Source organism: Myxococcus sp. AM010 (genome assembly GCF_013372585.1).
In the GTDB taxonomy this organism is placed as follows: domain Bacteria; phylum Myxococcota; class Myxococcia; order Myxococcales; family Myxococcaceae; genus Myxococcus; species Myxococcus vastator.
Genome location: NZ_JABXEO010000073.1, coordinates 1 through 46323, shown reverse-complemented (window position 1 = coordinate 46323; position 46323 = coordinate 1). Strand labels below are relative to the sequence as shown.

The following is a 46323-nucleotide window of genomic DNA, read 5'->3' as shown; positions in this document are numbered from 1 at the left end:
CCTCTTCCCCCACGCGCACCCTCACCCCCGCGCCCCGCGGAGAGAACTTCACCGCGTTGGACACCAGGTTGGTGAGCACCTGCACCAGCCGGTCCCGGTCCACCTTCACCCGCGGCGCGCCCGTCACCTCGGCGTGGAGCGAGACACCCGCGCCGTCCGCCATGCCCCGGACGCTCGCGAAGGTGGACTCCACCAGGTCCGCGCATTCCGGCGTGGAGCGCTTCAGCTCCAGCTTGCCCGCCTCCATCTTCTCCAGGTCGAGGATGTCGTTGATGAGGCGGATGAGGCGCTCGGTGTTGGTGCGGGCGATGCGCACCATGTCCAGCGCCTGGGGCGGAATATCACCCACGATGCCGCCCTCCAGCAGGCCCAGGGAGCCACGGATGGAGGTGAGCGGCGTGCGCAGCTCATGGCTCACGGTGGAGATGAACTCGTTCTTCATCCGCTCCACCGCCTTGCGCTCGGCGATGTCGCGCACGAAGACGGTGTAGCGGGGCGGGCCTTCTCCGGGCACGCGGACGATGGTCAGCTCCGCGGGGAAGGTGCTGCCATCCCCTCTCAGACACGGAGACTCCAGCCGCGTGGCCTGCCCCGACGCGGTGCTCCGCCCCGCGGCCAGCACCTTCTGGCGGGCACCGTCCGGCAGCTCCGCCGGGAGCGCCACGGAGAGGAAGTCGCGGCCCACCACGTCCGCGGCGGCCACCTGGAAGGTCTTCTGTGCCGCGGGGTTCAGCTCCAGCAAGGCCCCGCCGCCGTCCAGCAGGAGGATGCCGTCCGGAGAGGCCTCCAGGATCGCCGCCTTGCGCGCCTCGCTGGCGCGCAGCCCGTCGTTCGCCTCGGACAGGGCCTTGGTGCGCTCCTCCACCCGCCGCTCCAAGTCCGTGTTGAGCGCGGCCAGGTCGGCGGAGGCGCGCGACAGCCGCACCATCACCACCAGCACGTAGGCCACCAGCGCCAACGAGACGAGGAAGAAGATGATGCGCGAGCGCTCGTTGCGCTCCTGCGTGCGCTCGTAGAGCTCCAGGTAGGTGTTGATGAGGCGGTCCGCCCGCGCGCTGACAGTGCCCTCCAGCAGGGCCTGGACGGCCGCGTCCGCCTCCTCCTTCGCGCCCCGCGCGTCCGCGGCGCGGGTCCGCTCCAGCAGCGCGGCGCTCTCCTCCAGCGCGCCGACGAACAGGTCCAGCGCCGCGTTCATCGTGCGCTGGTCCATGGCGGACAGGAAGGAGGGGAACCGCCGCAGCGCGTCCGCGCGGGCTCGCAGCGCGGCGAAGTCCTCCGGGCCCGCGCCGTGAAGCGTGCGCAGGCCCATGCGTTCGCGCAGCACGTCCATCTCCAGATCGCCGCTGGCCACGCGCAGGTGCCGCAGCGCGCCGCGGTAGCGGTCATTGTCGGAGGTGGCCCAGGGGCGCCCCATGGCGAACAGGCCACACAGGAGCAGCAGCGCGCCCGCCGCCAACACGCCCGAGCGACGCGGCAGGCGAAGCCCCTGCCTCATCCTGGCACCAGCTTGCGAATCTCCTGAGGCAGCGTCATCGGGTCGAAGGGCTTCCCGATGACGCCCAGCGCGCCCAGCTCCAGGTAGCGGGCGACCTCCTGCTTCTGGATTTTCGCCGTCATGAAGATGATGGGCGTGTGCGCCGTGGCCTCCTCGGCGCGCAGCCGGCCGAAGGTGGTGGGCCCGTCCATGCCCGGCATCATCACGTCCAGCAGGATGAGGTCTGGCTGCTCCGCGCGGGCCTTCTCCAGGGCCTCCGCGCCCGACGCGGCGAGCACCGTCGTCCATCCCCCCACGCGGCCGAGGCTGAGATTGCCGATGGTGCGGATGTCCTCTTCATCGTCAACGAGCATCACCTTGCGAAGGGTCGTCATGGATGAGGCGGGACTCTACCAGGGCGGCCGTGCCCTGAAGCGGCCGAGGCAACGCCAGGGGTTGGACCGATGTGGAGTGGGAGCCGAGCGTCGGCAGCGCTGACGGCGGGCCGAGGGGACGGGTGCTCGCCCGTCGGCGGAGTGGGACGCGTGTTGGACGTTTGAGCCCTGGGAGGCTCAAAGTCGACGGACGCCCCTTTGCCCATGCCGGACGCTCTCCTGCGAGGCAGCGGACACAAGCGGGGCCGGTCGAAGCAGCGCGCAGCGGAACCTGTCAGTCACCTCGCGTGAGACATGCCGCGAACGACAGGCGGCGCCCAGTCCACCTCAGCCGCGGTCACCGGCCCAGAAGTCGAACGCTTCGCGGGCGACATCCGCGATGACCCGTTCGCGGGTGGCGTCGTCGGCCGGCGACTCGGAGACGAACACCGCGACCACCAGCCGTCGCCCGTCCGGCAGCGTCACCAGCCCGATGTCGTTCGTGGCCGCGGTGATGCCGTCAACGGTCCTCGATGTCCCCGTCTTGTGCGCGACCGGTGTCCCCGCGGGCAGACGTCCGCGGATCCGGTTCGGGCCCGTGGGTGTTTCGGTGAGGAGGCGCAGCAGGTGCCGCCGCCCGTCCGCCGACATGCCCCGTCCCGCCTCCACCGCGAGCAACAGGGCCGCCGCGCCTTCAGGCGTCGCCCAGTTGCGGTACTGGGCCTTGGGGTCGCGCCCCATCTCCTTTTCGGTGACCGCGACCTCGACGCCGTCGACCTTCACGCTGCGCAGGTATCGCGTCACCGCGGCCGGGCCACCGACCAGGCCGAGGAGGACATCCGCGGCCGTGCCGTCGCTGCCCGACGCGGCACCGCGCAGCAGCTCGCCCAGCGTCAGCTCGACGCCGTCGGGGTGAGCATCGCGGATCGGGCTGTGCTGCCGGTCGGACACGAAGTCCGCGGGCTCGACGCGCACGCGCTGGTCCAGTCGCAGTTCGCCCCGGTCGACGGCGTCCAGGACCGCCATCGCGAGCGGCAGCTTGAACACGCTCTGCATCGGGAAGCGGCGTCCGCCGCCGAGCACGACCGCATCACCGTCCGCGTCATCGTTGGCCAGGACCACCGCGACGCCGACCGGGCCCTCGGCCGGCGCGACCGCACGCTCCAATCGTTCACCGAGCTCGTCGTGCGCCGCCATTGATGCTGCGCGCGCGTCCACCGGGGCTGGGCCCGCGGCGCACCCCCACGTGCCGAGCACCGCCAGCAGGACGAGGGCGGCGACGAACAGGCTCGAACGATGATGCGCGCGAGTCTTTGATGACATCTCGCCATCATTCTTCGCGGCGCGATGCGTGGCAAGGCGCCGACGCCCCCGCGCGACGGCGAATGACGGCCCTGATTCCAACTGCGTCGCCGGCCTCGCCCGCGCGGTCCGAGGCCCGCGCCACCCGTGCCCAGGACGGAGGCGAACACGAACATCATGCGCATCGGGAGGGTCCTCGTCGCCGTCACCCGGCGCGAAGCCGCCGGTCGATGAGGGCGCCGACGACCGCGCCGACCAGAATCGGCACCAGCGCGTAGAGCGGAATGAACACGAGCGCGATGGCGGACTGCGCGTCCCCCGCCAGGTTCAGCGACCCGTGCGCCCAGGCGAGGAAGCCGAAGCCCGCCAGCGCGGGCGCCAGCAGCGACACCGGCCGTCGGTAGAAGAAGCTGACGGCGAGGAGCGCGCCCCACGCGAGCGCGTTGAACACGCCGAGCAACAGCGTCGCGCCGAGGCCGTCGCCCGCGTACTGCTGCGCCCAGTCGAGGCCATGCGGCAGGCGTGCTGCGTACGGGAGCAACAGCCCGATGACGACGATGAGGATACGGGCGGTGCGCATGGTCATGCCGGACTCCATCGCTTTGCAGGCCGCTCAACCCGACGAACGGCGGCGCTGAAGAATATCCCGTCTGGCTCCAGTCCCGGCTCCGCGGGTCTCCCTCCAACCCCAGCGTGGCACCGCGCAGTGAGGGCGCTACGGCTCGCCCGTGAGCACGCGCCCGTCGTACACCCGGATGTAGCCCTCGCCCTGGTCCGTGACGGCGCCGAAGCCGCCGGTCACCACGACGTGGCCCGCCGGGGTGAGCGAGAGGTCGCTGATACGGACCGGACCTCCCGTCCCCGTGCTCCCCTCGACGTAGGTCACCGGGCCGAGCGCACGGGTCGTGAGGTTCATTGCCGCGAACCAGCCCCGGCCAAACTCCGTTCCAACCGCGAGGGGTTCGTGCCCGCCGACGAGCAGCGTCCCGGAGGACGCGAAGGTCTGCAGGGTGACCACGCCCGGCCCGTTCGGGATGGTCGCGGTCCACTGCGTCACCCCATTCGCTCCAATCCACCGCTGGGTGAAGCCCCCGGCAGACTGGGAGGTGTTGGGCAAGAGGGTGCTCGTCGCGCCCTCGGCGTTGACGGCGAAGAGGTCCCAGCCGTCCTGCGTCTCCCACAGGGTGGCACCCTCCGCGCTGTACTTCCGGAGGTAGGACTTCACGAACACCGACTCCCCGGACGTCTCGTTCCGGTTGAACACGCTGCCGGACAGATAGACCTCCCCCTGGTCATTCACCGCCAGGCCAGAGGCGTAGTTGAACTGGCCCTCATTGAAGCGCAGGCTCCAACGCTTGGCAGCCTGCGGCGAGATGGCGATGAGTTCGAGCTGACGCGCGAGCTCATGATTGCCCAGGCTCAACAGCACGTAGACGTTCCCGCTTGCGCTCACCGCGAGCTCGGGCCAGTTGGGATTCTCGACGGATTCTGAAGAGGTCCACAGCACCTGCCCGTGCGTGTCGTACCGGGTCACCCGTCCGAAGTAGTCCACCACGTAGGCATTGCTCGCGCCATCCAGGGCCATCTCCACCCCGCCGCTCAGGGGGACCGACCAGCGCAGCTGCCCGGTGCTGCTGAGCCGCTGCAGCTGCCCGACCTCCAGGACGACGATGTCACCACCGGCCGAAACCGCCACGCTCCGCGGATGAGAGCCCCGCCGCGCCTCCCACCGCAGGAGGGACTCGAGCGCCTCCAGGGAGACAACCTTCGTCCCGTCCATGACGAGCGAGCAGCCGCCACCCGCCACCACGGCGCAGGCCCCGCCCCAGGTCGGAATCCCCGCTGGCGCGGCCCGGAGCGTCACCTGCGCCTTGCGGACCGGCATCCTGCACGGCTCGTCGCAGGACCAGCCTTCCCCGTCGGCCCCCACGCGCGCTCCGCCACCCGGCAGGCTCCTCACCTCCACATAGCCGACCCCCATGCCCTTGAGGACCGCGCTGTCCACGTCGGGCGCGCCCTCCACCTCGAGGCGGGCCTCGCTCGGCCCCGCAAGCCGGGGCGAGAACCGCACCCGCACCTCGCACTCCCTGCCCGCGTCGAGGAAGCGCTCGCAGGTGTTGGCGGTGATGGTGAACCCGCTGCCCTCCACCTTGACGGACACGGACTCCACCGCCGACGGAGACGCGTTGCGCACGGTGAAGAGCTGCTCAGGGGAGGACCGGCCCACCTCCAGCTCACCGAAGTCGGCCTCCTCCCGGTCGATGATGAGCACGGCCGGCTTCTGTTCTTCGCGAGAGCACGCGGCGGAAAGGACAGACGCGCTGAGCAGCAGGGAGAGCAATGGCTTGCGAAGCATGCGCGGCCTTGTATGCGAGCCCATGTCCGCGTGACAAGCTGGCACAGGCATCATCAAGCCGAGGACAAGCGCCTCGGGCTCGTCACGGCGGTAGATGACTGAGGGCTGAGCCGCCGATGCGCATCCGAATTCGTGGCCCCCACGGCGAGGGGCGGCACGTCATCAGCGGCATCCTGCCGTGCGGCAGTAGCTCGCGAACATCCAAGGCGACTGGCAAGGGCGCTTCCAGCGGCGGCAGGTGGGCGGGTGGGTCGTGCAGCTCACGGACGCGCCGCTCGACCTGGACAACCCCACCCACCTGGACGCGCTCAAGCGGGCCTATGAGCGCTTCCCGGAGATTGGCGGTCGCTCGGCGCCTTGCCCCCCTCAGCTCGGGGGCCCCAAGTGAGAGCGGCCTGGCGCTGTTCGGTGGACGCCTCACAGTCACCCACTGCTGCTGCGACTCCCCCCAAGGTATCGGACCTCAAGCATCGTGGCGAAACATGGGGTCTGACCGGCCTCACTTGAACTGAGGTACGGCCATGCCCATCGACGCCCTGCTCGCAGCGCTCTCGCAGCACCACTTTCCCAATCCTCCAGCGACGCCTGCCCAAATCGCGGCCTTCGAGTCTCGCGTGGGATGGAAGCTCGATGCTGACCTACGAGCCTTCTACCTCCACTGTGACGGAGCGGCGTTGTTCGAGTCCCCTCCTGACGCGAACTATCGGATTCTCCCGCTGGCGGAGATTCGACGTGCGCGCCTCGCGGTCTTCGGCCGTGACGACGACGCCTACGGCTCACCGTCGTTGTATGCCCTGGTCGACATGCAGGACACCAACTACGTCGTCGTAGACGTGGAGCCGAAGTTCACCAGGTACCCGCTGTTCGATGCCTTCCATGAGACGTTCCCGGCGGTGGAGCAGATTGCACCGTCCTTCGGGGACTTTCTCATGCGGGCGCTGGACAGCGGCGGGCGCTCATTCTGGCTGGAGGAGTAGCCGCGCGACGGTGCTCGCCGCTGCCTGCGCCGCTCACCCTGGCGCCCCGCGACACCTCAGGGGAACGTCACGTTGCCAATCGTCACCGTGCGAGGACCCTCTGCCTCCCACAGCTTGAGCGAGAAGGAGCCGCGTGCGGATTCAGCGGACGCTTCTGCCTCAATCACCACGCGCCCAGGACCACCTGATGCAATGGGTGACGCTTGCCACACGCGGAGCACCTTCAATTCAGTTCCAGGGGGACCGCGGAGTGCGGCGCCACTCGCAGTCCACGGCAGTCCTCCCCGCAGGCCACTCAGGAAGACTTCCAGGGCGACACGCGTCTTCGAGCGGAAGCTTTGAACCATGAAGGGCTGGAGGGCGCTCCTCCGGTCCGAGGAAACCGTCTCAGTCACGACCCGGCCGGCCACACCGTTCGCATCGATGCCGCCGGTCGCGAGCAATCCCGCGAGCCCCACCGGAGCGCCATGCTCCGACACCAGATGCGCGCGCTCTTCCTGACACCGTAGCATCTCGGCTCGCGCCTCCCTCGCTTCCTGCTGGTACGACTCAACGGTCCTCGCGCTCCGATACACTTCGACAAGCCTGTCCGAACGCGCGGGATGAATCGTCAACAGGAACGAAGCACCAGGAGGCGCTGCGCCGTCGCGGAAGCGCACAGACAGCCGGAACTTCTCCCCAGGAGTTCCCCGCTCCGAAGGAACCAGCCGCATCGTCGTGCGGCCCACGTCGACATTCGAGAAGACGTGCCTCCCCTCCAGGGCGATGCCCTCTTGAACCAACTCCGAGTCAAAGAGAATCACGGTGGACAAACCGGGGCTGACTGCAATCTCGGTCAGCGCGCCTGAGTCATCCGGCCCCAACTCGATTCGCCGAGCGCCGTTTCCCGGCACCATGTTCCCTTGAGCCGCCGCGCTCCCCGCCAGGAGCGCGAGCCAGAGGAGAACGACCAATGATGTTGCATGCATCCGTCCGCGACTCCCTCACGCGGCGCCCCGCGCCGCATCACTCAAACTCGCGCACCGCCCTCACATCGCCGGTCGTGAAGACACGGGCCGAGGTGGGACTGTCGTCCCCCGGCTTTCGCTCCAAGCCCTTCACCAAGGACTCGGACTGCAACTCCAGGCACACGGGAAAGCTCTTTCCATCGCGCGTACGCGCATGGGTGAACCGACCATAGACGCGGTCACTCACGATGAGGCGCCCAGAGAAGATGGTGGCAGTCGGCACGCGATTCCACCTGCCGAGCAGCAGCACTTCAGCCGGCCCATCCTTCACCGTCATGACTTGCGGCTCGTCGACCAGAAAAGTCACGCCATAGTGGTCTTCTACTTTGACGCCCCACCGCGCCATCTCCTCAACGGCCCCGTCTGGACACGGCTCATAGGGAGGAGGCGGGCGCACCTGCGCTCCAGGACACGCCAACCCCGTGCAGGCCGCCACCGCGACAAGCGCCTTGCTCATGATACCCGCGCCCTTCCTTCCAGGCTTTGGTGGCGGCGGGGTCTGGGTCTTCTCCATCTTCACGGTTGTGGCCTCGGGGAGCATCGCAGGGGCAGCGAAGGCCGCAGGGGTGGACTCCTTGCCGGAGAGGGGCGCTGCGGCGTGGACAGCTTGGGATGAACTCTCCGGGCGCGCTACTTCCTGACGGAGCGGCACGGCCCCCGCATCGCGCAACGTCCGCGAGCTCCACGCCCACCCCACCGCGACCAGCACCGCGACCAGCGCCAGGGCCGCCGTGCCCCAACGCAGCGAGGTCAGCACGGGCCGCGAAGCTTGTTCCGACGCGGCGCTCCGCTCCTCCAACGATGGCGCCTGCGCCTCCAATGGAGGAGGCCTCGCCTGCTCTCGCCGCTTGCCGCGCCGGGGGCGGCGCAGCGGTTCGTTCAGCCACTTGTCGAAGGTGTCCCTGTCCCCCTCCGTCGTCGCGGTGTCCTCGCCGTGGGCGTCACACAGCGGCACATCCCATGTCGCGTCCGCGCCTCGCAGCACCTCCTCCAGCGTCGCACACAGCGCCCCCGCGCTCGGCACCCGCGCGACCGGCGCCTTCTCCAATAGCCGCAGGCACACGTCACTGAGCGCCGCGGGCACACGCGCGTTCACCAGACATGGCGCAAGCGCTTCATTCGTGATGACGACATCCGCCAGCGTGAAGTGGTCCCCCACGAAGGGAGGCCGCGCGGTGAGGAACTGGTAGAGGACCACGCCCAGCGCCCACAAGTCGTCCAAGGGGCCCGGCGTGTAGAAGGCCCCAGGCACCCGGGCATGCTGCCGGAAGAAGCTCCACGCCTCCGGAGCGCGGTACTCGGGCGTCCCAGGCGGGAGGATGTCCACCGTGATTCCTGGCGCCCCCGCGTAGTCCCCCACGCCGAAGTCCACCAGCTTCGCCGCGCCATCCACGGTGCGCACCATGACGTTGGCCTCCTTCACGTCACGGTGAAGCACACCTGCCTCGTGGACGGCCTCCAGCGCCCGCGCCACGTCCAGCACGACGCGCGCCACCTGCCGCGCGGAGGGGTTCTCCTCGGACGCCCACACGTCCAACTGCCGCCCTTCCACGTACTCCATGACGATGACGCCAAACTCCGGAGACGCCACCGGCCACTTCCCGAAGCCATGAAGGCCCACCACGTTGGGGTGACGCAGCTTCAGCAGAATGGAGACCTCACGCTCCAGCCGCGCGCCCACGCGCGCCAGCTCCAACAGCTTCAGCGCGTAGGCCTGCCCCTCACACCGTGCGAGGTACACGGCCCCGAAGCCGCCGCTGCCCAGCCGGCGCTCCACCGTGTAGCCCACCACCTGGACGCCGGGCGCGAGCACCGCGAGGGCAGGCTCCTTGTGCCTCATGGCGTCCGCCTCCCAGCCTTCCGGACCTCGCCCATGCGCGCACCCTCCCAACGGGCCGCGGACCCTACCAAAGGGACTGCTCCGGATGGAGTCCGTCCTCGCGACCGGCTTGAGCCGCTTGACGTCTGACATCCAGCATCAACATCTAGACGTCTGGCATCCCATTCCACTACGAAGGAGGGATGGAAGAAGTCACCTTCGGGAAGTTCCATGAATGAAGAGCTGGCAATCACCATCGGCACGGTCGCGCGGGAGGCGCGGGAGAAGCTGGGGATGACGCGCGCCGAGGTGGCCGAGCGCGTGGGCCTCGTGGAGCCCGCCTACGGGCGCCTGGAGCGAGGGAAGGTGTTGCCCAGCGTCCCCGTCTTCCACCGCCTCAGCCTGACGCTGGGCCTCTCGCCCGAGGTCCTGCTGGGCACGACGCCGCGCGGGACAGGGAAGAAGAAGCCTCCACGCGCTCCGTCCCTTGAAGCGGAGACGCCCGAGCTGCGCCGCCTGCTGGCGCTCGCGCGGAAGCTGGACGAGGAGAAGCTGGACGCGCTCCTCCACGTCGCCACCGCCCTGACTCGCTAGTCTTTCTTCGCGAGCGCCTCGAGTTCGTGCGCGTCCAGCCCCTCCGGGTAGAGGCCACCCTCACCGAACTCCACCACGTCACGCAGGCAGCCTCCCTCCGCGATGACGCGGGCGACCTCCGCCTGGGCATCCTGGCGCCCAAAGGTCGGATGCCGCTTTGTCAGCGCCGCGCGCAGCACGGCGCCCAGGTCCGCCGCCGTGGCGAAGCGCTCTCCCGGGACAACGCGCAAGGCCGTGTGGAGGAGGGCCTTCACGTCCGCGGACAGCCCCGCCACGGCCACCTCGACATCCGCCGGACTGAAGCTGGCGAGCAGCACGCGCATCTGCGTCAGCGGCACGGAAGGGAGCTGCTCGGCCTGGAGAGGACTGAGCCCCCTGGGAGGTGAAGGCACGTCCTCCACGTCGAAGAGGTGCGTGCCCGTCAGCAGCTCCACGAGCACCACGCCCAGACTGAAGACGTCCGAGGCCGGAGACAGCGGCAGGCGCTCCAGATACTCAGGAGAGGCATAGGCCACGTCACCTCGGACGAGGTTGGCGGGAGACTCAAGCCGCCCCACCATGAGCGAGTAGGCGGCGCCGAAGTTGGCGAGCTTCACCCCGCCATGCGCCCCCAGGTAGATGTGCCGAGGGTTGACGTCCCGGTGGATGATGCCCAGCGGCTTGCCGGTCTCGCCTCGCGACGTGTGGGCGTGGTGGAGGGCGTCCGCGACCTCGGCGCCGATGTAGAGCGCCAGCGCCTCTGACACGGGCTTGCCCCGCGCGATGCCCGCGCTCACCAACGTGTCCAGCGAAGGCCCGTCCACGTACTCCATGACGACGTGAGGCGTGTTCCGGTGAATCTTCAGGTGGAAGACCTGGGCGATGCTGGGGTGATTGAGCCCGAAGGCCAGTTGAATCTCATCGGAGAGCCGCTTGCGCTCCTCGTAGCTGGAGGGGCTGGGCAGACGACGCACGAGGCACCGGCCCGGCACCTCCTCCTCCAATGCATAGCGGTGAGCCAGGAGCAGCGCCTCGCCCGTGGGCATCCGCATCAACTCACGGACGGCCTCGTACCGGACGCCGCCCACCGTGAAGAGCGGCTGGGGTGTATTCGGAGCCGCGGGTGGAGGGGGGACGTGGGACCGCGCGGGGCGTCTGTCACTGTCGGTCGTGGAGGGCATGCGGTCCTCGGGAGGCAATGCTTGGGTTTCCGAGGATTCTCGACGATATGAACCCTTCAAGTCCATAGAACATGGACTTTATAGATTCACAGCATCAGGATATGCGCTGGCGAGTCCTGGGAGGGAAGCTCTACGCGATGGACACGGGGGCACGCTAATCTTTCCCAAGGCGGAAGGGGGCGGCAATGCGCGCTGACGTACTGCTGTTGGTGGTGGCTGTGCTTGCCACGGGGTGCGCCTCGGCGCCGAATGCTCTCGAACGTGACGGACCGCTGCGCTACACGCCGCGCGTGGCCGCGTCCCCCGCCTGGGTAGAACCGCCAAGCGATTCAGGACCCGAGGTGCGCCCACGGCGATTGCGCCGCAAGGGGCTACGTCACGACGTCACGGAAGCCGGGCCTGGCACCATGTCTGGAGCTGCCGGAGGTAGGGAGCGGAGTGCCGCAGCGACGCGCCAGGCCGTCCTCGACGCCATTGACGAGGTGAAGCGCTCCATGGAGGGCAGCGAAGCCGCGCGCTCCCGACTTGCGTCGCGTCCGCCCTCCCTCGGTGGCCGTGGGCTCGCCGGGGTGTTCACGCGCTATCTCAACCACGGCTCCGAGCAACGGGCGTGGCTCCGACGAACGCTTGGGAGCGCCACCGCGCTGGTGAGCGTGGCGTCGCAGGTGGGGGACTCCGACATGGAGTTGGGCGTCCTCCGCATGTCGGGACCTCGCCTCCAGGCCGCGATGTTCGGAGCCCTGCTGCTGGCCACGTGGGTGGACTTCCTCCAACTCGCTGACGCCGTGGTACGCGACTGTCCCATGTGCGGTTACGAGAAGCTGTTCGTGGACCTGCATCGAGTTCAAAGCATGATGACTCCGACGCTGGCAGACCTCGCCTCGGGGGACTCGGAGCGCGTAGAGGCGGCGGCGACCGCGATGCCCGTGCTGATGGGGGAGCTGACCCACGAGTTCGACGCGATTCATCGGGATGCGCGCTTGGCCATGGAGTTCGGCGGCAAGGTCATGGTGGCGGCGCAGGTGCTGGAGATGCTCACCATGGTTTCCACGCTGAAGATGTCGCTGCCTCGGCTGCCCCCGGCCGCACCCGCGACGCTCGGCGTTGGGTTCGTCATGAGCTCGGGTGGCGTCATGGTGGGCTCGCGAATCGTCGTTTCCGCGGAGTGGGTGGAGCTGATGCGCAGGCTCGTGCAGGCGGGCGTCATCTCCCTCCCGGCCGTCAGCGCGGCCATCCGCATTCACGGCGGACAGGTGATGATGGCCCAGGCGCACCAGGACTTGCCCAAGGGCGTGCGCGACGCGCTGGGAGACAGCCCCGAAGTGCGCGGCATGCGGGTGACGGGCAGAGCGGGCGCGGGCATGTCCGACGCACCGAAGCACCACGTCCTGCCGAAGGAGCACCGTGCGTGGTTCGAGGCGCGCGGCTTCAAGGGGGACATGGACATCGACCAGTTCTGCGTGCGGCTGGAGCGGGCCCACCACGAGGCGATTCACGGTGGAGGGAACTGGAAGCTGGGGCGCATTTGGCCCGGCGAGTGGAACCGAATGATCATGGGTGTTTTGCAAGAAGCCGAGACGGTGGCCGGACGGAAGTTGACGAGGAATACGGTACTGAAGCTCGTCGCAAAGGAGATGAAGCGCTATAGCATCCCGACGAAATTCACTTCCTGGAGCGGGAGATGAACGAGGGAAGTTCCTGGCGTGGCGATTGGCCGGCACGGCTGTATGAGCGGGTTCGCGAGCTCGGCTACGACTCCCTTACAGCTTTTGCAGAGGCACGCCCTACTGCCTCGTTGGTCGAATTGGCCGATGTGCTGGGCAATGGAGACCTCGCAGGGGTGCAGGTGTTCAGGGGGCTGGTCGAGGAGGCAGAACGTGCCCATCAAATCACTCGGTTGGTGCGCAGCCAGTTCGTTCGTGAGCTGTCTGAGGGGCTACCGAACGGTTGGCCGTCGGTGCTGGATGACGAAGCCCGGCTAGAGGTCGCCATGGTGCTTGGATCCTGGTTTGGTTTCACGCCCGTTACGCATCAGGAGCGCGTCAGGCAGGTCAACGCGGCACTTCTCACTCATCCGCCCCCCGCGGGTTGGCGCCCGCTCGGTCCTGACGACGCGCTTCTCCGGACGCTTCTCCCTGACGACGAAGCCTGAACGAATGCGGTGGCCCCGCCAATTGGTGAGATGGGGCGCCACGTTGCTACGCCGCCACTCCATCCCCGGAACTTCATGATGGTGAGCTCCCGATGACCGACGAACGTTCATGGCGAGGGAACTGGAAGGCCCGCCTGCATGAGCGCGTCCGTGAGCGCGGCTACGACTCACTCACTGCTTTCGCCGAGGCCTGTCCCACCGCATCGTTGGTGACACTGGCCGAGGAGCTTGGTCCAGACGACGTTGCCGGAGTTCAGGTGTACGATGGCTTGGTAGCCGAAGCGGTGCGAAGCAAGCAAGTGCCCCGCTTGGTGCGTGGACAACTCGTGCGTGAGTTGTGGGGGAGTCTCCCAGATGGCTGGCCAGCCGTGTTGGATGACGACAACCGCTTCAAGGTCGCAAAAGCACTTGGCCTGTGGTCCAGTCTCATCCCCGAAACGCATAAAGAGCGGGCTCGGCCGGTCGGAGCTGCGCTTATCGCCAATCCCCCGCCCCCTGGCTGGCGCCCGCTCGGACCTGACGACGCGCTGCTCCGGACGCTCCTCCCTGACGACGAAGCCTGAATGGCCCCGGAGCTGCCTCCCATTTCACGTGCTGCCTGCGGATATGTGCTCGCAGGTCATTCCCTCCGCGGGCTCAGCCCCGTGAGCTTTGGCGAGTGCGTCGAGCCCCCAGCAGGAACATGAGCCCTGCGAGGAGTGGCTCCGAGGTGGTGGTAGTGCAGCCAGACTTGGACGGAGCGTCATCATCCGGGACGCCGTCACCTCCATCTGGGACGCCGCCATCCGTTGGGAGGGGGCAGCCGGGTGTTGGCAGCCCTCGAGGGTAGGTCTCGCAGATGCCCTGGAACGTGCCGGGGTCGATGATGCGCTTCTGCGTATCGCCCCATGGCAGGTCGCGAGACATCGTGGAATCGGTGCGTGTCAGCAGGGCGAACCCCAGCCCCTCTCCGATGGAGCGTGTCACCAGGCTCTGGACATCTCCGACGACGCAGCCGGGCTCGATGACTCCCTGGTCGCAGGGGGGACCGTCCAGCGTGGTGAGCATGCCATTGCTGTTGTTGAGGCTGATGTTGGTGCCGAGAATCTCACCGGTGGACAGCCGGAAATGGCTCGTCTCATCAACGACATCATTCGGCGCGAAGGGCCAACAGTCATACTTTCGGAGCAGGTGTCACTCTGCCAGCAGACATCGTTATCGGGGACGATGTCCGAGCAGTTCACCTGGCGGAAGGTCACCAGCATCTTCCCGTCGAGCGGCATCGGCGCGGGATGGGGCACATCCTCGCCGGGCGTGAACACCAGGTCCGAGCAACTGGCCACGGCCTGATTCCAGGTGTTGAACGCGGCGGTGACCGCGGCCCTCTCTTCAGCGGTCGGGTGGCCACCCGAGGTGGTCATCGCATAGGTCACGGCCCTGTCACCGCGACACAGCTCCACCCCTTCGATTCGTGTCCGTTCGTAGGACTGTGCCCGCGCGCTGGACACATTGAAGAGGATGAAGAGAGGAATGAATAGAAAAACCCTGGAAGGGAGCATGTCCGGACAATCATAGACGGTGCTGGAGCCCCATCAACCGCTCCGGCGTGCGCTCGACTCGGAAGGCAAGCGGGCGTTCGGCCGGGCCTCCATAGCCGCCCTCCGAGGAGGCGTTCGACCGCCGGTCGCCAGGAAGACGCCTGTGCGTTGATTCGTGGCGGCTCCAGAATCTTTGGGACGCGGTGAGCGTACTCACGCTGTTAACTCAGTCCACCCGAGCCGGGGTACGGAGGAGGCATATTTGGGTGGGGCTGAGACAGCCGGAGACGCGCGCTACCAGGAGCTGTTCAACGGAGCGGATGTCTCCCTCTGGGAGGAGGACTTCACCGCCGTCGCGTCCGCGCTCGACGGCCTGCGTGCCTCCGGCGTCCAGGACCTGCGCGCCTGGCTCGTGGAGCACCCCGGGTTCGTGATGGAGGCCGCGGGGTGGGTGAAGGTCGTGGACGTGAACGAGGCCACGGTGCGCCTGCTCGAGGCGCGCGGCCGGGATGAGGTGCTTGGCACCCTGGCCCTGTCCCGCCTCTTCGTCCCGGAGACGGTGAAGGCCTTCACCGCCGAGCTCCTCATGTTCTGGGACGGCGGCACGCGGCTGGAGCTGGAGACCGAGCTTCAAACGCTGCGGGGGCGCCACATCGACGTGATGCTCACCCTCACCCGGCCGTCGAGCGAGCGCAGCGACCGGGTCTTCGTCACCATGCGGGACGTCACCGTCCAGAAGGCGTCCCAGCGGGCGCTCCAGGAGAGCGAGGCCCGCTTCCGGAACATGGCGGACCACGCGCCGGTGATGCTGTGGATGACGGACGTCACCGGCCGCTGCGTCTACCTCAGCCGGACCTGGTACGAGTTCACCGGACAGACGGAGGCAGCGGGCCTGGGCTTCGGCTGGCTCAAGGCCGTGCATCCCGACGACGCCGAGCAGTCCGGGGCGGTGTTCCTCGACGCCAACGCGCGGCGCAGCCCCTTCCGGCTCGACTACCGGCTGCGGCGCTCGGATGGTGCGTACCGGTGGGCCATCGACTCGGCCAGCCCCCGCTTCGGGCCGGGCGGCGAGTTCCTGGGCTACATCGGCTCCGTCATCGACATCTCCGAGCGCAAGCAGGTCGAACAGGAGCGCGAGGCGCTGCTGACCGCCATGGACGAGGCCATCCGGCTGCGCGACGAGTTCCTCGCCGTGGCCAGCCACGAGCTCAAGACGCCGCTGACGCCGCTCAACCTGAAGCTGCAGACGCTGGCGCGAGCCACCCTGGAGCGGCGCGGACCAGAGCTGCTGGAGCGGCTGCCCGCGGACCTGGCGGTCATGCAGCGGCAGGTGAAGCGGCTGTCGACGCTGGTGGGTGAGCTGCTGGACGTGACGCTCATCAGCAGCGGTCAGCTGCGCCTGGAGCTGGAGCCGGTGGACCTGAGAGCGCTGGTCCAGGAGGTGGCCGCGCGCTTCGAGGGTGAGGCACAGCGCACCGGGACGCCCATCCAGGCGGAGCTGGACGAGGTGGTGGTGGGCCAATGGGACCGGGTGCGGCTGGAGCAGGCGGTGTCCAGTCTCCTCTCCAACGCCCTCAAGTACGGCGTGGGCCACCCCGTCTACCTGCAGGCGGGCGGGACGGCGGAGCGCGCCTGGTTCAGCGTCCGTGACGAAGGCATTGGCATTCCCCCCGAGGCCGTGGGCCGCATCTTCGAGAAGTTCGAGCGCGCCGTCTCCGAACGGCACTACGGCGGACTGGGCCTGGGGCTGTACGTCACGCGGCAGAACGTCAAGGCCATGGGCGGCACCATCGACGTGCGGAGCACGCTGGGCCAGGGCGCCACCTTCGTGGTGCACCTGCCCTGCCAGGTTCCTGGCGCGAACGCTGCGCGGGGAATGGCGTCATGAAGCGCTCCCAGGCAGTGGGGGAGGTGCTGCGCGGCGGCGGCGAGTGTGGCGCGCTGCTGCGGCGGGTCGACTGGGCGAAGACGGCCCTGGGCCCCGTGGAGTCGTGGCCGCAGTCCCTGCGCACCACGGTGGGCATCGTGCTGGCCTCCAACTACCCGCTCTACCTGGCGTGGGGCCCCAGGTACGTGCAGATGTACAACGACGCCTACCGGCCCATCTGCGGCGCGACGAAGCACCCCGCGGCGCTGGGGCAGGAGGCCGCCGTCACCTGGCCGGAGGTGTGGAGCAGCATGCTCGCGCCCGGCTGGGAGCGCATCCAGGCCACCGGAGAGCCCATCCGCGTGGAGGACCTGATGATGCCGCTGGACCGGAACGGCTACGTGGAGGAGTGCTACTTCTCCTACAGCCACAGCCCCATCCTCGACGAGTCCGGCGGCGTGGGCGGCATCTTCGCCGCCCTGGCCGAGACGACCGAGCGCGTGCTCAACGAGCGGCGGCTGCGCACGCTGTCCGCGCTGGGCGTGGCGGCCCTGGGCCAGGAGACGCCGGAGGCCACCTGCCGCGAGACGGCGCGCGTGCTCGAAGGCAACCCGAACGACGTTCCCCTGGCGCTGCTGTACCTCACCAGCGCCGAGGAGAAGGCGGCGCGCCTGGCGGCCACCAGCGGCGTGGCGCCGGGCGACCGCGCGGCCCCGTCCGTCATCCCCCTGGACGACGAGGCCGCCCCGGACACCTGGCCCCTGGCCCATGTGACCCGCACCGGCGCGCGGCTGCGGCTGGAGCGGATTCCCGCGGCCCTGGGCCCCCTGCCCGCCGGCCCCTGGCCGGAGGCGACCACCTCCGTGCTGGTGCTGCCCATGCCACGGCCCGGACACCCCCGGCCGCTGGGCTTCCTGGTGCTGGGCATCAGCCCGCGCCGGGCGCTGGATGACACCTACCTGCGCTTCCTGGAGCTGGTGGCCAGCGGCGTGACGACGGCCGTGGCCACCGCGCGCGGCCGCGAGGAGGAGCGCCGCCGCACCGAGGCGCTGGCGGAGCTGGACCGCGCCAAGACGGCCTTCTTCAGCAACGTGTCCCACGAGTTCCGCACGCCGCTGACGCTGATGCTGGGCCCCGTGGAGGATGGTCTCCAGGACACCGAGGAGCCGCTGGGCCCGCGCCAGCGCCAGCGCCAGGAGACGGTGCACCGCAACGGCCTGCGGCTCTTGAAGCTGGTCAACACGCTGCTCGACTTCTCCCGCATCGAAGCGGGCCGGACCCGGGCCGCCTTCGCGCCCACGGACCTGGGCGCGCTCACCGCGGACCTGGCCAGCGCCTTCCGCTCCACGGTGGAGCGCGCGGGCCTGAAGCTCGTCGTGGCGTGCCCGCCGATGCCGGAGCCCGTCTGGGTGGACCGGGAGCAGTGGGAGAAGGTCATCCTCAACCTGCTCTCCAACGCCTTCAAGTTCACCTTCACCGGGGAGATTCGCGTCGCCTGCGCGGCGCAGGACGACGGGGTGGAGGTGTCGGTGGCGGACACCGGCACCGGCATCCCCGAAGCGGAGCTGCCGCGCATCTTCGAGCGCTTCCACCGCGTGCAGGGCGCCCGGGGCCGGAGCTACGAGGGCAGCGGCATTGGCCTGGCGCTGGTGCAGGAGCTGGTGAAGCTGCACGGGGGCGCCCTCACCGTCCGCAGCACCGAGGGCGAGGGCAGCACCTTCACGGTCCGGCTGCCGCGCGGCAACGCGCACCTGCCAGCCGAGCACCTGACGGCGGCGGAGTCACGCCACACCACCAGTCTGCCCACCTTCGTCAGCGAAGCGGAGGCCTGGCTGGGCGCCCAGCCCCCCGCCGCCTTCACCGCCACCGAGGACACCCCGGCCATCCGCGGCGAGCCCCGGCCGTCCTCCCACGCCAGCGCCACGGTGCTCCTGGTGGAGGACAACGCGGACATGCGGGACTACGTCCAGCGCCTGCTGAGCGGACGCTACACGGTGGAGACGGCCGCCGACGGCCGCGCCGCGCTGGCGTCGGTGCGGGCCCGCCGGCCGGACCTGGTGCTCAGCGACGTGATGATGCCGGGGCTGGATGGCTTCGGGCTGCTGCGCGCGCTGCGCGAGTCGCACTTCACCGCGGACATCCCCGTCATCCTCCTGTCCGCCCGCGCGGGCGAGGAGGCCACCGTCGAGGGGCTGGAGGCCGGCGCCAACGACTACCTGGTGAAGCCCTTCTCCGCGCGGGAGCTGCTGGCGCGCGTGGAGGGCAACCTCGCGTTGTCCAGGGTGCGCGAGGAGCAACGCCGGGTCGAGCAGGCGCGGCAGGCGCTGGCCGTCGTGGTGGAGCAGAGCCCGGATGCGATTGGCATCGCGGACACCGAGGGCCGCGTCACCTACCTCAATGAGGCCGCGCAGCGGATGCTGGGCGTGGCGGGACAGGAGGCGGCGCGCCGCACCGTCTTCCTGGACTACTTCCCCGAGGAGGACCAGGCCTTCATCCGGGACACCCTGCTCCCCGCCGTGGCGACGCGGGGGCGCTGGGAGGGTGAGCTCCAGCTGCGCAACCTCCAGACGGGCGCGCACCTCCCCGTCTTCTACAACGTCTCCACCCTCACCGACCCCCGGACGGGCCAGCCGGTGGGCATGGTCGCCGCGGGGCGCGAGCTGTCCGCGCAGAAGCGCCAGGAGGCCGAGGCCCGCCGGCGCGCGGAGTTCGAGCAGCAGCTCATTGGCATCGTCAGCCATGACCTGCGCAACCCGCTCAGCGCGATTCAGCTGGGCGCGTCCGTGCTGGCGCGGCGGGAGGAGCTGAACGAGCGGAGCCTGCGCGCGGTGCTGCGCATCCAGTCCTCCGCGGAGCGCGCGGTGCGGATGACGCGCGACCTGCTGGACTTCACCCAGGTGCGCATGGGCGGCGGGCTGCCCGTCCACCGGCGGCCCGTGGACCTGCACGAGCTGGCGCAGCAGGTGATTGAAGAGCTGCGGCTGAGCCACCCGGAGCGGGAGCTCCACGTGAAGTCGGACGGGGACGCCTTGGGAGAATGGGACTCCGACCGCGTCGCGCAGCTGCTGGGCAACCTGGTGAGCAACGCGCTCCAATACAGTCCCGAGGACTCTCGCGTGACGGTGCGCGTCCACGGCGAGGCGTCGCGGGTCATGCTGTGCGTCCACAACGAGGGGCCCCCGATTCCCGACGACGCCAGGGAGCGGCTCTTCCGTCCGCTCCAGCGGGCACAGACGGGCGGCGCCAACGCGGGGCGCAGCATTGGCCTGGGGCTCTTCATCGTGAAGCACATCGCCGAGTCCCACGGGGGCACCGTCGACGTGTCGTCCCGCGAGGGCCAGGGCACGACGTTCATCGCGTGGCTGCCCCGGCTTCCTCCAGGACAGGCCACCGCCTCAGACAGGCGCTGAGCGCGAGCCCGTCGCCCGGCGCTTGCGCGCCGCGCGCGCGGCGGGCTTCTTCACCGGGGTGGCGGGCCTCTTCACCGGGGTGGCGGGCCTCTTCACCGGGGTGGCGGGCGCCGGGGCCGCCGGCGGAGGCAGCACCGTGACGACGGCGTTCACCACCCGGGACACCGCGCGGAGCTGACCGGGCTCGAGCTCCCGCAGCTTGCGCGTCATGCGGCGCAGCTCCACCGGGTCTTCCTTCACCGCCTTGCGGGGCGTGACGGGCGCCCCGTCGGAGCGGCCCACGCCCAGCAGCGCGTCCGCGGAGACCTGGAGCACGTCGCACAGCCGGCGCAGCGTCTGGGTCCGGGGCAGCATCTTCCCGCGCTCCAGGCGGCTGTAGACCTCCATGGCCATGCCCATGCGTTCGGCGACGTCGCCCTGGGTGAGGCCCAGACGCAGGCGCGCGTCACGCGCGGCGCCTCCCAGCAGGGCTGCCAGCTTGTGGTCGACGGGTTCACGCATGACGGCCGAGGGTCTCACGCTCGCAGGGTCCTGCAAGTTTCCGTCCGCCCCCCCAAGTCAGGAGACTACCTCACAGGGCAAACGTCATGCTATGGACCTCCAAGGTTGAATCATGACGCCGCCGACAATGACAGCCGCTGGGACCACGTCTGAATTGGACCTCCAAGGTCCTATGGGAGTCCATCCGTGACGCCGGGAGAGGACCTGCACCCATTGATGCTCCAGGACTCGGAGGAGGTGGGGGCCTTCCGCATCGTCCGGCGGCTGGCCACCGGGGGCTTTGGCGCCATCTTCCTGGCCGAATCCGAGTCGCACCGGCAGGTGGCGCTGAAGTTCGCGCTCCAGGGCCCCTCTGAGGAGGACGCGCCCGGGGCGGACGCGCGGACCTGGAAGGAGGTCCACGTCCTCATGCGCCTGGAGCACCCCAACGTCGTGGAGCTGCTGGGCTACCGGCGGTGGCCGGACGCGCGTGATGGCTACCTGGTCCTCATCATGGGCTACGTGGAGGGCCCCACCCTGTCCGAGTGGGCCCTGTCCGCGCAGCCCACGCCCCGGCGCGCGGTGCGGGTGTTCCAGCAATTGGCGCTCACGCTGGATGCCATCCACCGCGCGGGCGTGCTCCACCGCGACATCAAGGGCAACAACATCATCGTCCGCGCGTCGGACGGGCAGCCGGTGCTGGTGGACTTCGGCTCGGGGGACCACGCGTGCTCGCCCGTGCTGACCGAGGACACCCTGCCGCCGGGCACGCCCAGCTACCGCAGCCCGGAGGCCCTGCGCTTCTGGGCCCAGCCTCGGCCGGCGGGCTCGCGTTATGCGTTCGCGCCCACGGATGACCTCTACTCGCTGGGGCTGGTGCTCTACGAGGTGCTCACCGGGAGCCTTCCCTATTCAGCGCACCTGCCTCCCGCCGGGCTGCTGGCCAGCATCGAGGTGGGTGGCTTTCCCCTGCCCTCCGTCCGCAACCCCCGCGTCCCGAAGGCGCTGGACGCCATCGTGGCGCGCTTGCTGTCGCCCTCCGCGGCGGGGCGGCCTCCCTCGGGCGCGGCCCTGTTCGACGCGCTGGACGCGGCGCTGGCGGGCGCGGACGCGGCCTGGGACGAACACCTGTTTCCGCCCCGCGCCCCCGAGGAGGCCGTCACCGAGGAGGCGCTGGAGCTCTTCGACGGAGACGAGGAGGCGCGCGAGCTGCGCCGCTGGATGCGTGTCCCGGAGCGAGCGGATCCGCCAGCGTCCTTCGCGCCGCCCACCGAGCCCGCCTCCCCCCGGGCCTTGACGGAGCTCCGCGCCAGCACGGGGTGGCGGCGGTGGCGGGACGCGCTGAAGCGGCTCCTGGCCACGCCGCGCTCGTGGCGCTGAGCCGGCGCGCCATTCATTGGGATGGGGAAATCCCTTCACTTTCATTCAACCTCAGAGGTCCATGAGCCCATGATGACGCCTGACACGACGACGGAGGAGCTTCCTGGAGACCCGCGCAGGCCACGGGTGCTGTTCACCGTGGCCGGCACGGTGTTCGAGTTCGTCCGCAAGCTGGAGATGCGCTCCACGGGGGAGCTGCTGATGCTGGCGCGGCGCCGCTACCGCAATGGCCTGAGCGGACCGGTGGTGGTGAAGCGGCTGCGAAACCCCGCCACGTTCGTGGAGCGGCGACGGCTGGTGGAGGAGGTGGACCTCACGTTCCGGCTCAACCATCCGGGCATCGCCAAGGTGATGCTGTTGAAGGTGTACCGCGGGGCGCCCCACGTGGTGATGGAGCACGTGGAAGGCCGCTCGCTGGACACGGTGCTGAACCTGGCGGCCATGCGGCGGCGGCCCCTGTCCGCGGAGTTCGCGGCGCACGTGACGGCGGAGGTGGCGGAGGCGCTGAACCACGCGCACGGCCTCACGGATGAGTGGGGCCGGCCGCTGCACATCGTCCACCGGGACGTGAGCCCTCGGAACATCCGCGTGGGCGTGCATGGCGAGGTGAAGCTGACCCACTTCACGGTGGCGGCCTCGTCGCTCTCCGGGCGCGAGGTGACGAGCCGGGCGCTGGTGAAGGGGGACATCGCCTACGCCTCGCCCGAGGCGCTGCGGCGACGGAAGGTGGATGCCCGGTCGGACCTGTTCTCACTGGGACTGGTGCTGCTGGAGCTGCTGACGGGCCGGCACCCGCTGATGGTGGATGACCTGGCGCCCGTGCTGGAGCCGGAGCCGCTGGAGCTTCACGCGCAGGGCCCCACGTGGATGCCCGTGAAGGAGGTGGCGGTGCGGATGGCCCAGGTGGGCCCGGAGCAGGTGGAGCGCCTGGCTGCGGGGGTCGCCGAGCCGCTGCGGGTCATCCTGCTGCGGGCGCTGCGGCAGGACCCGTCGGAGCGGTTCCAGACGGGCGCGGAGCTGGCGGAGGCGCTGCGCGCGTGGCTGGAGGCCCAGGGCGGCTACCAGGGACGGCGGGCCGTCGCGCAGGAGGTGGAGCAGGCCGCAGTGGAAGCGACGCTGCGACGCAACCAGGCGGAGCTGCTCGAAGGTGGGCTGCAGCCGGAGGGGCTGACGGTGGAGGAGGCGGCCCTGGCCCAAGAGCCCTCGTCCGAGACGCCCCAGGGCGAAGCCGCGGGGTCCGCGGTCCGCTTGTCCCAGGTGGCCGAGCTGACGCTGGAGGCGCGCATCACCCAGACGGTGGAGCCGGCGGCCGAGGCGCGTCCCGCTATCCCGCCCGAGCCCGAGCCCGAGCCCGAGCCCTCCGCAGCCGACGACGCGCCGCCCACGCCGCCGGAGCCCTCCACCACGGCCCCCGAGGCCACGGCGTCCACGAAGCCCGACACACCGTGACGCGCGCGGCGTCACGGCCGGCTACAGCACGCTGGCGCCGTACAGCACGGCCACCAGCACCAGCAGCGCCGCCAGGATGACCGCCGCCACGCGCAACGGGGAGATGGGCGCCTCGCCCAGCACCACGTTCGCGTCCTGCCCGTGCACCAGCACCCGGTACGGCTTGTCGCGGTATCGATAAGCCAGCACGAACACGGGCAGGGCCAGCCGCTGGGTGCGCAGGCTGGACAGCGCCACTGCGACGTGGACGTTCCGGAAGCGCGAGCCCGGAATGACGCCCTGCTGGAGGCGCTCGCGGGCCAGGCGCTCCACCGCCCCCAGCACGCTGCGCCGGGCTCCCGAGCGCGTGGCCTCGAAGCGCTCGATGTGCGCGCCTTCCGGCCCCCGTGGCGTGTCCTGGCCGGAGCCTCGCTGGTAGTGGGGCGCCAGCGCCTCACACTCCTGCACCTTCAACCCGCGCGAGGCCGGCACCGGGATGCCCTGGAAGTCGAAGCGCGTCCGGCCCGCGTGCGGCGCCCAGTCCGAGCGCCGCGAGCCCGCGTTCGAGTCCGCCGTCCAGCTCACGTCCACGCCCGCGTCGAACATCCACGCTGGCCACCACACCGGACGCAGCGACTCCAGAGAGGCCTCCTGCGCCAGCCCGGACGGCCGGAAGAAGCCACCCCGTCCCAGGAAGCCCATCAGCGCGCCGCGCGCGGCCTCGGGGTCCACGTTGAAGGGCAGCCAGTGCTGCGCCTGCTCCACCGGGTCCGCCGTCGTCTCCACGTGGGTGACGGAGCCGCAGTAGTCACACCGGGGCGCCTTCGCCTCCACGGAGTACTCCACCGCCGCGCCGCAGCTGTCACACCGCACCACGCGGGCCCGCGCGCGCTCCACCGCGGCGCGTGGCGGAGGCGGCGCCGTCAGCCCGCAGATGGGGCAGCGCAGGTCCTCCGCCTCCAGCGCGCAGTCACAGCGCTGGCAGGGCGCCACCCTCAGCGCCTCGGCGCTCATCGCCCGCCTCCCGTGAGCAGCCAGCCCACGGCCAGCACCGCCAGCAGCGCCACCACGGCGGCCAGCACCTTCCACGGGGAGATGGGCGCCTTGCCGTGGACGGCCCCCGTCTGCCCGTTGACGAGCACCCGCAGCGGCGGCGCGTCCTTCGCGTACTTCACCGCCAGCACCCAGACGGGCAGCAGGCACACGTCGAGCGCCTCCCAGTCCAGCCGGGACTGGTGCTCCAGGCTCCGGTGCGAGTCCCCCGGCATGAAGCGGGACAGCAGCCCGCTCACGCGCTCCACCGCCTCCTTCCGGGCCAGCGCCTGACACTGCGCCAGGGTGAGCGAGGGCTCCTCCGCCACCCAGCCGGAGATGAGCGCCGGGGTGTAGCGAGCCAGGCCGCGCAGGTCGAAGGGCTCCAGCGCCTCCAGCTCCGCGTTGTCCAGGCCCTTGGACGCGGTGACGAGCACGTCCGCCACGTAGCTGGAGAGCTCCCCCTCCAGCGGGCGCCACTCCGTGCGCGTCACGGTGCGCGTGCGCGTCACCGTCTTCCCGTTCTCCGTCGTCGTGTACGTCTCCGTCTCCTGGTAGTCCTCCCCAATGGAGGCGCGGTAGCGCGCCTGCGCCAGCACGCTGTAGAGGTACGCGGGCACATACACGCCTCGCACCTCGCCCGGCGCCGCGGAGCGGATGCCCGAGCGCGTGAAGCGGCTGCGCGAGCGCAACCACCGCGCCACATGCGCCTTCGCGGCCATATGCGTGAGCGCGAAGCCCAGCGCGAAGACGGGCTCCGGCACACCGGGCACCGGTGGACGCTCCACCACGGCGGGCGCGGCGCAGTAGGGACAGCGCGTGGTCCGCAGCGCGGGCTCCAGCACCAGGCGCGCGCCGCAGGACTGGCACCCCAGGTGGAGCAACGGCCCGGCCACGGCGGACGGTGTCTGTTGGGATTGCTCGGCCATCCCGCCAGTCTTGGCGCACCCGGCCAGGGACGTCCATCCCGACCGCCTGCCCGCCCTCCTGGCTTGCATGCCCGCCGGCACGTTGCCGCCGGCCTGTCCCGTTACGACCGTAGTGTGACGGAGGGAATCCACCATGGCTCAGCGCGACAAGCAGCAACAGCCGGGCATCCAGCCACCCGAGGATTACTACGGCCGCGCGCAGGAGCCGCTGCAGCCCACTCCGGAGAGCGAAGAGGAGCGCGACCTGGCGGACACCGCCGAGGCGGCTGAAGACACGCCTCACGTGCGCACCCGCACCATCGACCCGACGGAGCGCACGCCCGGCGCCATCCTGGATGAGATTGGGGATGGGGATGGACCGCGCAGCGACGCCGGCACCAACCCCTTGCCCGACACGTACTGGAACGCCTACCCCGACGGCGAACCCCAGAGGGAGTAAGCCCTCACGCCGTCCAATGCGTGTCAGCCCCCCTGTGTACTGTGTGCTCATTCGCCAGCACCCAGGGGGAGCGATTCCATGGCGGAAATCCGTGAACTGCCGCGTGTGTCCGTGAACAAGTTGGGCGAGTACCTCGTCGCCACGCCCGCGCGCCGCAAGCGCATCATCCGCGACCAGAAGCACCCGGTGGAGCAGCAGTATCTGCGCTATCCGGAGGCGTCACATGCGATTACGGACTTCCTCTGCCGGGGCATGGAGTTGTCCATCCTCCGCGAGCACCAGCGCCGCTTCGCGTGCAGCGTGCCCCAGACGGAGTTCGAGGCGCAGCGGCTGCAACTCTGTTCGGAGGCGCTCGAGCGCTTCGCGGACCTGCTGCCCTGGTTGGATTTGGAGGAGACGCTCATCAGCGCGGTGGGCGCGGAGCCTCCCGTGCTGGAGGTGGCGGGCGTCACCATCAGCGTGCGGCCGGAGGTCGTGCTCCAGCGCATGGACAGACATGGCAACGCGCGCGTGGGCTTGATGAAGCTCTATTTCTCCAAGCACCAGCCGCTGGATGAGCGCTCAGGGCAGTACATTGGCACGCTGCTCCAGCGCTTCACCGAGCAGCACCTGTGCCCGCTGGGCCCGTGTGACCACCGCCTCATCCAGGTGGTGGACGTCTTCGCGGGGACGGTCTTCACCGCGCCGCGGGCGCACATCCGGCGGCTGAGCGACGTGGTGCTCGCCTGCGAGGAAATCGCGGAGCGCTGGTCCGTCCACTGACGCGGCGAGCCATGGCGTGGGTGCGGTGCTCAACGAAACAACCGCCTGGGCGCATGCGAGGGTGGACACGTCGAAGGACTTCATCGAAATCGAGGGTCCTGCTTCGCGCCACCCGACACCCCAGGGAGTTCCATGAGCACCGAGCACGCCGCCCCCGCCCTCTCCACGCGCGACTTCATTGACCTGGAGGAGCGGTATGGCGCGCACAACTACCATCCGCTGGACCTCGTCATCGAGCGGGGCGAGGGCTGCTGGGTCCATGACGTGGAGGGCCGCAAGTACCTGGACTGCCTGAGCGCGTACTCGGCGGTGAACCAGGGGCACTGTCACCCGCGCATCCTGGAGACACTGCGCGAGCAGGCCGCGAAGGTGACGCTGACGTCACGGGCCTTCCGCAATGACCAGCTCCCCCACCTCTACAAGGCCCTGCGGGAGCTGTCTGGCCTGAGCCGCGCGCTGCCGATGAACTCGGGGGCGGAGGCGGTGGAGACGGCCATCAAGCTGGCGCGCAAGTGGGGCCACACCGTCAAGGGCATCCCCGAAGACAAGGCGGAGGTCATCGTCTTCGCGAACAACTTCCACGGGCGCACCATCAGCCTCATCAGCTTCTCCACGGAGCCCAGCTACCGGCGGGGCTTTGGTCCCTTCACGCCCGGCTTCACCGTGGTGCCCTACGACGACGTGGAGGCGGTGCGGCGCGCCATCACCCCCAACACCTGCGCCATCCTGATGGAGCCCATCCAGGCGGAGGCCGGCGTGCTGATTCCGCGCGATGGCTACCTGAAGCAGGTGGCCGGGCTCTGCCAGCAGCACCGCGTGCTGTTCATGGTGGATGAAATCCAGACGGGCCTGGGGCGCACCGGGAAGACGTTCGCCTTCCAGCACGAGGACGTGCGGCCGGACGTCGTCGTGGTGGGCAAGGCGCTGTCGGGCGGCTTCTACCCGGTGTCCGCCGTCATGGCGGATGACGAGGTGATGGGGGTGCTCCGCCCCGGCGAGCACGGCAGCACCTACGGCGGCAATCCGCTGGGCTGCGCCGTGGCGCGCACCGCCCTGGACGTGCTGCGCGACGAGCGCCTGGTGGAGCGCTCCGCTGAATTGGGCGCGTCGTTCCTGGCCATGCTGAAGACGCTGAAGAACCGCCACATCGTGGAGGTGCGCGGCCGGGGGCTGATGATTGGCGTGGCGCTGGACATCTCCGCGCGGCCCGCCTGCGAGGCGTTGATGAAGGAGGGCGTGCTCTGCAAGGAGACACACGACTCCGTCATCCGCCTCACGCCGCCGCTCATCGTCACCCAGGCCGAGCTGGACTGGGCCTTCGCGCGCATCAAGAAGGTCATCGAGGCGCTGTAGTCGCTGGCGCCGCCCGGGCACGCGAGCGACCGCGTGCCTGCGCCGCACCGGAGCCTCGGTTGTCCTGGTGTGTCGCCTCCCCCACCGTATCGGGGACAGCGCGCGGCCTGGGGCGCTGCGACAGGACGGTGGACGGTGCTCGAAGCCCTCTGGGACAGGCGTGCGCTGCTCGTATCGGGCAAGGGAGGCGTGGGGAAGACGACGCTGGCGGCGGCGCTGGCCGTTGCCGCCGCGCGCGCGGGCCGCACCGTGCTGCTGGCGGAGCTGGCGCCGGAGGAGGACGGGCCTTCGCCCCTGGCCGCGCGAGTGGGAGCGCGTCAGGTGGGGCCCCAGGTGACGCGGGTGCGTCCCGGGCTCCACTTCGTGCGGCTGTCCGCGTCGGAGGGCCACCGGCACTTCCTGGAGCGCGCCCTGCCCGCGCGCTGGCTGGCCGACGCCGCGCTGCGCACTCGGGCCCTGCGCCGCTTCCTGGAAGCCGGGCCCGCGCTCCGGGAGATGGGGCTGATGTACCAGATGCTGGCCCTGCTCCGGCTCACCCGACCGGATGGGCGCTTCGTCCACCCGCTGACCATCGTCGACCTGCCCGCCACGGGACACGCGCTGGCGCTGGCCGCCCTTCCCCAGCGCGTGCTGTCCCTGATGCCCGGGGGTCCCATCGGACGTGACGTGCGGGAGGGGCTCGACTTCCTCCAGGACCCGGCGCGCACCGCGGTGGTCCTCACCAGCCTGCCGGAGCCGCTGCCCGTCAGCGAGGCGCTCACCGTGGCCGCCGAGCTGCGCCGGCTGGAGCTGCCCCTGTCCGCGGCCGTCCTCAACCGGATGCCGGAGGACCCCTTCACGCCCGAGTCCCGCGCCGCGGTGCGCCGGCTGCTCGCCGCGCACGGGCCGCACCAGGGGTGGCGTGAGCTGGAGCGGCTGGAGCGGGCCCGGGCCGCCGCCCGCCGGCTGTCGCGCACGCTGCGCGCGCCGCTGCTCACCCTGCCAGAGCTTCCCGCCACCGGTCCCGCGCTGGTCGAGGCGCTGGCGGAGGGCTTCGCCCCTCACCCGGAGCACGCGCTCCGGCAGGAGGCCCTGCCGTGAGCCACGGACCGCGAGGCGGTGGGCGCTGGCGCGTGTCACAGAGGCGCACGCCGTGAGCGCGGGCGACCTGCGCCGGCTGCTGAGAGACAAGCGCGTCGTCGTCCTATGCGGGGCGGGCGGCGTGGGCAAGACGACGACGGCGGCGGCCCTGGGCGTGGCCGCCGCGCGCGCGGGACGGCGGGTGCTGGTGCTCACCATCGACCCGGCGCGCAGGCTCGCGGAGACCATGGGGCTGCAGGAGAGCGGCCCCGAGCCCACGTCCATTCCCCCCGAGCGCCTCTTCGCCGCTGGCCGCCAGGGCCCGGGCCTCCTGGATGTGTGGATGTTGGACCCCCGAGCCATCTTCGAGCGCATGGTGCACCGGCTGGCGCCCACGCCCGAGGCGGCGCGCGCGATTTTCGACCACCGCCTCTACCGCTTCCTGTCGGAGCTGGTGGCGGGCGTGCAGGAGTACGCCGCCGCCGAGGCCCTGGACGGCTTCCTCGAGGATGGCCGCTACGAGCTCATCCTGCTGGACACGCCGCCCAGCCGGCACGCGCTGGACTTCCTGGACGCGCCCGGCCGGCTGGCGCGCTTCCTGGATGAGCGCATCGTGTCGCTGTTCGGCCCGGAGAAGCGGGCGCGCGGCGGGCGGCTGTGGCACGGCGCGCAGGTGGTGGTGGACCGCGTCCTGGCGGGCATCTTCGGCGCGGGCTTCACGCAGGAGATGCGCGGCTTCATCGGCGCGTTCGGCGGCCTCTTCTCCGGCATGCGGCTGCACACGGAGCGGCTGCACCAGCGCCTGGCCTCGCCGGACGCGGCCTTCCTGCTGGTGACGTCCCCTGAGCCCGCCTCCCTGCGCGAGGCCACCTGGTTCCGCCAGACGCTGTCCGCGCGGGGCCTGCCCTTCGCGGGCTACGTGCTGAACCGGAGCTGGGCCCATGACGACGTGCTCGCGGCGCCCGAGGCCCTGCTGGAGCACGCGGGCGGCGACCGCCACGTGGAGCACGCCGTGGCGGCCCTGTCACGCCTGGCCGCGGTGGAGCAGGCGCGCGCCAAGGCCCACCAGGACGTGCTCGACCGCCTCACCCGGCACCTTCCCACCGGGACGCTCGCGGTGGCCGCGCCGGACGCGGGCGCGGAGTTGGAGGAGTTCAGCGGCCTGGTCCGCCTGGGAGACGCGCTGGCGGCGGGGTGAGGAGCGCCAGGGAGGGGCAGGCACCCGCTCGCTCGGACGCCCGCACCTTGGAGGCGCGCGGCCTCACCACCAGCGTTGCAGGTTGAACCCCACTGCGCCCGAGGAGCGTCATGGCCCACAGAAGCATGGACAACGGCAGGGATGAACCCCACCGCGAGGCGGACGTGGCGCCTCCAGGCTCGCGGGAGCGCGCCGAGTCCGACCTCACCGGCTGGAACCCCGCCCGCGACGAGGAGGCCTCCACCCGCCAGGGCCGCTACCACCGCGCGGCGACGATGCGCATGGCCAGGCCGCGCACCCAGGTGGATGACGGGCCTCGCGAGGACATGAACGGCACGCCCCCGGAGGGCAGCGGCCCCTACGGCCGGGACGACCGGGACAGCCACTATGCCAGCGGCAAGGGCCCCCGGCACGACACCGGGGAACAGGACGTCGAGTTCTCCCGCCAGCGCGCCGACTACCGGTCCTGGGACCGCACCGGCTACGGCGGCGGTGGCGACGAGCCCTCCCGCACGCAGGCCCCTCAGGGAGAGTCCTACCGCGACGTGCGCTTCCATGGCCGTGAGCGCGCCTTGCACGGCGAGGAGCGCCATGGCGACCCGCGCCCCCACTACCGGATGGACCGGAGCGCTGCCCATGGCCCGGGCCGCGACGAGGCGAGCACCTACCGCGGGGAAGGCGCGGCGTCCGCTTCAGCCCGTGACGAGGCGAGCACCCATCGCTGGGCTGGAGCAGGCGCGCCTTCGTCCTCCGGCGCGCGGCGTGACGGCGCCAGCAGCCAGGTCTACACCGCCGTCGCGGGCCGCACCCGCCACGGCCGCTGGCGTCACGAGCCGCTGATGGCCCGCGAGGTGATGACGCGCAACGTGCGCACGGCGCGCCCGGAGAGCCCGCTGCGGGACGTGGCGCAAATCATGAAGGACGAGTCCTGCGGCGTCGTCCCCATCGTGGACGAGCGAGGCCGGCTGGTGGGCATCGTCACCGACCGGGACCTGGTGGTCCGCGCCCTCACGGGAGGCCGCGCACCCGAGCAACTCCGCGCGTCCGACGTGATGACGGATGACGTGGAGGCCGTCACGCCGGACGACACGCTCCATGACGTCATCGGGCTGATGGGGCGCCGTCAGCTGCGCCGCATCCCCGTGGTGGAGCGCGACGACGGCGTCGTGGGCATCATCTCCCTGGGCGACATCGCGCTGCGCGCCGACCACGACGAGGAGCTGCAACAAGCCCTGGAGCGCATCTCCTCCAGGCGCTCCTTCTGGAGCCGGCTCGGCTGAGCGACGCCGCGGCGCCCTTCGGGTGCGGGCGGGCCTGGTGTCGGGCCCACCCGCGCCCGGCGCATGGCTCACGCCACGCCGGTCAGCACCACGGAGTCGCCTGTCTCCGACACCGTGAACTTCTTGAGGGGCATCGTGGCCGGGCCCTGCGTCACCGCGCCGTCCCGCGTGAAGATGGACGCGTGGCAGGCGCAGAACAGGTCCGCCTCCTGCTCGCGGTAGTTCACCTCGCAGAAGGCGTGGGTGCACACGGAGTCCACCGCCGACAGCGAGCCGTCCTGCAAGCGGAACACGAAGATGCGCTTGCCGTACCCGGACGGCACCCCCGTCACCGAGCCGCCCACGTCCCGCAGCTGGGGGAACTGGCTGAGCGGGAACACCACCTGCCCGTTCACCGCGGGCGGGAAGTCGCTCTGGCCCGCGCGCAGGTTGATGCGCAGCACGCCGGTGTTCGGGTTGTACTCCGCCGCGAACGTCTGCAGCGGCACGGTGGCCGGCCGCTGGAGCACCGCGCCATCCGTGGCGCTGAAGCGCGACAGGTGGCAGGGGCAGATGACGTCCTTGCCGTCGAAGCCCAGGGGGCAACCGACGTGCGTGCACAGCGACGACAGCACGGAGAAGTCGTCCGGCGCGCCGTCGTCCTTGGAGTGCACCACCAGCAGCGGCACCTGCTCACCCGGGACGCGCACCGTCAACGCGCCGCCCACGGGCTCCAAATCCGGATAGCGCGACACCAGGATGTCCACTGTTCCCGCATCGCTGGCCGTGACGTCCGTCACCGGAGCGGGGTTGATGTCCGGCGCGCAGCCCGGCAGCGTCGTCGCCGCCGCGCTCGCCGCGCCTGTTCCCAGAATGCCCTTGAGGAATCCTCGTCGCGTCGAACTCACGTACCCTCCACCTCGAATACCAGCTTGGGCTCCAGCACCAGGACGTCGTCCACCTTCACCATCAGCAGCGACGGGCGGTTGACGTTGTAGGCATCCAGGCTGATGTCGAAGCTGCCCTCGGCCACCGCCTCCTTCTCCGACTTGAACAGCACCGTCATCGGAATCTCCACGGTCTTCTTCACGCCGTGGAACGTCAGCTGGCCCTTCACCTTCACCGGCACCTTCGCCGGGAAGCTGGTGGGCGGCTTCACGCCGGTGGCCACGCCCTTGAAGTCGATGATGGGGAACTTCGCCGCGTCCGTCGTCTCCATCATGTGCGCGTCGCGGTTGGCGTTGCCCGAATCGAAGTCCTTCACGTTGGCGCGCACCGCCACCTGGAGCGTGCCGTCCGGCAGCAGGCGGGCCTTGCCGTCACTGGGCGGCGCCTTGCCCACCACCTCATGCAGCTTGTGCTTGAGCTTGTAGGTGAGCGAGCTGGCGTCCTTCTTGACGCTGTACGTGCGGGCCTGCGACTGCGCGACTGCGGGCAGCGCGAGCACCAGGGTGGCGAGCAGGGCGATTCGTCGAGCAATCACGTCAACCTCCAGGGAACCACTACGAAAGGCATGCGCTTCAGAAGAACAGCGTGAAGACGCCGGCCGACACCGCGCCCAGCGTCACGTAACCGGAGATCTGGTGCGCGGTGGCCAGGTCCGTCTCCGACAGCCGGCCGAAGCGGTCCGTGGCCATGATGCCCAGGACGATTTGCGCCACCATGCCGACGGTGGCGAGCGCCATGAACAGCTTGTGGACGGTGATGGTGTCCCACTGGAACGTCTCCTTCTCGAAGGGTTCCGGCGCCAGCACCCCCAGCAGGCCCACGGTGGCGAACAGCGCCGACGTGCCAATGGCGAGCCCCCGGTGCAGGCCCAGCAGGTTGCGGTCATCACCGCCGCCGCGGAACGAGTCGTTGAACTGGAGCTGCCCCACCACCGTGGTGCCGACCAGGCCGGCGGCCATCGCGAAGCCCAGGCCCTGGTGCAGCTTGAGCATGGTGCGGCGCCGGCCGATGCGCTTCTCCAATTCCGGGTCCACCTGCGCGGCGGCCGCGGCCTCGGCGGGCTCCAGCAGGTCGAAGTCCAGCGAGTCCCCCCCTTCCGCCGCGGCGCCGGACTCCTTCTGGACGGTAGGCGCGTCGTCCGTCGGAGACAGGGGCCTGGCGGGCTCCACCTGCATCATGGGCTGGGCGGGCTGAAGCTCCGGGGCGTCCACGGCCGGCGCGGCCTTCTTGGCCTTCTTCGCGGGCTTGCGCTTCGACGTGGCCCTGGTCGGCTTCGCCGCCTTCCTCTTCGTGGCCTTCGCCTTCGTGGCCTTCGTCTTGGAGGAGGACTTCACCGCCCGGGTCTTTTTCGCGGACTCGGTCTGGCGCTGCTGGGCCCAGGCGGTTTGGGGTGCGGCAATCAGCGACAGGACGATGAAGAAGGCAGCGAAGCGGGTCATCAGGCTTTTCCGTGTAGACGCAAGGCAAACTGCCGGGTCAGGACCGGTCATCCGAGCTCGTGTCCTCCGCCACACCATCACCCACCCACCTTCTCCGAGGACGGAGCAAACGCTAGCGCGTCCGGGCTTTCCGGGAAACGCACCGCGTCGAACGGTACCGCCTAAAAATCGGCGGACCGGCATCATTTTCCGCGATCCCTATCCGGACAGCGTCGGCAGTCCGGGGACGCGGCGGCTGACGGTAGCGTCCGCGCTTGGGAATCGGGAGGTGTCTGAAGGTCACGGCCCAGTGTCGGGCAACGGCCAGGGGTGGAGGGCGCGACCGGGCTGGCGAGCCCGGCGGCTCACTTCACAGGGAACAAATCGACGCCCCGGGCGGGGCGGCCGCACGCCTCACGCGGGGGTGGTGGCGGGGACTTCCGTGCGCGGCGCGCTGCCGGCGGTCAGCTCCAGGCCGAGTGCGTGCGGATCAAAGTACGCGTAGAAGCGGCGGATCCGGTCGCCATCCCACTCGATGATGGACACGCCCTCATAGGCCACCGCCGCGCCGTTGTGGGCGGTGCCCTGCGTCTCCCATTCGAGCGCGACGCGGGAGCCCGCCTCAATCATGTTGCGAAAGGTGGACTCCACGCGCTGCAGCGTGCCCTTGTATTCACGCCAGAACCGCCGGGCGCCCTCCTGGCCGGAGAAGACCTGCGGCGAGGCCACGTTGCTCACCTGCGCGTCGTCACTGAAGAGGGAGACGAGGGCCTCCATGTCGCCTTCCTTCTCCAGCTTCGCCAGTGCATCCACGAACCGCTGCGCTCGCTCCATCGCCATGCGCTGCCTCGCTCCTCGTGAGAGAGTCACTCAGGGGAAGGGTGCGCACGCCTTCGGGACATGGCCCTCCAGAAGGGCCCGGCGCCTCGCTCTCCGGGCGGTCGCGCGGGGGACTCGCCGCAGGGCCCGGTGGTGGACGCACGTCTGACCAGGTCCGTGGCCTCAGCGCGGCAAGGCCCGGGTCCACGCCTCCCGATTCCACCCTTCCTTCGCGTAGGCCGCTCGCGTGGACTCAGGCAGCGCGTCCCACGTCGTGCGGGATGCCAGCTCGGCCGGCGGATGGAAGACGCCCCGGTGCTCGCGGTCGACGGCCTGCCGAGCCCGCTCCGCCGTCAGCCCCTTCATGGAGAAGCCCGCCTCGACGCTGGCCTGGCTCCCATCCGCCTTGAGCTTCGCGGACACGCCGCCCCCGAGCTCCGCCTTCCTCGAGTTGAGCGTCGCCTGTACCTGGAACAGCGTGCCGACGCCCACCGCGACGCGCTGCTCGCCGTCCGAGGCCAGGCTGAGCTCCACGAGTCCCAGGTTCACCTTGACCTTGCCCTCCGTCTCGCCCGAGCTGTCATGTGACACCTCGACGCCCACGGGGCCCGCGCGCGCGGCGACGCCCACGTCCCCCTTCAGCGCCCCGTGTCCCCGGGTGTCGAGCGCCGCCTTCGCGCTCCACTGGGCGCGCTCGCTGCTGACGCCCACCTTGCCGTGGAGCTGCACCGTCCCCGCGGCGCGCTCCCCGGAGAGCTCCCGCTGCCGGGCGCTGACGTGTTGCAGCGGCAGGTTGAGTGTCTTCGGCTGGCCGATGCCCGCCTTCCAGGCCGCCTCGTAGTCCCGCCGCGACGGGTCCTTCCACTCGAGGCCCAGGAGGGATGCGGGCAGGTGCGCGGCGCGTGGCGGCCCCAGCGCGCCCAGCTCCTGGAGGCTCTGGGCCCCATCCACGGCGCGGGCATACCGGCCGAGGTATTCGGCGTGCGCCCGGTAGAAACCCGCGCCCGCGTCGATGGCGTGTGCGTTCACCGCGTCACGCATCGCCCCCGGCAGCCGCCGTTCGTTGACGAAGACGTCCGGCACCGCCGGGTAGCCCAGGGGGCCCACCGGGCCTGACTCCCCGTTGCGCCGCTGGAGCACGCCCTTCGACTCCGCCTGCTCCAGGAACGCGAGCCGCGAGCCCGCGTCTTGCGCCTTCACGTATGCGTCCAGCAGGCCGCCGTGCTGCAAATGCTCCAGCGCGGCCCGGTAGGTGCCCGCCGGGAGACTTCCCAGCGTGGTGTGCACCGCCCGCACGTCATCGGCGCCGACGGTCCAGTTCTCCAGGCCCCGCGTCAGGCGCGCGCGGAGGCCTTCGAGGACGTCCGGGCGCGACCAGCCTCCCAGCACGGCCAGCTCCCCCGCGGACCGGGCAGGGCCCGCATCCGCGGGTGTGGCTCCGCGAGCCGGGGGCTCCGGCGGCTTCGCGGTGGAGCCGTCGAAGGCGCGCACCTCGTTGCGCTGGGGGGACGCCTGCGCGCGGGGCTCCGCGGCGCGTGCCGGAGACGGGGGCCCCGCTGTGGCCTCCGCGGGGATGTCGATGGTGGACAGCGAGGAACCGCCGGACGAATCGATACGAGGCATGGGGACGCGCTCCGGAAAGGAACGGCCTGTCCGATGCAGCCAGCGCACCAGGGTGCCTCCCGGGGCCACGCGCGTCCGGTGGTCGCCCCGGCTGGACGTGGCATCTCCCCAGTGGGATGGGGCTCGCCCGAAACGCGACGGGGACCGGGGCCTTGCTGGCCACGGTCCCCGCTTCACCGCACCGCGCGTTGGGAGCGCGGGCTCAGAAGACGTTCTGGGCGCGGCGGTAGTACATCTCGCGGTCCGCCAGGCCGTTGTAGCCCCCGTTGATGCGGCGGGTGACCTCGCGGAAGTTGCCCGCGTCCGCGTAGGTGTTGAGGTTGCGCGACGACCAGTACCAGCCGGCGATGCGGAACGCGACGTCCGGGTCCTTGGCGCGCTGGGGGTTGCCCTCCAGGTCGATGCCCAGCGCCTGGCCCGCGGCGCGGTAGTTGGCGCGGCCCGTGAGCTGGATGGGGCCACGGCCCTTGTAGCGGACGCCGTCGCCCGGCTGGGTGTTGCCCAGGTCCCTGCGCCCCTCGTAGGCGGCGCCGGAGGCAATCTCCTCCATGTAGCGGAGCTGGCCGCTCTCGTGCGCGAGCTGCGCCAGGAAGGCCGCCTTACGCATGGGCGTGGTGATGTTCGCCTCCGCCATGGCCCGGTTGAGGTGGGGCAGGTACTGCTCCGCCTTCGCCTGGGACAAGTTGGGCATCACCGCCCGGAGCTGCTGCACCGTCACGCCGGCGGAGCCACCGGTCGGCGGCTTCGGGCCACCCACGCCCCCCACCGGCGGCTGGTTCGGCGTCGGCCGGGTGGGCGACGCACCGCCCCCGCCCGGAATCGTGAGCCGCTGGCCCACGTAGATGAGGTTGGGGTTGGAGATGTTGTTGGCCTTGGCCAGCGCGCTCACCGACGTGCCATGCCGGCCCGCGATGCCGCTGAGCGTGTCACCCGACTTCACCGTGTACGAACCGCCGCCCGAGGAAGGCGCCGGGCTGCTCGGCGCCGCGCCGCCCGTCCCCGGAATCGTGAGCCGCTGGCCCGCGTAGATGCGGTCCGGGTTGGAGATGTTGTTGGCCTTGGCCAGCGCGCTCACCGACGTGCCATGCCGACCGGCGATGCCGCTGAGCGTGTCACCCGACTTCACCGTGTAGCTGGAAGCCGCCCGGCCCCCACCCGAGGCGCGAGGCGCGTCGAAGCCGTCCGGGATGCGGAGCTGCTGCCCCGCGTAGATGAGGTTCGGGTTGGAGATGCCGTTGCTCTTCGCGAGCGACGACACGGAGGTCTTGAAGCGCTGGGCCAGCGCGCTGAGGGTATCGCCACGGCGAACGGAGTAGGTCGTCACGGGGGGGCAGACTCCTGAAAACAGAGAGGCGACGTGCCTACATTTTCGTAACGACTGAGAGGATGTTTCCCCGTAAGAGCTGTTATTTATGTATAAACTAATGCAGAATCACTGAAATCACGGAATTGTGACAGCCAGGATGTCGCACCCCCACGGCCGCGCTTGTGTGACTCCGGGGGTTCCGTTACCTCCGGGGCCATGTCCGCTGACTCCGTCCTTCCGGCCCCAGGGGCCCGTCTCACGCAGCGCCCGGGGTTCTGGGCAGGTGTCGCCGTGGCCGCGCTTGGCGTCACCGCCGCGACGGGGAGCATGCTGATCCGTGGCCAGGGCAGTGGCGCCCTGCCCCAGCTGGGCGCGCTGCCGGACTTCACCTTCACCCGGCATGACGGCCAGCCCTTCGGGAGCACCCAGCTCCGGGGCAAGCCCTTCGTGGCCAACTTCATCTTCACGCGCTGCCCCACCATCTGCCCGGCCTTCACGCGGAAGATGGTGGGCGTGCAGGACGCCACCGCGTCCTTCGGGGCCGGGCTCCAGCTGGTGTCGTTCTCCGTGGATCCGAAGTACGACACCCCGGAGCGGCTCACCGAGTATGGCGAGCGCCACGGCGCGGACTTCTCCCGCTGGAGCTTCCTCACGGGCGACTACGAGCAGCTGAAGGAGACCATTGTCCAGGGCTTCAAGGTCAGCATGGGCCGTGAGCCCGGAGCGCCCGAGGACGACCTGCTCTCCATCTTCCACGGGACGCACTTCGTGCTCGTGGACGACGCCGGGCAGATTCGCGGCTACTACGACAGCGCGGACAGCGACTCCACCGAGCGCCTCATCCGCGACACCCGCCGGCTGGCCCAGACAGGGCACTGAGCACCGCGGCGGTGGCCGCGCCAGCCCGCAAAGCCGAAGGGCCGGCCCCGCAGCTTCGCGGGAGACCGGCCCTGGGGCTCGCTACCAGTTCGCGCCAGGGGCGCGGATCATCACTCCACGAAGCGGGCGTGGTTCTGCGCGATGATGTTCTGGAAGTTCTGCTGACCCAGCGGGTTCTCCACGAAGGCGCCGACCTTGTCCGCCGCGCCCTTGACCGTCTGCGCGATGTTGGTGATGTCCTGCACCTTGGGGGCAATCTTGGACAGGAAGCCCAGGCTGCCCAGCGTGCCCTCACCCAGGAAGGACGAGGCGCCCTGCTTCACCAGGTTCTCCACCGTGGGGCCCAGGAACTTGCCGACCAGGGGCAGCTTGCCGACCTTCTCACCGATGAACTTGGCGATGGGGTCCACCAGCGAGCTCAGGGGCTTCTGGAGGAACTCCATGGCCTTGCCGCCGATGTTCGCGATGCCACCGGCAATCTTGCTCACCGTGCTGGCGACGTTGCTGATGACCTTCGTAACGGACTTGAGTGCGCTGCCCATGGTCGTGCCCCTTGAATTCTAGATGCCTGGAAGGCGGAGATTTGTGCCGGAAGGAAAACTCGAAAGGATTCTCGGTGCATGTGGGGAATTGTTTCCTCCCACCTTTTTCGTCGAATTTTCCCCTCCGGCCGCTGCCCGTGGTTTCAGGAATTACGGACGGTTACCACCGCTGCTGCCCTTCTTGAGCTGATCCATCAGCTCCTGGCGGGCGGCAGGATCTTGCGGACCGGTGGGGGCGGCGCCGCCCACGGGGGGGGCGGTGAGGGACGGCTTGCCGGCGGTGGAGGCCTTGTCCTGGGTGAACTTGGAGGCCTCGAAGTCCGGGGGGGAGCCGGGCAGCTCGCCCTTCATGCCCTTGATGAGGATGTTGGCGGCCTCCTCGGCGGAGAGGGGGTTGAAGCCGTTGCGGCGCAGCTCCTCGTCGGAGATGACGGCGACCTCGGCCTCCTTGTCCTTGTCCTGGGCGTACTTGAGGACCAGCTCCACGTAGTCCTCGAGCTTCATGCTCACGGCCTCGGCGATCTTCTTCGTCTCCGGGTCCTTGAGCAGCTCCGCGCGAACGACCTCGATGGGCCGCTTCAGGCCGCGCTTCGGCTTTCCGGTGTTGTCCTGGGACATGCTCTTGCTCCGAGAAGGAAATGGGACAGTGCGCCGGACTCTAGCCCAGTTTCCCCGCTTCACACATTCCCGCCCACCTTGGAATGCGGGGGCCGGAGCGGGGGAGACGGCTTCACGCCCGTGTGCCCGTGACTACCTTTGGCGGCAGCGAAGGACAGCCAGAGAGACGAGGCACGCCATGGCGATTTCCAAGCGGGGGCTGGTGGACAGGGTGAAGGAGGTGGCCGTCGAGGCCGGCACGCGCGGAGCGCGGGTCCTCCTGGGCACCGCGGTGGTGACGGCTCGGGGGGTAGCCAACCTCCAGTCCAGGATTCGGGGCACGCCGACCCGAGGCCGCGTGAAGTCGGCGGGGACGCGGGGCACGGCCAAGGCGGCCCGCGGCGTCATCGAGAGTGGCAAGCCCACGAAGACGCCGGCGCGCCGCAAGTCACCGTCCGCCAAGACGGCCTCCGCGGCGGGAGCGAGCAACCCGGTGGGCCGCAAGTCCGTGCCCGCCCAGGCCGCCGCCGCCAGGCGCGGCGCCGCGAAGAAGGCGCGCCCCGCCACCAAGACGAAGCGCGGACAGAAGCACCGGCACTGAGGCGAGGCCTCAGCGGGCGGCGTTCCTGGACACGGCCTTCGCGCGCGCGCCGCCGCTCACCTTCTTCTGCTTGGGAGCGATGCGCGTCACCGTGCCCGGACGCCGGGCAATGGCCGCCTCGCGGGCCGCTTCCTCGGCGGCGCGGGCCACGGCGGCCTTCAGCGCGAGCTGTTCGGCCTGCTGTGCCCAGCGGTGCTTCAACACGTCCCGCAGCCCGTCCTTCTGCAGGTCCACCTGGGCCTTGTGCAGGCGGTAGTGCAGGTCCTCGCGCAGCGTGCCGCGCGCCAGGGCCGCGTCCGCCGAGCCGGAGACGCCCAGCACCAGCTTCGGCCGCTCCTCCTGCGTCCGCAGGCACTGCAGCAGGACGAACTGCGCGTCCCGCCCCAGCTTCGCCACGTCCGGGATGAACACCACCCCGTTGGGCTGCCGGAGCGCCTGCGGCAGCTCCGCCGCCTGCCGCACCTCCGCCAGCTCCACGTTGAAGTTGCGCGCGGCTTCCTGCGCCCAGCTGCGCCGCTCCTCTTCCGTGCCCCCATGCAGGAGCAGCGAGGAACGGTTACAGACGAGCTCCACTTCACGATAACCCTGCGGTGTCACCGGCGGCCCCCCTGCGTCTGGAAATGCGTGATTTCTAGATGCTAATCCAGACGTGCCCTTTCGGGCACGTCGGAGCCGGCACCACCTGATAATCCTTTCATGTAATGACAGGTGTTCCCGCTGTCTGGAACACCTGCCTCAGGCGGAGGGCACCACCATGACGGGCCGGCGGCAGCGGGCCACCAGCTCATGGGCCACCTCGCCCTCCAGGGCGTCCCGCAGCCGCGAGGGCTCCAGGGACGTCCCCACGCACACCAGGTCCACCCCCTCGCGCTCCGTGGCCTGGCAGATGGCCAGCGTCACGTCCTCGCCCGTCACCCCCTCCACGCTCCAGCGCACGGCCTGGGCGGTCTCGTCGCGCGGCACCAGCGCCCACAGCCGCTGGAGCACCCCTTCCCGGTCCCTCACGGGCTCGGGCAGCACGCCGTAGTGGTCCGCGAAGCCGCGGTCCTCCAGCTTGCGGCGGTGGACGTGCAGCAGGTGGACCCGCCCCCCCGGCCCCACCAGCGTGCGCGCCTGGAAGATGGCCTTGGCGCTGGCCTCGGAGAAGTCCACGGGCACCAGCACGCTGCGCGGCGCGCGGTCCGCGCGCCGGGCCTGCACCATGGGCGGCACACACACCACGGAGTGCGCCGCGTGCCGCAGCACGCCCGCGGACACCGAGCCGTGCCACAGCCGCTTCACCCCGCTGCGCTGGTGCGTGCCCACCACCATCAGGTCCACGCCGCGCGTGTGCGCCACGTGCATCAGGTGGTCCGCCGGACGGCCGAAGCCGGGCTCCAGCACCACCTCCACGCTGCCCTCGCCCACGAGCTCGCCCACCTGCTCGCGCACCTCGCGTTGCAGCACGCGCTCCACGATGGGGTCCAGCGCCTCCATGTCCTGCAGCCCTGGCTCCAGCAGCTCCACGTGCACGGGGCTGTGGATGCCCAGCCGCTCCCGCTCGTCCATGGGCGAACACACGTAGGTGGCCAGCACGTCACACGGCCCCACCCGGCGCAGTTCGCGCAGGAAGGCCACCGCGGCGCCCGTGGTGGAAGAGCCGGGGTCCACGCCCACCAGCACCAGCAGCCGCCTGCGGCCCCTGGCCCAGTCGGTCAACGCGGTGTCGCTGCGCACGGCCAGCACCGGCGCGCAGCCGTAGCGGGACAGGCGTTCGGGCACCGTGGCCCGCCGCCACGCCGAGGTGCGCCAGCCGGACGCGGCCACCACAATCCACCGCGCCTGCCGGCACTCCTCGTCGCTCAGCACCTCGTCGGCGGGGGTGCCCGTCTGCAGCCGGTAGCGCACCACCCGCGCGAGCGCCTCGAGCCGCGCAGCCTCCGCCTCCAACCGCTGCTGGGTGAGCGTCAACGCGCTGGAGCCGTCGTCGAGGAAGGCGTCGCCCTCCGCGACGCCCAGGAGCAGCAGCGGCTCTTGCAGCCGTCCCGCCACGGCCGCCGCCACGTGGGCCGCCGCGAGGGACTCAGGGGACAGGTTGGTGACACACACGATGGCCATGGCTGCCCTCCAGGTTCGGGAAGACCCTTCCCCGTGAAGGAAACGATGGCCATGGCGACGCCAGGGAGCGGGCACCCGCGCCACGCTGGCTCGCTCCAGGGCCCGGCGCACACCGCGGACGTGGGCTCGCGGGGCATGGACACGCCCCAGCGCCTGCCCGCCCGGCGCGTGCGCTAGCGCGCCACCTTGGGCGCGGCGTGCCCGTCGTGGTTGGTGTGGTCCTGCTCCTCGCCCGAGCCGCCCCGGTCATCGCTCTTGCCGAAGGTGGCCAGGAAGACCTCCTCGCCGTTGCTCGTGTAGCGGTACACCCGGCCCCACGGGTCCAGCGGCACGGAGGGCAGGTACGCGGGCACCAGCAGCGCCTCCACGTCCGCGTCTTCCGGCAGGCTCCCCTTGTCCGCGAGGTAGCGGCCCAGGGCCTCCTCCAGCACGGCGAAGTCCTGGTGGATGCGGTCGGCGTGCACGGCCTTGGAGCCGCTCAGCGCGCCCACCAGGACGGCGACCACCAACCCGAGTCCGAAGACGAGCCCCACGAACAGCACGGGGGAGCGGCGGGACGGAGGGGGCTCGTCAGACGAGGCGTTCATGACACCTTCCTATAGCCCCTTTCCGCTCGCGAGGCGCGCGTGGACTTCACCCCTTACAGGGCACGGAACAGTGGAACGGGCTGCTGCTTGCCCTTCAGCCGCACGGGAGGCAGGTCCTCGAAGGCCGTCTCGTTGGCGTCCACCAGCTCACGGGTGCGCTCCCCCACCAGGATTTCCCCCGGGCCCGCCAGCGAGCACAGCCGCGCGGCCACGTTCACCGCGTCACCGATGCAGGTGTACTCGGCGCGCACCGTGCTGCCGATGTTGCCCGCCACCACCACGCCCGAGTTGATGCCGACGCCCAGCTCCAGCACCAGCGGCTGGCCCTCGCGCCCGCCCGCCGCCCACTCCGCCTCCGCCTCGATGCGCAGGTCCGTCAGCGCATCCATCATCATCTTCGCGGACTGGAGCGCACGCAGCGCGTCATCCGGACGGGCCACCGGCGCGCCGAAGACGGCCATCAGCCCGTCACCCAGGAACTTGTCCAGCGTGCCGCCGCAGGTGAGCACCGCGTCCGACATCCGCCCGAGCACCTGGTTGAGCACCCCCACCACCTGCTCCGGCGGCAGGCTCTCCGCCAGGCCGGTGAAGTTGCGGAGGTCCGCGAACAGCAGCGTCACCTCGCGCTTCTCGCCGGTGAGCACCACCGCGTCCGCGCTCTTGAGGATTTCCTCCACCACCGCGTCGGACGTGTAGCGCGCGAACAGCTTGCGCATGCGCTCCGTCTCGCCCGTGCGGCGCACCACGCTTTCGATGCGCGCGGCCAATTCGTCCATGGACGCGGACTTGTTGACGTAGTCATCCGCGCCGGCGCGCAGGCCGCGCACGCGCTCCGCCTCCACGTCGTTGGCGGTGAGGATGATGACGGGCACCGCGTGGCTGGGGCCTTCCTTCAGGCGGCGGCACAGCTCCACGCCGTCCAGGCCGGGCATCTCCAGGTCACTGAGGACGATGACGGGCTGGATGCGGCCCATGCTCTCCAGGGCCTCGAACGGGTCCTGGAAGCAGAGGACCTCGTAGCCCAGCGCCACCAGGCCCTCCTGCACGAAGGCGCAGGCCAGCGGGCTGTCGTCCACCACCACCACGCGGCGGCGGCCGTCGGAGGAGGGACGCGGCAAATCCTGCCGCCCGGCGATGCGGTTCTGCAGCCCCAGCGCCTCGTAGATTTGCTTGTAGGTGCAGTGGCCCAGCTCCACCAGGATTTCGCCCAGCTTGCGGCCGTCGCGGCGCTGACGCGCGAGCGCCTCGTCGAGCTGCGCCAGCGTCACGTACTTGAGCCCCACCAGCAGCTCGCCCAGCGCGGGCTGCAGGGGGCTCTTGTCCTGGTGCAGCCCGAGCGCCTCTCCCAGCGCGTCCTGAATCTGCTCCCGCGTGACGTAGCCCAGGGAGATGAGGGCTTCCCCCACGCGCTGCCCGGTGAGGGCCTGGAGGGCGAGCGCCTCCTGCACCTGGCTGGGCGAGACAATCCCCAGCTTGAGCAGCAAGTCACCAAACAGGGGGCTGGGAGCACTCATGGTGGGCGAGCGTACCCCACACCCCCCACCCACGGGGAGCCCGGGACTCATGGACGCCCGCGCGGCGCCACCACCCGGAGGTCCATCCGGCGGTTGGCCTCGCGTCCGTGGGAGGTCTCATTCGACTCGACGGGCTTGTCCGGGCCGAACCCCCACGCCTCCAGCCGGTCCGGCGGGACACCCCGCGCCACCAGGTAGTCCCGCACCGCCTCCGCGCGCGCCAGCGTCACCTCCCGCTGCACGTCCGATTCCCCGCGGTTGTCGGTGTGGCCCTCGATGGCGATGACGCCCAGCCGCGGGTGCAGCAGCAGGACTTCGGCCACGTTGTCGAGCGCCGGCTGGACGCGCGGCTGGAGGGTGGCGGTGCCGGGCGCGAAGGTGATGCGCTCCAGCAGCTCCAGCCGGTCCGGGCGGATGACGACGCGCTGCTTGCGCGCCGCCGGGCAGCCCTGGTTGTCCAGCGCGCCCCGCTCGCGCGGGCAGTTGTCCCGGTGGTCCGCCACGCCGTCGCCGTCCACGTCCCGCTCCGGGCAGCCCCGCAGCGAGGGCAGGCCCTCCTCGTCGGGACAGGCGTCCTCTTCATCCGGCACGCCGTCCCCATCCGCGTCGCGGACGGGGCACCCCTCGCGCGAGGCGGGGCCGGGCTCCTCCGGGCACTTGTCCGCCGCGCCCTCCACCCCGTCGCGGTCCGGGTCGTCGACGGGGCAGCCTCGCCGCTCCAGCAGGCCGAACACCCGCGGGCAGGCGTCCTTCGCGTCCTCCACGCCGTCCTCGTCCGAGTCGCGGATGGGGCAGCCGTCCCGCGAGGCGGGCCCGGCGCGACGCGGGCACGTGTCCAGCGCGTCCTCCACGCCGTCCCCGTCCGTGTCCTTCGCGGGGCAGCCCTGGAGCCTCGCGAGCCCGCGGATGGTGGGGCAGGCATCCTCCCCATTGCGGACGCCGTCCCCATCCGCGTCCAGGCCCGGCTCCAGCGCGGGCGCGTGCCGGCAGCCCGGGGCGGCCATGGCCAGCACGGCGGCGAGCAGGGCCAGTCGGTGGAGTGCGCGCGTCTTCATCCGCGGAACCAGAGCGCAGCGAGTGCGGGCTGTCCAGACGCTCACGCTGGCAGGGGCAGCTCCACGGTGAAGGTGGAGCCCTTGCCCGGCTCGCTCGCCAGGTGGATGCGGCCGCCGTGGGCCTCGACGATGCGCTTGGTAATCCACAAGCCCAGGCCCAGGCCCTTGAAGTGCTGCACCGACGCGGAGCGCTCGAACTGCTCGAAGATGCGCCCCTGCTCCTCCGGCGACACGCCGATGCCCTCGTCGCGCACGGACAGCCGCGCCACCGGGCCCACCGCGTCCACCTCCACCGTCACCGGCCGACCCGCGCCGTACTTCGCCGCGTTGGTGAGCAGGTTCACCAGCACCTGCTCCAGGCGCAGCCGGTCCCACTGCCCCGACACCGGCCTGTCCAGCAGCAGCCGCACCTCGTTGCCCGCCAGCGCCAGCTCCTCGGACATGCGGCCCACCAGCTCGCGCGTCAGCGCCGCCAGGTCCACCTCCTCGCGCTTCAGCCCCAGCCGCCCCGAGCTGAGGCGCGACACGTCCAGCAGGTCATCGATGAGCAGCCCCAGCCGCTGGCCCGCCTTCGCCGCCCGCTCCGCGCGCTCCGCCAGCCCGTCCACGGCCATGGCGTCGCGGGCCATGCGCGCCAGCAGGTGAATCTGGAGCTGGAGCGCGTTCAGCGGCGACTTCAGCTCGTGCCCCGCCACCGACAGCAGCTCGTCCCGCGCCTTCACCGCCTGCGTGGCCGCGCCGTACAGCCGCGCGTCCTCGATGGCCAACGCCGCGCGCGCCGCCAGACTCTCCAGCAGCGCGCGCTCCTCCACCGAGTACTCGCGGCCCCGTGCCTCGCGCATCACCCCCAGCGTGCCCAGCACCCGGCCGCGCACGCCCAGGGGGACGACGATGACGCTGTGGGGCCCGTAGCGCTGGAGGAAGGGCATGCCCTCCGGCACGCGCTCATCGCGCAGGTCCTCCGCCTGGAGGCGCGGGACGAAGAGCGGCTGCCCCGTCGCCGCCACCC

45 protein-coding genes are annotated in these 46323 nt (G+C 70.7%); 20 read left to right on the top strand and 25 right to left on the bottom strand.

Annotation, left to right across the window (positions count from 1 at the left end; all coding sequences use genetic code 11):
* The 5 genes from HV826_RS27575 to HV826_RS27555 all read right to left on the bottom strand — a co-directional run.
* The coding region (locus HV826_RS27575; RefSeq protein ID WP_176419943.1) for a cell wall metabolism sensor histidine kinase WalK at positions 1-1495 on the bottom strand (1495 nt) is incomplete at its 3' end.
* Positions 1492-1869, bottom strand: coding sequence for a response regulator (locus HV826_RS27570; protein ID WP_176419942.1), 378 nt, complete (start codon positions 1867-1869; stop codon positions 1492-1494). The genes HV826_RS27575 and HV826_RS27570, both read right to left, overlap by 4 nt.
* Before the next feature lie 327 nt (positions 1870-2196).
* A complete protein-coding gene (gene bla, locus HV826_RS27565) occupies positions 2197-3171 on the bottom strand; it encodes a class A beta-lactamase (RefSeq protein WP_176419941.1) in 975 nt (324 codons plus the stop codon).
* Between the two features lie 184 nt (positions 3172-3355).
* Positions 3356-3730: a hypothetical protein gene (locus tag HV826_RS27560; RefSeq protein ID WP_217918803.1), complete on the bottom strand. Its 375-nt coding sequence runs from the start codon at positions 3728-3730 to the stop codon at positions 3356-3358.
* A 135-nt stretch (positions 3731-3865) separates the two neighbouring features.
* Positions 3866-5506 carry a PQQ-binding-like beta-propeller repeat protein gene (locus HV826_RS27555; RefSeq protein WP_176419939.1) on the bottom strand — a complete coding sequence of 547 codons (1641 nt, stop codon included), beginning with the start codon at positions 5504-5506 and terminating at the stop codon, positions 3866-3868.
* Positions 5507-5705: 199 nt separating this feature from the next.
* Between HV826_RS27555 and HV826_RS37490 the strand changes: the two genes are divergently transcribed.
* Both HV826_RS37490 and HV826_RS27550 read left to right on the top strand, forming a co-directional pair.
* Complete coding sequence (locus tag HV826_RS37490; RefSeq protein WP_368671003.1) at positions 5706-5894, top strand: DUF5953 family protein; 189 nt, start codon at positions 5706-5708, stop codon at positions 5892-5894.
* A gap of 133 nt (positions 5895-6027) precedes the next feature.
* On the top strand, positions 6028-6483 hold the full coding sequence (locus tag HV826_RS27550; protein ID WP_176419938.1) for an SMI1/KNR4 family protein: 456 nt from the start codon (positions 6028-6030) through the stop codon (positions 6481-6483).
* A 56-nt stretch (positions 6484-6539) separates the two neighbouring features.
* Here the strand turns inward: HV826_RS27550 and HV826_RS27545 are convergent, their stop codons facing one another.
* Together HV826_RS27545 and HV826_RS27540 are read right to left on the bottom strand one after the other, a co-directional pair.
* Positions 6540-7451 carry a DUF2381 family protein gene (locus HV826_RS27545; RefSeq protein ID WP_176419937.1) on the bottom strand — a complete coding sequence of 304 codons (912 nt, stop codon included), beginning with the start codon at positions 7449-7451 and terminating at the stop codon, positions 6540-6542.
* A gap of 37 nt (positions 7452-7488) precedes the next feature.
* On the bottom strand, positions 7489-9330 hold the full coding sequence (locus HV826_RS27540) for a serine/threonine-protein kinase (protein ID WP_176419936.1): 1842 nt from the start codon (positions 9328-9330) through the stop codon (positions 7489-7491).
* Between the two features lie 210 nt (positions 9331-9540).
* Here HV826_RS27540 and HV826_RS27535 point away from each other — a divergent pair, with 210 nt between their 5' ends.
* The gene (locus tag HV826_RS27535; protein ID WP_176419935.1) at positions 9541-9903 is read left to right on the top strand and encodes a helix-turn-helix transcriptional regulator; all 363 of its coding nucleotides are present in this window, start codon (positions 9541-9543) and stop codon (positions 9901-9903) included.
* Here HV826_RS27535 and HV826_RS27530 read toward each other — a convergent pair.
* Positions 9900-11063 (bottom strand): serine/threonine-protein kinase, encoded by a 1164-nt coding sequence (locus HV826_RS27530; RefSeq protein ID WP_176419934.1) that lies wholly within the window; start codon positions 11061-11063, stop codon positions 9900-9902. The genes HV826_RS27535 and HV826_RS27530 overlap by 4 nt on opposite strands.
* Before the next feature lie 407 nt (positions 11064-11470).
* Here HV826_RS27530 and HV826_RS27525 point away from each other — a divergent pair, with 407 nt between their 5' ends.
* The 6 genes from HV826_RS27525 (at position 11471) to HV826_RS27500 (ending at position 20009) form a co-directional block, all read left to right on the top strand.
* The gene (locus HV826_RS27525; protein WP_407938439.1) at positions 11471-12748 is read left to right on the top strand and encodes a DUF2380 domain-containing protein; all 1278 of its coding nucleotides are present in this window, start codon (positions 11471-11473) and stop codon (positions 12746-12748) included.
* Positions 12745-13215 carry an NUDIX hydrolase gene (locus HV826_RS27520; protein ID WP_176419932.1) on the top strand — a complete coding sequence of 157 codons (471 nt, stop codon included), beginning with the start codon at positions 12745-12747 and terminating at the stop codon, positions 13213-13215. Before HV826_RS27525 ends, HV826_RS27520 begins: the two co-directional genes overlap by 4 nt.
* 92 nt (positions 13216-13307) lie before the next feature.
* Positions 13308-13778 (top strand): NUDIX hydrolase, encoded by a 471-nt coding sequence (locus HV826_RS27515; protein ID WP_176419931.1) that lies wholly within the window; start codon positions 13308-13310, stop codon positions 13776-13778.
* A 544-nt stretch (positions 13779-14322) separates the two neighbouring features.
* On the top strand, positions 14323-14544 hold the full coding sequence (locus tag HV826_RS27510; RefSeq protein WP_176419930.1) for a hypothetical protein: 222 nt from the start codon (positions 14323-14325) through the stop codon (positions 14542-14544).
* Positions 14545-14994: 450 nt separating this feature from the next.
* Positions 14995-16620 (top strand): PAS domain-containing sensor histidine kinase, encoded by a 1626-nt coding sequence (locus tag HV826_RS27505; RefSeq protein WP_176419929.1) that lies wholly within the window; start codon positions 14995-14997, stop codon positions 16618-16620.
* Positions 16617-20009 carry an ATP-binding protein gene (locus tag HV826_RS27500; RefSeq protein ID WP_176419928.1) on the top strand — a complete coding sequence of 1131 codons (3393 nt, stop codon included), beginning with the start codon at positions 16617-16619 and terminating at the stop codon, positions 20007-20009. The genes HV826_RS27505 and HV826_RS27500 overlap by 4 nt, the downstream gene beginning before the upstream one ends.
* Here the strand turns inward: HV826_RS27500 and HV826_RS27495 are convergent.
* The gene (locus HV826_RS27495) at positions 19995-20510 is read right to left on the bottom strand and encodes a helix-turn-helix domain-containing protein (protein ID WP_176419927.1); all 516 of its coding nucleotides are present in this window, start codon (positions 20508-20510) and stop codon (positions 19995-19997) included. The two genes, HV826_RS27500 and HV826_RS27495, sit on opposite strands and share 15 nt — an antisense overlap.
* 186 nt (positions 20511-20696) lie before the next feature.
* Between HV826_RS27495 and HV826_RS27490 the strand changes: the two genes are divergently transcribed.
* Positions 20697-21869: a serine/threonine-protein kinase gene (locus tag HV826_RS27490; RefSeq protein ID WP_368671002.1), complete on the top strand. Its 1173-nt coding sequence runs from the start codon at positions 20697-20699 to the stop codon at positions 21867-21869.
* A 69-nt stretch (positions 21870-21938) separates the two neighbouring features.
* A complete protein-coding gene (locus HV826_RS27485; protein ID WP_176419926.1) occupies positions 21939-23318 on the top strand; it encodes a serine/threonine-protein kinase in 1380 nt (459 codons plus the stop codon).
* Between the two features lie 21 nt (positions 23319-23339).
* On the opposite strand, the gene HV826_RS27480 is transcribed toward HV826_RS27485, so the two are convergent.
* A complete protein-coding gene (locus HV826_RS27480; protein ID WP_176419925.1) occupies positions 23340-24311 on the bottom strand; it encodes a zinc ribbon domain-containing protein in 972 nt (323 codons plus the stop codon).
* Positions 24308-25327: a hypothetical protein gene (locus HV826_RS27475; protein WP_176419924.1), complete on the bottom strand. Its 1020-nt coding sequence runs from the start codon at positions 25325-25327 to the stop codon at positions 24308-24310. Before HV826_RS27475 ends, HV826_RS27480 begins: the two co-directional genes overlap by 4 nt.
* 64 nt (positions 25328-25391) lie before the next feature.
* Between HV826_RS27475 and HV826_RS27470 the strand changes: the two genes are divergently transcribed.
* The 6 genes from HV826_RS27470 to HV826_RS27445 all read left to right on the top strand — a co-directional run bounded on the left by HV826_RS27470 (position 25392) and on the right by HV826_RS27445 (position 31349).
* Positions 25392-25697: a hypothetical protein gene (locus HV826_RS27470; protein WP_176419923.1), complete on the top strand. Its 306-nt coding sequence runs from the start codon at positions 25392-25394 to the stop codon at positions 25695-25697.
* Between the two features lie 78 nt (positions 25698-25775).
* Complete coding sequence (locus tag HV826_RS27465) at positions 25776-26459, top strand: hypothetical protein (protein ID WP_176419922.1); 684 nt, start codon at positions 25776-25778, stop codon at positions 26457-26459.
* Positions 26460-26591: 132 nt separating this feature from the next.
* Positions 26592-27812: an ornithine--oxo-acid transaminase gene (rocD, locus tag HV826_RS27460; protein WP_176419921.1), complete on the top strand. Its 1221-nt coding sequence runs from the start codon at positions 26592-26594 to the stop codon at positions 27810-27812.
* Between the two features lie 135 nt (positions 27813-27947).
* Positions 27948-28892, top strand: coding sequence for an ArsA-related P-loop ATPase (locus HV826_RS27455; protein ID WP_176419920.1), 945 nt, complete (start codon positions 27948-27950; stop codon positions 28890-28892).
* A gap of 52 nt (positions 28893-28944) precedes the next feature.
* Positions 28945-30069 (top strand): ArsA-related P-loop ATPase, encoded by a 1125-nt coding sequence (locus HV826_RS27450; RefSeq protein ID WP_176419919.1) that lies wholly within the window; start codon positions 28945-28947, stop codon positions 30067-30069.
* A 110-nt stretch (positions 30070-30179) separates the two neighbouring features.
* Complete coding sequence (locus tag HV826_RS27445; RefSeq protein ID WP_176419918.1) at positions 30180-31349, top strand: CBS domain-containing protein; 1170 nt, start codon at positions 30180-30182, stop codon at positions 31347-31349.
* Positions 31350-31417: 68 nt separating this feature from the next.
* Here HV826_RS27445 and HV826_RS27440 read toward each other — a convergent pair whose 3' ends face one another.
* The 6 genes from HV826_RS27440 to HV826_RS27415 form a co-directional block, all read right to left on the bottom strand.
* Positions 31418-32236, bottom strand: coding sequence for a Rieske (2Fe-2S) protein (locus tag HV826_RS27440; protein WP_176419917.1), 819 nt, complete (start codon positions 32234-32236; stop codon positions 31418-31420).
* Complete coding sequence (locus HV826_RS27435) at positions 32233-32811, bottom strand: YceI family protein (RefSeq protein WP_176419916.1); 579 nt, start codon at positions 32809-32811, stop codon at positions 32233-32235. The genes HV826_RS27440 and HV826_RS27435 overlap by 4 nt, the downstream gene beginning before the upstream one ends.
* Positions 32812-32848: 37 nt before the next feature.
* Positions 32849-33715: a hypothetical protein gene (locus HV826_RS27430; RefSeq protein WP_176419915.1), complete on the bottom strand. Its 867-nt coding sequence runs from the start codon at positions 33713-33715 to the stop codon at positions 32849-32851.
* Positions 33716-34108: 393 nt separating this feature from the next.
* On the bottom strand, positions 34109-34534 hold the full coding sequence (locus tag HV826_RS27425; RefSeq protein ID WP_163779875.1) for a nuclear transport factor 2 family protein: 426 nt from the start codon (positions 34532-34534) through the stop codon (positions 34109-34111).
* Positions 34535-34696: 162 nt separating this feature from the next.
* Complete coding sequence (locus HV826_RS27420; RefSeq protein WP_255208179.1) at positions 34697-36136, bottom strand: hypothetical protein; 1440 nt, start codon at positions 36134-36136, stop codon at positions 34697-34699.
* Between the two features lie 202 nt (positions 36137-36338).
* Positions 36339-37460 carry a LysM peptidoglycan-binding domain-containing protein gene (locus HV826_RS27415; RefSeq protein WP_176419914.1) on the bottom strand — a complete coding sequence of 374 codons (1122 nt, stop codon included), beginning with the start codon at positions 37458-37460 and terminating at the stop codon, positions 36339-36341.
* 273 nt (positions 37461-37733) lie between these two features.
* Here HV826_RS27415 and HV826_RS27410 point away from each other — a divergent pair, with 273 nt between their 5' ends.
* On the top strand, positions 37734-38321 hold the full coding sequence (locus tag HV826_RS27410; protein WP_368671001.1) for an SCO family protein: 588 nt from the start codon (positions 37734-37736) through the stop codon (positions 38319-38321).
* 110 nt (positions 38322-38431) lie between these two features.
* Here the strand turns inward: HV826_RS27410 and HV826_RS27405 are convergent, their stop codons facing one another.
* Both HV826_RS27405 and HV826_RS27400 read right to left on the bottom strand, forming a co-directional pair.
* A complete protein-coding gene (locus HV826_RS27405) occupies positions 38432-38863 on the bottom strand; it encodes a hypothetical protein (protein ID WP_176419913.1) in 432 nt (143 codons plus the stop codon).
* A gap of 150 nt (positions 38864-39013) precedes the next feature.
* Positions 39014-39481 (bottom strand): hypothetical protein, encoded by a 468-nt coding sequence (locus HV826_RS27400; protein WP_176419912.1) that lies wholly within the window; start codon positions 39479-39481, stop codon positions 39014-39016.
* A 178-nt stretch (positions 39482-39659) separates the two neighbouring features.
* On the opposite strand from HV826_RS27400, the gene HV826_RS27395 reads away from it, so the two are divergent.
* Positions 39660-40061 carry a hypothetical protein gene (locus tag HV826_RS27395; RefSeq protein WP_176419911.1) on the top strand — a complete coding sequence of 134 codons (402 nt, stop codon included), beginning with the start codon at positions 39660-39662 and terminating at the stop codon, positions 40059-40061.
* A gap of 9 nt (positions 40062-40070) precedes the next feature.
* On the opposite strand, the gene HV826_RS27390 is transcribed toward HV826_RS27395, so the two are convergent.
* Together HV826_RS27390 and HV826_RS27385 are read right to left on the bottom strand one after the other, a co-directional pair.
* Positions 40071-40658, bottom strand: coding sequence for a Fis family transcriptional regulator (locus tag HV826_RS27390; protein WP_176419910.1), 588 nt, complete (start codon positions 40656-40658; stop codon positions 40071-40073).
* Positions 40659-40796: 138 nt separating this feature from the next.
* Complete coding sequence (locus tag HV826_RS27385) at positions 40797-42158, bottom strand: universal stress protein (protein ID WP_176419909.1); 1362 nt, start codon at positions 42156-42158, stop codon at positions 40797-40799.
* 51 nt (positions 42159-42209) lie between these two features.
* Here HV826_RS27385 and HV826_RS37480 point away from each other — a divergent pair, with 51 nt between their 5' ends.
* The gene (locus HV826_RS37480; RefSeq protein WP_255208598.1) at positions 42210-42335 is read left to right on the top strand and encodes a hypothetical protein; all 126 of its coding nucleotides are present in this window, start codon (positions 42210-42212) and stop codon (positions 42333-42335) included.
* Here HV826_RS37480 and HV826_RS27380 read toward each other — a convergent pair.
* The 4 genes from HV826_RS27380 to HV826_RS27365 all read right to left on the bottom strand — a co-directional run.
* Positions 42332-42745 carry a type II secretion system protein GspG gene (locus HV826_RS27380; protein WP_176419908.1) on the bottom strand — a complete coding sequence of 138 codons (414 nt, stop codon included), beginning with the start codon at positions 42743-42745 and terminating at the stop codon, positions 42332-42334. The two genes, HV826_RS37480 and HV826_RS27380, sit on opposite strands and share 4 nt — an antisense overlap.
* Positions 42746-42798: 53 nt before the next feature.
* Positions 42799-44259, bottom strand: coding sequence for an adenylate/guanylate cyclase domain-containing protein (locus tag HV826_RS27375; RefSeq protein ID WP_176419907.1), 1461 nt, complete (start codon positions 44257-44259; stop codon positions 42799-42801).
* A 47-nt stretch (positions 44260-44306) separates the two neighbouring features.
* Complete coding sequence (locus tag HV826_RS27370) at positions 44307-45314, bottom strand: OmpA family protein (RefSeq protein ID WP_217918802.1); 1008 nt, start codon at positions 45312-45314, stop codon at positions 44307-44309.
* A gap of 41 nt (positions 45315-45355) precedes the next feature.
* Positions 45356-46323, bottom strand: a 968-nt coding sequence (locus HV826_RS27365) for a HAMP domain-containing sensor histidine kinase (RefSeq protein ID WP_176419905.1), incomplete at its 5' end; no start/stop codon positions are given.

What these genes read in the sequence shown, in the direction of transcription:
- HV826_RS27570 (WP_176419942.1), bottom strand. Translation starts at nt 1,869, where the DNA reads ATGACGACCCTTCGCAAGGTGATGCTCGTTGACGATGAAGAGGACATC.
- bla (WP_176419941.1), bottom strand. Translation starts at nt 3,171, where the DNA reads ATGTCATCAAAGACTCGCGCGCATCATCGTTCGAGCCTGTTCGTCGCC.
- HV826_RS27560 (WP_217918803.1), bottom strand. Translation starts at nt 3,730, where the DNA reads ATGCGCACCGCCCGTATCCTCATCGTCGTCATCGGGCTGTTGCTCCCG.
- HV826_RS27555 (WP_176419939.1), bottom strand. Translation starts at nt 5,506, where the DNA reads ATGCTTCGCAAGCCATTGCTCTCCCTGCTGCTCAGCGCGTCTGTCCTT.
- HV826_RS27550 (WP_176419938.1), top strand. Translation starts at nt 6,028, where the DNA reads ATGCCCATCGACGCCCTGCTCGCAGCGCTCTCGCAGCACCACTTTCCC.
- HV826_RS27545 (WP_176419937.1), bottom strand. Translation starts at nt 7,451, where the DNA reads ATGCATGCAACATCATTGGTCGTTCTCCTCTGGCTCGCGCTCCTGGCG.
- HV826_RS27540 (WP_176419936.1), bottom strand. Translation starts at nt 9,330, where the DNA reads ATGAGGCACAAGGAGCCTGCCCTCGCGGTGCTCGCGCCCGGCGTCCAG.
- HV826_RS27535 (WP_176419935.1), top strand. Translation starts at nt 9,541, where the DNA reads ATGAATGAAGAGCTGGCAATCACCATCGGCACGGTCGCGCGGGAGGCG.
- HV826_RS27530 (WP_176419934.1), bottom strand. Translation starts at nt 11,063, where the DNA reads ATGCCCTCCACGACCGACAGTGACAGACGCCCCGCGCGGTCCCACGTC.
- HV826_RS27525 (WP_407938439.1), top strand. Translation starts at nt 11,471, where the DNA reads ATGTCTGGAGCTGCCGGAGGTAGGGAGCGGAGTGCCGCAGCGACGCGC.
- HV826_RS27520 (WP_176419932.1), top strand. Translation starts at nt 12,745, where the DNA reads ATGAACGAGGGAAGTTCCTGGCGTGGCGATTGGCCGGCACGGCTGTAT.
- HV826_RS27515 (WP_176419931.1), top strand. Translation starts at nt 13,308, where the DNA reads ATGACCGACGAACGTTCATGGCGAGGGAACTGGAAGGCCCGCCTGCAT.
- HV826_RS27510 (WP_176419930.1), top strand. Translation starts at nt 14,323, where the DNA reads ATGGCTCGTCTCATCAACGACATCATTCGGCGCGAAGGGCCAACAGTC.
- HV826_RS27500 (WP_176419928.1), top strand. Translation starts at nt 16,617, where the DNA reads ATGAAGCGCTCCCAGGCAGTGGGGGAGGTGCTGCGCGGCGGCGGCGAG.
- HV826_RS27495 (WP_176419927.1), bottom strand. Translation starts at nt 20,510, where the DNA reads ATGCGTGAACCCGTCGACCACAAGCTGGCAGCCCTGCTGGGAGGCGCC.
- HV826_RS27485 (WP_176419926.1), top strand. Translation starts at nt 21,939, where the DNA reads ATGATGACGCCTGACACGACGACGGAGGAGCTTCCTGGAGACCCGCGC.
- HV826_RS27480 (WP_176419925.1), bottom strand. Translation starts at nt 24,311, where the DNA reads ATGAGCGCCGAGGCGCTGAGGGTGGCGCCCTGCCAGCGCTGTGACTGC.
- HV826_RS27475 (WP_176419924.1), bottom strand. Translation starts at nt 25,327, where the DNA reads ATGCAAGCCAGGAGGGCGGGCAGGCGGTCGGGATGGACGTCCCTGGCC.
- HV826_RS27470 (WP_176419923.1), top strand. Translation starts at nt 25,392, where the DNA reads ATGGCTCAGCGCGACAAGCAGCAACAGCCGGGCATCCAGCCACCCGAG.
- HV826_RS27465 (WP_176419922.1), top strand. Translation starts at nt 25,776, where the DNA reads ATGGCGGAAATCCGTGAACTGCCGCGTGTGTCCGTGAACAAGTTGGGC.
- rocD (WP_176419921.1), top strand. Translation starts at nt 26,592, where the DNA reads ATGAGCACCGAGCACGCCGCCCCCGCCCTCTCCACGCGCGACTTCATT.
- HV826_RS27445 (WP_176419918.1), top strand. Translation starts at nt 30,180, where the DNA reads ATGGCCCACAGAAGCATGGACAACGGCAGGGATGAACCCCACCGCGAG.
- HV826_RS27430 (WP_176419915.1), bottom strand. Translation starts at nt 33,715, where the DNA reads ATGACCCGCTTCGCTGCCTTCTTCATCGTCCTGTCGCTGATTGCCGCA.
- HV826_RS27425 (WP_163779875.1), bottom strand. Translation starts at nt 34,534, where the DNA reads ATGGCGATGGAGCGAGCGCAGCGGTTCGTGGATGCACTGGCGAAGCTG.
- HV826_RS27420 (WP_255208179.1), bottom strand. Translation starts at nt 36,136, where the DNA reads ATGCCTCGTATCGATTCGTCCGGCGGTTCCTCGCTGTCCACCATCGAC.
- HV826_RS27405 (WP_176419913.1), bottom strand. Translation starts at nt 38,863, where the DNA reads ATGGGCAGCGCACTCAAGTCCGTTACGAAGGTCATCAGCAACGTCGCC.
- HV826_RS27400 (WP_176419912.1), bottom strand. Translation starts at nt 39,481, where the DNA reads ATGTCCCAGGACAACACCGGAAAGCCGAAGCGCGGCCTGAAGCGGCCC.
- HV826_RS27395 (WP_176419911.1), top strand. Translation starts at nt 39,660, where the DNA reads ATGGCGATTTCCAAGCGGGGGCTGGTGGACAGGGTGAAGGAGGTGGCC.
- HV826_RS27385 (WP_176419909.1), bottom strand. Translation starts at nt 42,158, where the DNA reads ATGGCCATCGTGTGTGTCACCAACCTGTCCCCTGAGTCCCTCGCGGCG.
- HV826_RS37480 (WP_255208598.1), top strand. Translation starts at nt 42,210, where the DNA reads ATGGCGACGCCAGGGAGCGGGCACCCGCGCCACGCTGGCTCGCTCCAG.
- HV826_RS27380 (WP_176419908.1), bottom strand. Translation starts at nt 42,745, where the DNA reads ATGAACGCCTCGTCTGACGAGCCCCCTCCGTCCCGCCGCTCCCCCGTG.
- HV826_RS27375 (WP_176419907.1), bottom strand. Translation starts at nt 44,259, where the DNA reads ATGAGTGCTCCCAGCCCCCTGTTTGGTGACTTGCTGCTCAAGCTGGGG.
- HV826_RS27370 (WP_217918802.1), bottom strand. Translation starts at nt 45,314, where the DNA reads ATGAAGACGCGCGCACTCCACCGACTGGCCCTGCTCGCCGCCGTGCTG.